This window comes from Mycobacterium sp. NGS63, from assembly GCF_059812295.1.
Genome location: NZ_JCALCJ010000010.1, coordinates 113,303 through 169,701, shown reverse-complemented (window position 1 = coordinate 169,701; position 56,399 = coordinate 113,303). Strand labels below are relative to the sequence as shown.

The 56,399-nt window shown below is 70.5% G+C and carries 51 protein-coding genes and 2 pseudogenes (2 of these 53 running past the window's edge); 26 read left to right on the top strand and 27 right to left on the bottom strand.

Annotation, left to right across the window (positions count from 1 at the left end; all coding sequences use genetic code 11):
- Nucleotides 1–384 carry the 3' portion of a sulfatase family protein gene (locus AC5Y4Z_RS23225; RefSeq protein ID WP_499967255.1) on the top strand. It extends 978 nt beyond the left edge of the window, so only the last 384 of its 1,362 coding nucleotides appear in the window; the start codon falls outside the window, past its left edge; it ends in the stop codon at nt 382–384.
- An 8-nt stretch (nt 385–392) separates the two neighbouring features.
- Here the strand turns inward: AC5Y4Z_RS23225 and AC5Y4Z_RS23220 are convergent, their stop codons facing one another.
- Nucleotides 393–1,178, bottom strand: a complete 786-nt coding sequence (locus AC5Y4Z_RS23220) for a trans-aconitate 2-methyltransferase (protein WP_499967318.1) — start codon at nt 1,176–1,178, stop codon at nt 393–395.
- 101 nt (nt 1,179–1,279) lie between these two features.
- On the opposite strand from AC5Y4Z_RS23220, the gene AC5Y4Z_RS23215 reads away from it, so the two are divergent.
- Nucleotides 1,280–2,470: an alpha/beta hydrolase family protein gene (locus tag AC5Y4Z_RS23215; RefSeq protein WP_499967254.1), complete on the top strand. Its 1,191-nt coding sequence runs from the start codon at nt 1,280–1,282 to the stop codon at nt 2,468–2,470.
- On the opposite strand, the gene eccE is transcribed toward AC5Y4Z_RS23215, so the two are convergent.
- From eccE to AC5Y4Z_RS23145, 14 genes and pseudogenes are all read right to left on the bottom strand, one after another.
- On the bottom strand, nt 2,460–3,443 hold the full coding sequence (gene eccE, locus AC5Y4Z_RS23210) for a type VII secretion protein EccE (protein ID WP_499967253.1): 984 nt from the start codon (nt 3,441–3,443) through the stop codon (nt 2,460–2,462). The two genes, AC5Y4Z_RS23215 and eccE, sit on opposite strands and share 11 nt — an antisense overlap.
- Nucleotides 3,439–4,825, bottom strand: a pseudogene (mycP, locus tag AC5Y4Z_RS23205) (type VII secretion-associated serine protease mycosin); the annotation flags it as partial. The gene eccE and the pseudogene mycP, both read right to left, overlap by 5 nt.
- The gene (eccD, locus tag AC5Y4Z_RS23200) at nt 4,822–6,273 is read right to left on the bottom strand and encodes a type VII secretion integral membrane protein EccD (protein WP_499967317.1); all 1,452 of its coding nucleotides are present in this window, start codon (nt 6,271–6,273) and stop codon (nt 4,822–4,824) included. The pseudogene mycP and the gene eccD, both read right to left, overlap by 4 nt.
- A 63-nt stretch (nt 6,274–6,336) precedes the next feature.
- Entirely contained in the window at nt 6,337–7,218 is an 882-nt protein-coding gene (locus AC5Y4Z_RS23195; protein ID WP_499967252.1) for an ESX secretion-associated protein EspG, read from the bottom strand.
- Nucleotides 7,219–7,238: 20 nt separating this feature from the next.
- Entirely contained in the window at nt 7,239–7,529 is a 291-nt protein-coding gene (locus AC5Y4Z_RS23190; RefSeq protein WP_499967251.1) for a WXG100 family type VII secretion target, read from the bottom strand.
- 29 nt (nt 7,530–7,558) lie between these two features.
- Nucleotides 7,559–7,852 (bottom strand): type VII secretion system protein EsxG, encoded by a 294-nt coding sequence (esxG, locus tag AC5Y4Z_RS23185; protein ID WP_499967250.1) that lies wholly within the window; start codon nt 7,850–7,852, stop codon nt 7,559–7,561.
- 51 nt (nt 7,853–7,903) lie between these two features.
- Nucleotides 7,904–9,391: a PPE family protein gene (locus tag AC5Y4Z_RS23180; RefSeq protein ID WP_499967249.1), complete on the bottom strand. Its 1,488-nt coding sequence runs from the start codon at nt 9,389–9,391 to the stop codon at nt 7,904–7,906.
- Between the two features lie 2 nt (nt 9,392–9,393).
- A complete protein-coding gene (locus tag AC5Y4Z_RS23175) occupies nt 9,394–9,702 on the bottom strand; it encodes a PE family protein (protein ID WP_499967248.1) in 309 nt (102 codons plus the stop codon).
- A gap of 2 nt (nt 9,703–9,704) precedes the next feature.
- The gene (gene eccCa / locus AC5Y4Z_RS23170) at nt 9,705–13,673 is read right to left on the bottom strand and encodes a type VII secretion protein EccCa (RefSeq protein ID WP_499967247.1); all 3,969 of its coding nucleotides are present in this window, start codon (nt 13,671–13,673) and stop codon (nt 9,705–9,707) included.
- Nucleotides 13,670–15,298, bottom strand: coding sequence for a type VII secretion protein EccB (gene eccB, locus AC5Y4Z_RS23165; protein WP_499967246.1), 1,629 nt, complete (start codon nt 15,296–15,298; stop codon nt 13,670–13,672). The genes eccCa and eccB overlap by 4 nt, the downstream gene beginning before the upstream one ends.
- Nucleotides 15,295–17,148 (bottom strand): type VII secretion AAA-ATPase EccA, encoded by a 1,854-nt coding sequence (gene eccA / locus AC5Y4Z_RS23160; RefSeq protein ID WP_499967245.1) that lies wholly within the window; start codon nt 17,146–17,148, stop codon nt 15,295–15,297. The genes eccB and eccA overlap by 4 nt, the downstream gene beginning before the upstream one ends.
- 225 nt (nt 17,149–17,373) lie before the next feature.
- Complete coding sequence (locus AC5Y4Z_RS23155) at nt 17,374–18,861, bottom strand: PPE family protein (protein WP_499967244.1); 1,488 nt, start codon at nt 18,859–18,861, stop codon at nt 17,374–17,376.
- An 83-nt stretch (nt 18,862–18,944) separates the two neighbouring features.
- On the bottom strand, nt 18,945–19,853 hold the full coding sequence (locus AC5Y4Z_RS23150) for a class I SAM-dependent methyltransferase (RefSeq protein WP_499967243.1): 909 nt from the start codon (nt 19,851–19,853) through the stop codon (nt 18,945–18,947).
- 23 nt (nt 19,854–19,876) lie between these two features.
- Complete coding sequence (locus tag AC5Y4Z_RS23145) at nt 19,877–21,436, bottom strand: PPE family protein (protein WP_499967242.1); 1,560 nt, start codon at nt 21,434–21,436, stop codon at nt 19,877–19,879.
- 103 nt (nt 21,437–21,539) lie between these two features.
- Between AC5Y4Z_RS23145 and AC5Y4Z_RS23140 the strand changes: the two are divergent.
- Nucleotides 21,540–21,780: pseudogene (locus AC5Y4Z_RS23140) on the top strand (ribbon-helix-helix protein, CopG family).
- A gap of 82 nt (nt 21,781–21,862) precedes the next feature.
- Here AC5Y4Z_RS23140 and AC5Y4Z_RS23135 read toward each other — a convergent pair.
- Nucleotides 21,863–22,777 carry an oxygenase MpaB family protein gene (locus tag AC5Y4Z_RS23135; protein WP_499967241.1) on the bottom strand — a complete coding sequence of 305 codons (915 nt, stop codon included), beginning with the start codon at nt 22,775–22,777 and terminating at the stop codon, nt 21,863–21,865.
- A 92-nt stretch (nt 22,778–22,869) separates the two neighbouring features.
- On the opposite strand from AC5Y4Z_RS23135, the gene AC5Y4Z_RS23130 reads away from it, so the two are divergent.
- Nucleotides 22,870–23,541 carry a TetR/AcrR family transcriptional regulator gene (locus tag AC5Y4Z_RS23130; RefSeq protein WP_499967240.1) on the top strand — a complete coding sequence of 224 codons (672 nt, stop codon included), beginning with the start codon at nt 22,870–22,872 and terminating at the stop codon, nt 23,539–23,541.
- Here the strand turns inward: AC5Y4Z_RS23130 and AC5Y4Z_RS23125 are convergent.
- Entirely contained in the window at nt 23,498–24,046 is a 549-nt protein-coding gene (locus AC5Y4Z_RS23125) for a hypothetical protein (protein WP_499967239.1), read from the bottom strand. The genes AC5Y4Z_RS23130 and AC5Y4Z_RS23125 overlap by 44 nt on opposite strands.
- A 6-nt stretch (nt 24,047–24,052) precedes the next feature.
- A complete protein-coding gene (locus AC5Y4Z_RS23120) occupies nt 24,053–24,634 on the bottom strand; it encodes a VOC family protein (protein WP_499967316.1) in 582 nt (193 codons plus the stop codon).
- Nucleotides 24,635–24,776: 142 nt separating this feature from the next.
- Between AC5Y4Z_RS23120 and AC5Y4Z_RS23115 the strand changes: the two genes are divergently transcribed.
- The 5 genes from AC5Y4Z_RS23115 (at nt 24,777) to AC5Y4Z_RS23095 (ending at nt 30,989) form a co-directional block, all read left to right on the top strand.
- On the top strand, nt 24,777–25,331 hold the full coding sequence (locus AC5Y4Z_RS23115; protein WP_499967315.1) for a TetR/AcrR family transcriptional regulator: 555 nt from the start codon (nt 24,777–24,779) through the stop codon (nt 25,329–25,331).
- On the top strand, nt 25,328–26,461 hold the full coding sequence (locus tag AC5Y4Z_RS23110; RefSeq protein ID WP_499967238.1) for an alpha/beta hydrolase family protein: 1,134 nt from the start codon (nt 25,328–25,330) through the stop codon (nt 26,459–26,461). Before AC5Y4Z_RS23115 ends, AC5Y4Z_RS23110 begins: the two co-directional genes overlap by 4 nt.
- Nucleotides 26,458–27,402: a 2-hydroxyacid dehydrogenase gene (locus tag AC5Y4Z_RS23105; protein WP_499967314.1), complete on the top strand. Its 945-nt coding sequence runs from the start codon at nt 26,458–26,460 to the stop codon at nt 27,400–27,402. Before AC5Y4Z_RS23110 ends, AC5Y4Z_RS23105 begins: the two co-directional genes overlap by 4 nt.
- A 65-nt stretch (nt 27,403–27,467) precedes the next feature.
- Nucleotides 27,468–28,691 (top strand): PE domain-containing protein, encoded by a 1,224-nt coding sequence (locus AC5Y4Z_RS23100; RefSeq protein WP_499967237.1) that lies wholly within the window; start codon nt 27,468–27,470, stop codon nt 28,689–28,691.
- Between the two features lie 87 nt (nt 28,692–28,778).
- Nucleotides 28,779–30,989: an acyl-CoA dehydrogenase family protein gene (locus AC5Y4Z_RS23095; protein WP_499967236.1), complete on the top strand. Its 2,211-nt coding sequence runs from the start codon at nt 28,779–28,781 to the stop codon at nt 30,987–30,989.
- Between the two features lie 9 nt (nt 30,990–30,998).
- On the opposite strand, the gene AC5Y4Z_RS23090 is transcribed toward AC5Y4Z_RS23095, so the two are convergent.
- Nucleotides 30,999–31,262 carry a hypothetical protein gene (locus AC5Y4Z_RS23090; protein ID WP_499967235.1) on the bottom strand — a complete coding sequence of 88 codons (264 nt, stop codon included), beginning with the start codon at nt 31,260–31,262 and terminating at the stop codon, nt 30,999–31,001.
- A 484-nt stretch (nt 31,263–31,746) separates the two neighbouring features.
- Here AC5Y4Z_RS23090 and AC5Y4Z_RS23085 point away from each other — a divergent pair, with 484 nt between their 5' ends.
- Complete coding sequence (locus AC5Y4Z_RS23085) at nt 31,747–32,076, top strand: ATPase (protein ID WP_499967234.1); 330 nt, start codon at nt 31,747–31,749, stop codon at nt 32,074–32,076.
- Between the two features lie 90 nt (nt 32,077–32,166).
- Complete coding sequence (locus AC5Y4Z_RS23080) at nt 32,167–32,382, top strand: hypothetical protein (RefSeq protein ID WP_499967233.1); 216 nt, start codon at nt 32,167–32,169, stop codon at nt 32,380–32,382.
- Nucleotides 32,383–32,388: 6 nt separating this feature from the next.
- Here the strand turns inward: AC5Y4Z_RS23080 and fadD2 are convergent, their stop codons facing one another.
- On the bottom strand, nt 32,389–34,074 hold the full coding sequence (gene fadD2 / locus AC5Y4Z_RS23075; protein WP_499967232.1) for a long-chain-fatty-acid--CoA ligase FadD2: 1,686 nt from the start codon (nt 34,072–34,074) through the stop codon (nt 32,389–32,391).
- Between the two features lie 59 nt (nt 34,075–34,133).
- Between fadD2 and AC5Y4Z_RS23070 the strand changes: the two genes are divergently transcribed.
- Nucleotides 34,134–35,375 carry a DNA polymerase domain-containing protein gene (locus AC5Y4Z_RS23070; protein ID WP_499967231.1) on the top strand — a complete coding sequence of 414 codons (1,242 nt, stop codon included), beginning with the start codon at nt 34,134–34,136 and terminating at the stop codon, nt 35,373–35,375.
- On the opposite strand, the gene AC5Y4Z_RS23065 is transcribed toward AC5Y4Z_RS23070, so the two are convergent.
- The gene (locus tag AC5Y4Z_RS23065; RefSeq protein WP_499967313.1) at nt 35,372–36,751 is read right to left on the bottom strand and encodes a NarK family nitrate/nitrite MFS transporter; all 1,380 of its coding nucleotides are present in this window, start codon (nt 36,749–36,751) and stop codon (nt 35,372–35,374) included. The two genes, AC5Y4Z_RS23070 and AC5Y4Z_RS23065, sit on opposite strands and share 4 nt — an antisense overlap.
- A 153-nt stretch (nt 36,752–36,904) precedes the next feature.
- Here AC5Y4Z_RS23065 and AC5Y4Z_RS23060 point away from each other — a divergent pair, with 153 nt between their 5' ends.
- From AC5Y4Z_RS23060 to AC5Y4Z_RS23030, 7 genes are all read left to right on the top strand, one after another.
- The gene (locus tag AC5Y4Z_RS23060) at nt 36,905–37,882 is read left to right on the top strand and encodes an ABC transporter substrate-binding protein (protein ID WP_499967230.1); all 978 of its coding nucleotides are present in this window, start codon (nt 36,905–36,907) and stop codon (nt 37,880–37,882) included.
- 101 nt (nt 37,883–37,983) lie between these two features.
- Entirely contained in the window at nt 37,984–38,646 is a 663-nt protein-coding gene (locus AC5Y4Z_RS23055) for a 5-oxoprolinase subunit B family protein (RefSeq protein WP_499967229.1), read from the top strand.
- 22 nt (nt 38,647–38,668) lie between these two features.
- A complete protein-coding gene (locus AC5Y4Z_RS23050; protein ID WP_499967228.1) occupies nt 38,669–39,589 on the top strand; it encodes a 5-oxoprolinase/urea amidolyase family protein in 921 nt (306 codons plus the stop codon).
- Nucleotides 39,590–39,624: 35 nt separating this feature from the next.
- Nucleotides 39,625–40,188 (top strand): GNAT family N-acetyltransferase, encoded by a 564-nt coding sequence (locus AC5Y4Z_RS23045; protein ID WP_499967227.1) that lies wholly within the window; start codon nt 39,625–39,627, stop codon nt 40,186–40,188.
- A gap of 283 nt (nt 40,189–40,471) precedes the next feature.
- Nucleotides 40,472–41,623: a uroporphyrinogen-III synthase gene (locus AC5Y4Z_RS23040; RefSeq protein WP_499967226.1), complete on the top strand. Its 1,152-nt coding sequence runs from the start codon at nt 40,472–40,474 to the stop codon at nt 41,621–41,623.
- Entirely contained in the window at nt 41,614–42,360 is a 747-nt protein-coding gene (locus AC5Y4Z_RS23035; RefSeq protein ID WP_499967225.1) for a sirohydrochlorin chelatase, read from the top strand. Before AC5Y4Z_RS23040 ends, AC5Y4Z_RS23035 begins: the two co-directional genes overlap by 10 nt.
- Nucleotides 42,361–42,384: 24 nt before the next feature.
- Nucleotides 42,385–42,837, top strand: a complete 453-nt coding sequence (locus AC5Y4Z_RS23030) for a TetR/AcrR family transcriptional regulator (protein WP_499967224.1) — start codon at nt 42,385–42,387, stop codon at nt 42,835–42,837.
- On the opposite strand, the gene nirD is transcribed toward AC5Y4Z_RS23030, so the two are convergent.
- Together nirD and nirB are read right to left on the bottom strand one after the other, a co-directional pair.
- A complete protein-coding gene (gene nirD, locus AC5Y4Z_RS23025; RefSeq protein ID WP_499967223.1) occupies nt 42,827–43,201 on the bottom strand; it encodes a nitrite reductase small subunit NirD in 375 nt (124 codons plus the stop codon). The genes AC5Y4Z_RS23030 and nirD overlap by 11 nt on opposite strands.
- The gene (nirB, locus tag AC5Y4Z_RS23020; RefSeq protein WP_499967222.1) at nt 43,198–45,759 is read right to left on the bottom strand and encodes a nitrite reductase large subunit NirB; all 2,562 of its coding nucleotides are present in this window, start codon (nt 45,757–45,759) and stop codon (nt 43,198–43,200) included. Before nirB ends, nirD begins: the two co-directional genes overlap by 4 nt.
- A 238-nt stretch (nt 45,760–45,997) precedes the next feature.
- Between nirB and AC5Y4Z_RS23015 the strand changes: the two genes are divergently transcribed.
- Nucleotides 45,998–46,438, top strand: a complete 441-nt coding sequence (locus AC5Y4Z_RS23015) for an Hsp20/alpha crystallin family protein (RefSeq protein WP_499967221.1) — start codon at nt 45,998–46,000, stop codon at nt 46,436–46,438.
- A 54-nt stretch (nt 46,439–46,492) separates the two neighbouring features.
- Here the strand turns inward: AC5Y4Z_RS23015 and AC5Y4Z_RS23010 are convergent, their stop codons facing one another.
- A complete protein-coding gene (locus AC5Y4Z_RS23010; RefSeq protein WP_499967220.1) occupies nt 46,493–47,251 on the bottom strand; it encodes an isocitrate lyase/PEP mutase family protein in 759 nt (252 codons plus the stop codon).
- A gap of 80 nt (nt 47,252–47,331) precedes the next feature.
- On the opposite strand from AC5Y4Z_RS23010, the gene AC5Y4Z_RS23005 reads away from it, so the two are divergent.
- The 5 genes from AC5Y4Z_RS23005 (at nt 47,332) to AC5Y4Z_RS22985 (ending at nt 51,460) form a co-directional block, all read left to right on the top strand.
- Entirely contained in the window at nt 47,332–47,628 is a 297-nt protein-coding gene (locus tag AC5Y4Z_RS23005) for an Rv0250c family protein (RefSeq protein WP_499967219.1), read from the top strand.
- A 90-nt stretch (nt 47,629–47,718) separates the two neighbouring features.
- A complete protein-coding gene (sdhC, locus tag AC5Y4Z_RS23000; protein ID WP_499967218.1) occupies nt 47,719–48,546 on the top strand; it encodes a succinate dehydrogenase subunit SdhC in 828 nt (275 codons plus the stop codon).
- Nucleotides 48,547–48,587: 41 nt separating this feature from the next.
- The gene (locus AC5Y4Z_RS22995) at nt 48,588–50,528 is read left to right on the top strand and encodes a fumarate reductase/succinate dehydrogenase flavoprotein subunit (protein ID WP_499967217.1); all 1,941 of its coding nucleotides are present in this window, start codon (nt 48,588–48,590) and stop codon (nt 50,526–50,528) included.
- The gene (locus tag AC5Y4Z_RS22990) at nt 50,529–51,275 is read left to right on the top strand and encodes a succinate dehydrogenase/fumarate reductase iron-sulfur subunit (protein ID WP_499967216.1); all 747 of its coding nucleotides are present in this window, start codon (nt 50,529–50,531) and stop codon (nt 51,273–51,275) included.
- Nucleotides 51,276–51,304: 29 nt separating this feature from the next.
- Nucleotides 51,305–51,460, top strand: a complete 156-nt coding sequence (locus tag AC5Y4Z_RS22985) for a hypothetical protein (RefSeq protein WP_499967215.1) — start codon at nt 51,305–51,307, stop codon at nt 51,458–51,460.
- A gap of 4 nt (nt 51,461–51,464) precedes the next feature.
- On the opposite strand, the gene AC5Y4Z_RS22980 is transcribed toward AC5Y4Z_RS22985, so the two are convergent.
- Together AC5Y4Z_RS22980 and AC5Y4Z_RS22975 are read right to left on the bottom strand one after the other, a co-directional pair.
- On the bottom strand, nt 51,465–51,953 hold the full coding sequence (locus AC5Y4Z_RS22980; protein ID WP_499967214.1) for a flavin reductase family protein: 489 nt from the start codon (nt 51,951–51,953) through the stop codon (nt 51,465–51,467).
- Entirely contained in the window at nt 51,950–52,984 is a 1,035-nt protein-coding gene (locus AC5Y4Z_RS22975) for an isopenicillin N synthase family dioxygenase (protein WP_499967213.1), read from the bottom strand. The genes AC5Y4Z_RS22980 and AC5Y4Z_RS22975 overlap by 4 nt, the downstream gene beginning before the upstream one ends.
- Before the next feature lie 201 nt (nt 52,985–53,185).
- Here AC5Y4Z_RS22975 and AC5Y4Z_RS22970 point away from each other — a divergent pair, with 201 nt between their 5' ends.
- A complete protein-coding gene (locus AC5Y4Z_RS22970) occupies nt 53,186–55,021 on the top strand; it encodes an acyl-CoA dehydrogenase (RefSeq protein ID WP_499967212.1) in 1,836 nt (611 codons plus the stop codon).
- Between the two features lie 271 nt (nt 55,022–55,292).
- Here the strand turns inward: AC5Y4Z_RS22970 and AC5Y4Z_RS22965 are convergent, their stop codons facing one another.
- Nucleotides 55,293–56,399: the 3' portion of an acetyl-CoA C-acetyltransferase gene (locus AC5Y4Z_RS22965; RefSeq protein WP_499967211.1), read on the bottom strand. 207 nt of this gene lie beyond the right edge of the window; only the last 1,107 of its 1,314 coding nucleotides appear in the window; the start codon falls outside the window, past its right edge — the gene reads right to left on this strand; it ends in the stop codon at nt 55,293–55,295.

Below are 56,399 nucleotides of genomic sequence, written 5' to 3'. Positions count from 1 at the left end.
ACCAAGGACTACAGCTACATCGAGAACTACGCGCCCCGGCCGCTGCTCGACCTGCCGTGGGACATCGAGGAAAGCCCGTCGGGCGTGGCGGTCGCGCCGTTCGTCAGCGGGCCGCGTCCCGAGCGCGAACTCTACGACCTGCGAAGCGATCCCGCCGAGACCAACAACCTGCTGACCGGCGAGGCGGACGCGGGGATCGACGCGATCGCCGCCGATCTTGCTGTGCGCCTGGACGATTGGCGCCAGCGCACCGGCGACGTCATCCCGTCGGATTTCGCGGGTTCCCGCATCGCGCAGCGCTACACCGAGACGTACCTGCGGATTCACCACATGACGCCCACCAGCCGGTCGGCGATCGCCGCCGACCGCGGCATCGAAGAATAGGCGGTGGGCTACTTACTCGAGCGCAGCGCGCCGCCCACCTCGGCGACGATGAAGACCCGGCGGAACGGGAAGATCGTGGTGCCGTCGGCCCGGGGCGGGTACGCGTCGTCGAGCAGCGGGATGAGTTCGGTTCGAAACTGCTCCCAGCCCTCGTCGTCGAGGCGCTCGCGCACCGGGACCAGCGCCGTGCCGGTGATCCATTCCAGCACCGGGTTCTCGCCGCTCAGCTGGTGCAGGTAGGTGCTCTCCCAGACGTCGACCTTGCATCCGGCGTCCAGCAGCAGGTTGGCGTAGTTCATCGGCGGCTGAACCACCGCGCCCACCCGAAACGGTATGTCCCGCATGATCTTTGCGTACGGTTCCCGGCGGGCCAGCGCCCGCACCGTGGCATGCGACGGCGTCTCGAAGTTGCCCGGGATCTGCACGCCGATCCACGAGCCGGGCGACAGCTCATCAGCCCAGCGCACCATCAGGTCGGCGTGCTCGGGCACCCAGTGCAGGGCCGCGTTGCACACCACCACGTCGGTGTCGGGCTTGGGCTTCCAGTCGCGCAGGTCGCCGATGACGGCGTCGATCCCGCGTTCCTTGGCCGCGGCCACCATCTCCGGCGAGCTGTCCACCGCCTCGATCACCGCGTCCGGCCAGCGCCGGGCCAGGTACTGCGTCAGGTGGCCCGGGCCGCAGCCCAGGTCGACCACCCGGCGCGCCCGGTTGGCCCCCACCCGCGACAGCAGGTCGTAGAACGGGCGGCTGCGATGGTCCGCAAAGGCCAGGTAGACGTCGGGATCCCACATGTCGGTCCTCCTGATCAACCCCATCACACAACCGTGGCTAGACAAACCGTATTACCGCATGCCGCCCTTGCGCCGCCCGACCGGGGGATAGCATCGCGAATGTGACGCCCGACTCGGATCCGGTCGACACCCCGGTCCCCGTCCCGGATGTTCCCGGCGCCGACGTTCCCTCCGGCGCCGAGGGATTGCCGCCGCGGTCGGCGCTGTCACCGCGGCAGCGCATGGTCGTCGAGGCCGCGGCCATCTCGGATCTCGCGCTGCGCACCGCGGTCGCCTCGGTGCTGACCACCACCGTGACGCCGGCGGTGATCGCCAGCTCCGTGCGCTCCGGCAGCGAACGCGACAGCCTGCGCTTCTACGCCGAGCTCGGCGCCGAGCGCGACCCGGGGAAGTCGTTTCCGGCGCCCACCGAGCTGCCCGAGGTGTCGTCGCGGCCGGCCAACCGGCTCGCGGAGTGGGTCGCGCACGGCACGGTGGACAACATCTCGTTCCCCAGCAGCTTCCGGGCGATCAACCCCGCGATGCGCGCGCGATGGAGCGCATGGAAGTCCAATAACGTCGTGCACGCGCAGCACTGGCGCCACGCCGACGGGCCGCACCCCACGCTGTGCGTCATCCACGGCTTCATGGGGTCGTCGTATCTGGCCAACGGGCGGTTCTTCACGCTGCCCTGGTACTACCGGTCCGGCTACGACGTCCTGATGTACACGCTGCCGTTTCACGGCCCCCGGGCCGAAAGATGCTCGCCGTTCAGCGGTTTCGGGTATTTCGCCGGCGGCCTGTCCGGTTTCGCGGAGGCCATGGCCCAGGCCGTGCACGACTTCCGGTCCATCGTCGACTACCTGCGCCACACCGGCGTCGAGCGCATCGCCCTGACCGGCATCTCGCTGGGCGGCTACACCTCGGCGCTGGTGGCGTCGGTGGACGACCGCCTCGAGGCCGTGATCCCCAACTGCCCCGTCGTGACGCCGGCGACGATGTTCGACGAATGGTTCCCGGCCAACAAGCTCATGGGGCTGGGGCTGCGGATGTCCAACATCGGCCGCGACGAGCTGCTCGCCGGGCTGTCCTACCACTGCCCGCTGAACTACCGGCCCCTGGTCGACAAGGACCGCCGCATGATCATCACCGGCCTTGGGGACCGGATGGCCCCGCCCGGGCAGGCCACCATGCTGTGGGAGCACTGGGATCGCTGTGCGCTGCACTGGTTTCCCGGCAGCCACGTGCTGCACGTGAGCCAGCTGGACTACCTGCGCCGGATGACGAAGTTCCTGCACGAGGTCATGTTCTAGCCAGCGGTGCCCGGTGCGCGCCGGCTTCCGGCGTCGGCCAGTCCAGCCGCTCCAGCAGGCCGGCGGGCTCGTCGCGGTGCCCGTCGAGCCGTTGGGTGGACAGCAGATCCAGCGCGGCGAGCGCCCGCCGGTGGTTCCCGCGTTGCGGGGTCAGCCCGGCCAGCGGGGCCGCGCCCCCGGGGGGCGTTTCGGTCAGGAACGCGCACGCCGCCGCGACGGTCCGGTGGCCGCCGTCGCCGGCGATCTCCAGCGCCGTGCAGGTTTCGCGCACCGGGTGCGACCGGATCGCCGCCAGGGTTTCCGGCAGCGCGTCGTCGACGTGAACCCGGTATGCCGCAACGTAATCCGCGGTCCCGCGCTGCACTCCCCGCCAGGATTCGCGGGCGTTGGGCGCCACCAACCGCGGGACGTCGTCGGGAGCGACGGTGCCGGCGTCCCAGCCGATCTCGCGCAGGTGGTCGGCCAGCCGGCGCGCGGCCACCTGGACCGTCTCGTGCAACGGGATCCGCGGTGAGCGCGCCCGCAGCGCCGCCAGGTTGTCGGCCGCGGACACCGTCAGCCCGATCCAGGTCTCCCGCCGCGACGGGTCGGATGGGTTGTCGCGGCTGGTGATTCGGATCCGGTCGGCGCGGATGCCGTAGCGGTCGAGGTAGGCGGCGACGAGCGGCAGCGGCAGCACGTCCGCGTCGCCGACCGGCGCCCCGAGCCGCAGCAGCGCGGTCGCCTTGGTGGCGGAGTCGGTTTCGGGCACGAACCCGGCGCCCCGGCGGATCATCGCCAGCCGGCGGCGCAGGATCGTGGTGAGGTGCAGACCGCGCCACCAGCCGAACAGCACGATCACGACGGCCGCGGCGATGCCGAGCACCCAGTAGTCGCGGGCCGATCGCCACGGGCAGGCCAGCACCGCGGGGACCAGGGCCAGCAGCGCCAGCGTGATCCGGCCGGTGCCGGGGGTCGGTATCGAGCGGCTCACGGGGTGGTCTCCTTCTTTCGGGCCAGGGCGGCCACCGCGGCCGCGACCGCGACGACGACGGCCAGCGCGGCGGTGCCGACGAACGCGACGGTCCGCGGGGTGGTGTCGGCGGGGGCGGGCGCCGGCGGAACGGCGACCGGCCGCGCCGGCGATCCGGGCGGGTTGCCGGCGGGCAGCTCCCAGGTCAGCGCGGCCACCGGGTCCACGGCGCCGGCGCCGACGACGTTGGACGGCGCCCGGGCCCCGTTGTGGGCGGTCGCGGTGATGCGCTGCACCACCTGCGTGGCGGTCAGCTGCGGGTACTTGCTGCGGACCAGCGCCGCGACGCCCGAGACGTAGCCGGCCGCGTAGCTGGTGCCGCTCAGGGCGACCATCCGCTGGTGGTCGTCGGGCAGGCCGTTCGCGAGGCCGCCGCCGTCGCGGTTGCTCACCGACACGATGCCCTCCCCCGGCGCCGCGATGCCCACCCACGGGCCGGCCATGGTGAAGTTCGACGGCTGCGCGTCCGGTGTCAGCGAGGCGGCCGACAGCACGTAGGGCTGCCACCACGACGGGATGGACACCGTCTTGACGCCGGCCCAGTTGCGCGGGTCGTCCGGGCGGCTGAGGTCGGTGAGCGGGTTGGAGTCACACGACGTGCCGCCGGCGATGGATCCGGTGGCGCCCGTGTTTCCCGCGGCGGCGACGATCACCGCGTCCCTGTCCACCGCCGCGTACCGGATCGCGGCGCCGAGCGCGGCCTGGTCGACCGGCCGGTCGGCGGGCAGGCAGGTGATCGCGGAGATGTTGATCACCCGGGCGCCCAGGTCGGCGGCGTGCACGATGGCCCGCCCGAGGGTCGCGACGTCGAGGGACGCCCGGGCCTGCTGCGGATCGCCGCCGGCCGGCGTGCGCGGCGAGAACTTCGCCGACGTCATCCGGATCGACAGCACCCGCGCCGCCGGCGCCACGCCCGAGAACCCGTCGTCACCGGGCTGCCCGGCGATGATGCCCGCGACCAGCGTGCCGTGCCCGTCGCAGTCGGTCAGGCCCTCGGTCGTCTCGACGAAGTCGCCGCCGGGATCGACGTTGGGCAGCCGCGGTCCCGGCCGCACCCCGGTGTCGATGACGGCCACGGTTTGGCCCTCGCCGCGCGAAAATCCCCACGCCGCAGGGAGATTCAGCATCGCCTGGCCGGGAGTCACGACGGCCGGGTCGCTGCCGGGGATGACACCGGAGACGCTGCACGGGCCGCGCTGCTCCATCGGCTGCCCGGGCCCGGGGGTCCCGCTGGGCGGCGGCGCGTCGGCGTCCACCTTCGGCTGGTCGATCGCGAAAGCCGGCGGACAGGTCCACAGCGCCGCCGCCACAGCGGCGGTGGCGCAGGCCAGTCCGCGCTTCATCGATTGAGCACCCAGGCGAACAGGCCGACGAGGTACGCCATGACGGGAATCAGCGACGCGTCCAGGCCGGCGGCGGCGAGGCCCAGCAGCCGGCGCAGCGGCAGCGAATAGGTTTCCGGCGAGGCGATGGTCGGGTTCAGCGCGACCACCGCCCACACCAACGCCAGCGCGACGAGCACCACCGCCGCACCCAGCGCCGCGGCGTAGCGCCCCGTCGCGGTGTAGAGCACCAGCAGCGCACCCGCCGCCAGGTACGGCTGCGCGAGCAGCCACGCCTTGCAGGCGGCCGAATCCCAGACCCGGGCGCGCAGCACCGACGTCGCCGCGGCGGCCCCGACCACGTACCAGCCCGGGCCCGCCAACGACTCCGGCCGCAGCGCGATCGCCACCGAACCCAGCACGCTGAGCAACACCGCGGCGGCGATGAACCCGCTCTGATGCGCGTCGCCGATGCGCACCCGCCGCGGCAGGTCCTCGAGCACCCGCAACGACGGCGCGGACGGGGTCGGGTCGCCGGGGGCCGGGATGACCGGCAGCGGGAAGCGCGCCCACAGCGCGGACAGCTGGGCGGCCTCGATGGTGACCAGCAAGGCCGCCGCGATCAGCCCGCAGCCGATCGTCAACATCGGGAAATGCCAGAGCAATTCGGCGCCGGCGGCCAGCAACACTCCGGCCCCGACCACCGCGGTGGTGGTGAAGAACCCGACCACCCGTTCGCGCTCCGGGCCGGGAACCATCAGCGCGATCAGCGACCACGCGGTGACCCCGGCCGCGGCCAGCATCAGCTGCGCCGGCCCGAATCGGCCGGGCACCGCCAACACCAGCGCGGCGGCGATGGGCGCCAGCGCCGCGATCGTCAGCGCCGTTCCGGTGCGCGCCGAGCGGGCCTCGGAACGGGCCCCGGAACGGGCCATCGTCAGCAGGCCGGCAACCCCGGTGAGCGCGGCGATCGCCGCGACCGCGACCAGCCCGGCCAGCGCGCCGCTGGCCACCCGGTAGGTGACACCCAGGGCGGTCGCCAGATACGCCACGGCGATCGCCGCGGCCAGCGCCCCACGCTGGATATGCGTTGCGCCCCAAGGCCGCAGCCGCGAGGTGGAGAAGATCATGGCGGCGTCGGCGATGTCCTCGACGATGCCCGGTGCGGCCGGGCCGGTGGGCACCGGCTGCAGCGCCAGCAGGTCGCCGTCGACGACCCCGACGGTGTCCAGGCTGGCGTCCAGGCTGAACGGCGCCCCGCCGATGGGCGCCAGGCTCAGCTGGACGGCCGCGGCGTCAAGGGGCGTTTCCGCGGCGCCGTCGGGGTCCCCGTTTCCGGCGGCCGGCGCCGCCAAACGCTTGACCGCGGGCAGGATCTCGCGCAGCGGCAGCTCGGCGGGCAGGGCCATCTCGGTCAACCGGCTGTCCGCGAGGATCGCGACGCGGACGATCGGCATGACGGCGGTCATCGGGCCCTCGCCGAACGCTGCAGCCATTGCAAAGACATTGCTCTCTCTTCTCTATTTCGTTTGTTATGAACTCTGTGCGGAAAAGTCTCGGGACAGCCGCTGGCCGGGGAACCACGGGCCGTCCGGCAGCAGGGCGGTCAGCTGTTCGACCGCGACGGCGATGGCGAACGGGGTGCCCGGGCTGAACGTCGAGACCCACTCGCCGTCGAAGGCGCGCGACGGGCTGACCAGCACGCGCCCCGCGGCGGCGTCGACGATGCTCAACCCGACCTCGCTGGTGCAGTGCCGCCCGTCGCGGTGGCAGCCGGCGACGACCTCGACGTAGCTGCGGGGCCCGGAGAAAACCGACTCCACCACCGGGCGCGCCGACGCCGGGATGCCCAGGTAGTCAACGACTTCCGACAGCGAGGCGCCCGACCGCAACCGCTCGTCGGCCCGCGACCCGACGCGCATGGGCATGCTGAACTCGTCGAAGCGCGCCGGCGGGCGTTGCGCGAGCCCGACGCCGAGGACTCCGACCAGCCCCCGCGCGTCGTCGATGTCCATCGCGGTGAACGTGACCAGTTGCGCGCTGCGCAGCGCGACGACCGTGCGGGTCTTGCCGGCGAGCCCGGTGTCGGCGCGCTGCGCGACCACGCCGCGCAGCAGCCCGCCCGCACCGGTGGCGGTGCCTGGTCCCACGAAGCGCAGGTCGAGCCACCGGTCCGGGAAGCACACCGCCCTGATCCACCCCGCGACCGCCGCGTTGATGGATCCGTCGCCCGACACCAGACCCATGCGGGTCAGCTCGGCGCGCTGGCGTTCGAAGAACTCAGCGCGCTGCGCGGCGTCGCGATAGGGCGTGGTGATCGCGAGAACCCACGGGAAGCTGCCCGCGCCAATGGTTTCCGCGATGAACCACGCGTGATCGACCGTCAGCTCGACGGCGTTGGGTGCCCGGTCCATTTACGTCATGTGGACAGTGGTTAGCCGCCCCATTTGGCGGCTTCGGCCTGGTCGCGGGCGAGCATGGCCGTGGTGTTGGCCTCGTGGGTGCTGGCCATCGACTGGTAGGCGCGCACCATCGACTCCATGGCCTGGTTCCACTGGGCCTGCCAGGCCTGGTAGGTCATCCCGGTGTCGCCCTGCCAGGCGTTGGACAGGGTGGCCTGCTCGCTGGCGATGTCGGCGCCCACGCCCTGCAGGGTGCCGGCGTAGCCCGACATGTCCGCCGCGTGGCTCAGCATCGCCGGGTAGTTGTACATGATCTGTGACATCACAAGTCCTTTCGCTGCTGGCGGTGTGATCAGAACGCGGTGTAACCGGAAGCGGCGGCGGCGTCGGCGGCCACGTAGGTGCCCGCGGCGTCCCCGAGGTTGGCCTGGGCGATGTCGAGCAGGGTGTTGATCCGGGCCGCGGCCTCCACGAAGCGGGCGTGCGCGGCCTGGAACGCCGCCGACGACTCGCCCTGGTGGAACGCCTGCGCCGACATCGCCTCCTGCTCGGCCTGGCTGATCGTGCTGCGCATCAGCGCCGCCTTGGCGCTGAACGCCGACTGCGCGGCCACCAACTGCGGAATATGAGCGTCCAACATACTCATGGTGCTTGGTTTCCTTTCGCTCTCTTCGGATTTCGGTTGCTGACTGTCGCGTTACGAACCGTCGTCTCCCCCTTTCTCCTTTTCCCATGTCCCCGGCACCATCGGCACGCGCGGGCCACCGCCGAACTCGTCGCCGGCCAGCTTGGTCAGCCCGGCCGCGCCCGCGGCGGTGTCCTTGCGCACCGTCCCGGCGAACCCCAGCCCCCCGGCTCCGTTCCCGGAGGCCATCGCCGAGACCAGTTGCTGCTCGTCGTCGGCGCCGAAATCCGGTAGGACGCTGGCGTCCATGTCCAGGAACTCGTCGCCGTATTCGCGCATCGCCGCCCGGCGGCGCCGCCGCGCCCGCGCGTCGGCCCGGATGGGCGCGGCCGCACCGGCCGCGGGGATGGTGGCCGCGGGCGCCTTGGCGCCGCCGCGCCCGCCCACGGTCGGCCCGGACTCGGTCGGGGGGCCGCCGCCGAGACCGACCAGGTAGGCGAAGGTTCCGGCGGTGGTCGCCGGGACCGGCGCGGCGGGCGACGCGGCGCCCGCGGTGGTGACCGACGCCGGGGCGGCGGCCGGTGTCGCGACGCTCGGGGCGACGCCGGCCACCGGCCACGCCGCGGAAACGGGTACGGCGGTCGCGGCGACGCCCCCCGCCACGGGCGCCGCCAGCGCGGGAGCCGCCGCGGCCGCCAGCGCCAGCGCCGGTTGCAGGGTCACCGGGAGGATGAGCCCGAGGAAGGGGCTGAGCAACAGCGACGGGTACGTGATCGACGCGCCGACCCAGGAGAACGCCTGGTAGGCGATCGCGAACAACAGCGGACCGTAAAGCACCAGCGCCTCAGACGGATTCGTCATGAAGGCCTGGATGATCTTCACCGAGTTTCCGACGGGATCCTGGAAGAACGTGGCGAGCTCCTGGAACATGTTTCCGTAGAAATTGGTGTATTGCGACAGCAGCTGCGACAGCAGGGCGGACGGATTGAGCGACGAACCCGGCTGGGTGGCCGCGGCGCCCTGGTTTTCGATGGACGGCGCCGGCGCGGTGCGGGGCGCCGAGGCCAGCGCCGCGCCCGACGCCGCCTGGTAGGCGCCCATCGTGGTGGCGGCCTGGACCCACATCCGCGCGTAGTCGGCCTCGTTCAGCGCGATCGGAATCGTGTTGATGCCAAAGAAATTCGTCGCGACCAGCACCCCGTGGATGACGTGGTTGGCCGCCAGCTCGAACAGCGTCGGCATCGCGGCCAGCGCGGTGGTGTAGGCCGTCGCGGCGACCTCGTGCTCGGCGGCCACGCCGGCGCTGTCCGCGCTGGCCTGCTGCAGCCAGGCCAGGTACGGGGCGTGCGCCGCCGCGTAGCGCTCGGCGCTCGGCCCCTGCCATGCCCCCGCCTGCACCGCCCCCAGGAGCCCACCGAGTTCGGCTGCCGCCGAGGCGTATTCGGTGCTCAGCGCCGACCAGGCCCCGGCGGCCGCCAGCAGCGACCCCGGCCCCGGACCGGCACTCAGCAACGCCGAATGCACCTCCGGTGGCGATGCCATCCAGATGGGCGAGCTCATTGCTAGCCGGCCGCCGTCCCATAGGTCGCGGCCGCCGCGGTGTCGCCGGCGAGATAGCTGACGCCCGACTGGCCCACGCCCACACCGGCGCGGCCCAGCTCCTCGACCCCCTGGGCCGCGATGGCGGCGTGCTCCTGGCCCTGGGCGCTGAACCCGGCCGCGGTCTGCAGCGACACGGGATCCGCCGCCGGCGGCACCACCGCGGTGATCGCGGGCGCCGCCGCCGCGTGCGCAGCCGCCAGCCGCGCCGTCAGCGCCTCCACGGCCGCGCTGGTCGCGGCCAGTCCCTCGGGTACCACTCGCAACGTCATGACTAACTCCCCTTCTGTTGCGTTTCACCAAACATCGCGGTCTCCCCCACCAGCGGGTTGACCAACTGCACGTAGGTCGGACTGTCGCTGTCGCCCAACAGGATTGCGCGCCCGGCCGGCAGCCGGCCGAACCGCTGACCCCGGATCTTGCCGCTGTCCTGCGGGTTGCCCGACAGCATCAGCGTGGTGGCCTGCAGGTCGTTGAAGCGGCGCAGCAGCGGGCTGGTCATCAGCACGTGCCCCGACCCGGTGGCGCGCGCCGTGACGATCACCCGCAGCCCCAGATCGGCGGCCTGCGACAGCTGCGGGATCAGCGGCGTCCACGGCCGCTGCCCGACGTAGGGGCCGCTCAGCGCCGGCGAATCCGGTATCTGGTCGACGTCGTCGATGATCAGGTAGTGCGTGTGGCCGTGGTAGGTCCAGCGGGACAGCTCCGCCGGCGACAACCCGGCCGGCGGCCGCCGCGACTCGATGAGGTTGGCCAGCCCGATCATCGCCGGGGTGACCCGGTCGATGTTGGCCGTGTATTCGTTGTCCGCGAACAGCGGCTCGTCGACGAGGTGCAGCCGCCGGTCCAGCACCGTGAACGCCACCTGGTCGGCGGTGGAGTGCTCGCGGATGGTGCGGATGATGTGGCGCAGCAGCGTCGTCTTGCCGGACTTGCTGTCGCCGAACACCATCAGCAACGGGTTCTCGGCGAAGTCGAGGACGACGGGCGCGAGGTCCTCTTCGCGCTGACCGATCACGACCTGCTCCGCACCCCGATACAGCGGACCCAGCGCGCCGGGCCCCAGGTTGGTGGGCAGCAACCGGACCGGCGGCGCGGAGACCCCGGGGTAGCGGGCGTTGATCGCGGCGGTCTGGTCCAATTCCGGTGCCGCGAACAGGAAGTGCTCGGCGGCCATGGTCAGCCCGCGGCCCGGCTGGTCGTGCGGGACGGCGTCGGCGGGGCGGCGCAGCGCGCCGACCAGCCGCACGTTGCTGTCCCGCGCGTCGTGCAGCTTGAGCTCCAGCCGCAGCCCCAGCCCGTCGCGCATCGCCAGCGGCACCTCCAGCCAGCTCGGGGTGGTGACGACGACGTGGATGCCGTAGGCGAGGCCGACGTTGACCAGCTCGGTCACCTTGGCCAGCAAGGGATTACGGGTGTTGAACTGGTCGGTGTTGTCCCGGCCGAACGCGTAGAGGTTGTCGATGATCAGGAACACCTCGCCGTAGCCGTCATCGGGGGCCGAGCCGTGCCGTTCCCGGAACGCCTGCCGCTGCTGACGCGACAGCAGCAGCTGTTCCAGCTCGCCGAAGGTGCGGCGGATGCGCTCGGGTTCCAGGGCCGACGCGACGCTGCCGACGTGCGCCAGGCCTTCCAGCTCCCGCAGCTTCCCGCCCCCGTAGTCCAGGCAGTAGAACGTGACCTCCCGGGGCGAGTGCAGGCTGGCCGCGGACAGGACGAAGGTCTGCAGCGCAGTCGATTTCCCGGACTTGGGGCCGCCGTGGATCACCACGTTGCCGGCCGAGGACGTGGCGTCGAAGACCAGCGGGTCGCGCCGCATCTCGAAGGGCTTGTCGATCTCGCCGAGCGGCCACTGCCATTGCCCCTGCGGGATCGCGGCGCGGGCCAGCGCCGCGGTCAACGGGATCGGCTCGTCCAGCGGCGGCAGCCACAGCTGCGGCGCCCGCGGCCCGTAGCCCGCCAGCTGCTCGCCGATGGTCGCGATCAGCTTGCGCGGCGGGCCGGCGTATTCCTCGTCCTCGCCGGTGGATATCACGGTGCCGTGGTCGGGCTCCACCATCCCGGCCCGGAACAGCTTGGGCTCGGGGTTGGCCTGCACCACAAGGGTTTTCGCCGCTTGCGGCGGCTCGTAGATGCCGTCGACGTAGGTGCTGCGGAACTTGACCGGCGTGGCACCGGGCGCGGGCACCAAGAAGCCCACGCCCTTGTGCTCCTTGCCGGACTCGATGTGGTATGCGTCCTCCACGCCGATGATCTGGCGGGACACGCTGGGGCTGGCCACCTTCAGGCCGATGCGATACGACGTGTTCTTGTCGATGTCCTTGATCTTGCCGACGTCCAGCGTCTGGGACGCGAACAGGATGTGGATGCGGAACGAGCGGCCCTTGCGCGCCACATAGTCGAACAGCTCGGCGTATTCCGGGTGGTCGGCCAGCATGAGCGTGAACTCGTCGGCGACCACGAACAGCGTGGGGATCGGCGGCAGGTCATGCCCGGCGGCGATGGCGTTCTCGTATTCGGTCACCGAGTTGAACGCGCTGCCCTGCACGCGCCGCCCGGTCTCCCGCAGCAGCGTCTCGCGGCGGGCCACCTCCCCGCGCAGCGTGTCGGCGAACCGGTCGGCCAGCGACTTCTTCTCGGCCATGTTCGAGATCACCGCGACGACCTGCGGGAAGTTCCGGAAGCTGTCGGCTCCGGCCTCACCCTTGAAGTCGGCATAGATGACGATCAGCCGCTCGGCCGAATGGGTTGTCAACAGCGACAACAGGATCGACATCAGGGTCTGCGACTTCCCGGAGCCGGTCATGCCGATCATCAGGCCGTGCGGGCCCATGCCGCCCTCGGCCTCGTCCTTGAGGTCGAACATCAGGGGCTCCCCGGTGGCGGTGACGCCGATCGGGACGCGCAGCTCGTCGTCGCGGCGGCGCGGGGCCCACAGCGTCGGTACGTCCAGCTGCGACGCGTCGCCGATGCCCAGCAGCGTGGTGAAAGTCGCGCCGCGGGTGGCCGCGGAGCGCAGCCCGGCGTGGGTCGGGTTGGAGTCCCACCGCGACAGCCGGCGGGCCAGGTGCGCCGCGTCGTCGGCGCCGAGCAGGTCCGCGCTGTCGATATAGGGCTGCCAACCGCCGGTCTGCCAGCGCTCCAGGGCACCGCGGATGACCCGCAGGATCGGCTTTTCCGGATCCGAATACTGCTCGCGGTGCGGGGGCGTGGCGGAGCAGTGCACCACGGTGACGCCCGCGCGGCCGAGCGCCAGCGGCGAGGCGTTCACGTCGTAGTCGGGGTCGTCGACGACGATCAGCAAGTGCCGCAACGCATCCGCGGGGGCGCCGGTGAACGCGGTGCGGTCGGCCAGGGCGGGCCCCAGCGTCGCGACCAGCTCGTCGCCGTTGGTCGACAGGTAGCGGGCGGGGCCCACACCGTCGACCTCGCCGGGAATGTCGACGTGCGGCAACCACTTCAGCCACGACCAGTCCGGGCCCTCCAAGTCGCGGGCGACCAGCGCCACCCCGAGCACCGTCGGGTCGTGCCACGCGACGGCCTGGGCGATCCACGCTCGGACGGCCGCGCGCATGTCGGCCGCGTCGCCCAGGACCGTGATCCGGGAAACCTTGGCCAGGTCGATCCCGGTGGGGACGTCGCGGACCGTGCGCTGGGTGTCCAGCAGGCTGCGTAATGCGCTGTGCGACACCGGTTCCAGGTCGATCTCGTCGGCCGTGTCCTTGACCCGCAACGCGGTTTCCAGGGGCACCTCGTGACGGCCGGCCCGCAGCACCAGAAAGTCCGGGTCGTGCGGGTCGCGCTCCCACTGGCGGCGCGAGCCCGGCACCGTCGCCAGCGCGGCCGGGTCCGGATGCGACCACTCCGCCGCGGCGCGCTGCTGGGTGGCCTGGGTCCGGATGTTGTCCCGGACCACCGACAGGTAACGCAGGTAGTCGGCGCGCTCGGCGTCGACCTCCTCGGTGCGCGTCTTGTTGTCGTTGCCCCGATACAGCGCGGTGGCCGCCAGCAGCAGCACGAACGGGAAGAACAAAGTCTGCGGCGAGATCACCCGCATCCCGGTGGCCACCAACGCCACCACCATGCCGACGATCAGGATCACCAGCACATACGGCATCGCGCGGCGCAGGAACGACGGCGGGATCACCCGCGGCAGCTCCGGGGGCGGCTCGATGGTGATGCCGCCCTTGCGGGTGGCCGGGGGCGCCAGCCGGCGCCGGGCCTCAAAGATCAGGCGGCTCATCGGCCCTCCCCTTCCGCCGAAACCGGCCTGCCCGGCCTGGTGTCGGGCGCCAGCCCGTCGTGCGCCAGCAGCGCGTCGGCGCGCGACAGCGTCGGGCCGGACGCGAACAACGACAGCACCGACCACGGGATGGGAACCGCGGGCGCGTTCAGGCCCAGGGCCTCAACGGTTTTCCCGCGGCCGCCGGGGTCGCCCGCCCCGCCCGCCTCGGTGTCGATGCCGTAGCGCACCCCGGTGTCAGAAACCCAGAACAACGAGCCGGCGGCCGGCGCCGACGGCCCGCCACCCACGGTCTGGGTGAAGTAGCCGGTGCCGGGCGCCAGGGCGACGCGCGTGGCCGTGCCCGCGGACCCGCCGCCCACCAGGTCGACCGTGCGCACGCCCTCGCGCACCGGCAGCACCGACCCGGACAGCAGGCTCAGCGAGCTGGTGGCGGCGCCGGCCGCCTTTTTCCAATGCGCACAGGTCACGGGATCCTTCGCCGCGTCCACCAAAGCGACCTGCTGGTCGGGGTAGCGGCCGGTGTCCAGCATCCGCGACACCGGCAGCTTGGCCACCTCGTCGGCGCCCAGTCGCGGGGGCTGGTCCAGGCCATAGGAATTGGAGTTGCGCAGGATCGCGGCCAGCACCGGCGAGACCGGCTGCAGGCCGTCGGGCAGCACCGCGTAGTAGTGCAGGGTGCCCGACGAGTTCTGCTCCAGGCCGTAGGAGACCACCACCGCGCCGATCGGCGCGGGCACCGAAAAGCCCGCCGGGCCACCGGCATTCGGTATCGGCGGCGCCGCCAGCGCCGGGGACTCGGGAATCGCGTTGAACAGGCCCTGCGCGATCGGCCGCGGCGCGGGCACGGCGGGTGCCTCGCCGGCCCCGACGCCCAGACCCAGCGCGTTGGTGACCGCGTGGTTGGCCAGGTCGATCCGGCTGCGCTTGCCCTGCCACAGCAACCAGGTGCCGTTGTCGCTGTCGACGAGGATCCCCTGGTTGGCGCGGATCGCCGCGGCCCGGGCGCCGTCGCCGTCGGGCGGGCCCGCGATCACGGTGACCCCCGTGCTGTGGGCGCCGTGGGCGGGGCCGCTGACGGCGTCGCACACCGTCCAGTCGGCGTCGCGCGCGCTGTTCTGCACCATCCGTTCCGGCGCGCCCGGGATGCCGATCAGGTTGCCCCGCGGAAACCGGTCCAGCTCAGCGCTTTTCACCGTGGTGGGGTTGACCGGGCGGCCGACGATCAGCCGGGCCGAGGTCAGGTTGAGCACCGGGTGCAGGTCGTCGCCGACCCGCACGTACAGCGCGGCGGTGGACCGGTCGGCGAGCACCGCGTTGTTGCCGGCCGACCCGCTGGGCCGGATCAGGGAGAACACGAAACACCCGGCCAGGCCGGTGATCAGGATCACCACACCCATCAGCACCGCGCGCGACTGGGTGCGCAGCGGGTCGACCAGCATCCGGGTGTCGTGCAGGGCGATCCCGGAGGCGATCCGGCGCATCACGAACCGCCAGCCGCTGACCTGATGGCGGGTCACGAAACCGCGCCGATAGACCACCTTGTCGGGGTTGTCGTTGACCGGGGTCCGCGAGGAGAACGAACGCCGATCCTCTTGCGGCTCATGGCCGTTGGTACTCGTCATGCCGGCACCGACAGGCCGAGGCCGCGCAGCAGCGGCTCAACCGACTTCTCGACGTCCTGGTCGGTGATCGTCATCAACTCCTCGTCACTGAACTCCCCGGTCCCGGCGTGCTCCGAATGGTCGAGCCGGAATTCGCGTTCCTCCTCGGAGCGCTCGACGATGTTGCGGACGAACCGACCGTTGCCGGCGATGTCCAGGCTGCGCCGCGAGATCCCGTTGGCGTCCGGCGTCGACTCGGTGGCCAGCTTCGAGAACAGGGCCTCCATGTGGTCGAGCGCGGCGGGCTCGAAGACGCTGTCGCGCTGCTCGGCCATCTTGTGCGCGATCTCGGTCAGCTCGCCCGGTGTGTAGGAGGGGAAGTCGATGTTGCGGGTGAACCGGGACCGCAGGCCCTCGTTGGTGTCGAGGAACTTGTCCAGGTCCGCGCGGTAGCCGGCGATGATGACCACCAGCCGGTCGCGGTCGTTTTCCATCCGGGCCAACAGAGTGTCGATGGCCACCAGCCCGAAGTCGTTCTTGGCGCCCGTGGCCACCAGGGCGTAGGCCTCGTCGAGGAACAGCACCCCGTCCAGGGCGCTGTCGATGATGGCGTTGGTCTTGGCCTCGGTCTCGCCGATGTGCTGGCCGATGAGGTCGGCGCGGTGCACCTCCCTGATGTTTTCCCGCTTCAAAAGCCCCAGCCCGCAATAGATCTTGGCGACGACACGGGCGATGGTGGTCTTACCGGTCCCGGGCGGCCCGGCGAACACCAGGTGGTGGGTGCGCTGCGCCACGGTGAGCCCGCGCTGCTTGCGCACCAGCTCCATGGCCACCGAGCTCTTCAGCCGCGACACCTGGTTTTTGACCTCTTCCAGGCCGATGAATTCGGCGAGCTGGCGTTCGGCCTCCTGCAGCAGCGCCGCCTTGCGCTCGTGGGCCGCGGGGTCGACGAAGTCCTCCGCGGTGGGCTCGGTGGCAGGGTCCCAGGGGTCGGTGCGGGCGTCGATGCGCGCCCCCGTCGTGGTCACGATCCCAAAGCTGGTGTCGGACAAGGCCTGTTCGACCTGTTCGTTCTCGGGATGCGCCGCGTACAGGTCCTGCAGCACTTCGCCGGCCGACTCCTCGTCGACGTGCGCGCGCAGCACCAGCCCCTTGGCCAGCGCGCCGTCGACCGCCGCCACCGCGACGGGGCCGTCGGGTTCCTCGAGATACGACAGCGCGGGGGCGAACATGCCCAGCCGGGCCAGCGCGGTGCCGAGGGCGACCTTGACCGCGTGCGCGAAGCTCTCGTCGAGGTCGGCGTCGTTGACGATCGGGGTCAGCAGCTTGACGACGTCCGACCAGCGCTCGGCGCGGTAGTTGAGGACGACGGCGACCCAGCGGGCCTCCCGCCAGCCGGGGCGGCGGGCGGACAGGCCGGCGACGATCTCGTGCGCCGCGGCGAACCGGCCCTCGGTCGCCAGCGCCGCCGCGTAGGCGAGGTGGAAGTCGTCCGGGGTGGCGGCGCGGAACCGCAGGTACAGCCCGCTGTCGTAGCGGAAGCCCAGCGCCCCGGGGGCCAGCTCCACCTGACGCTGCAGTGTGCCGGCGGTGGCCGCGGTGCGCGACACGGCCTCGAGCACCCGCAGGGAGACGTCGCCGGCGGCCGCCAGCCCGGTCCACGCGTCGCATTGGTCGTGGGCGATGCGGGTCAGCGCCGTGAAGCCCGAGCGGGCGGCGGCGAGGTCGGCCGGGCGCTGGCGCTCGTAGACCGCAATGCCCAGCGCGCGGCAACACGTGGCGAACCGGCTGACGGTGTCGCCGTCGACCTTGCCGTCCGATCCAGAGTTGACAGACCGCGCTGCGAGCACGCCGGCGTCACCGCGTTCCACGGCCACTTCCCATCTATGTAGCCTCCCCTTACCTAACCGCCTGAAGTTAGCATTACCTAAGCAGCGTTGTCGAGGTGCCCTGGGGCCCCGTGCGACTCACGCCTCCACTCGCGTCTTGGCGCCGATTGTGAGGGTGTTACAGGTCGATCATTGCCGCACTTTCGGATTTTGGACCCGATGCGGGCGATTTGACAGGCCCCTCCCAGATTCGGCTTCACGCGGAGCTTACTGAAAATCATTTTCATTATCAATCCGGTCGTTTTCGTCAGATCCGTCGCGCTCCCAGGTTCCCGGCACCATCGGCACCGCCGGTCCGCCGCCGAACTCGCCGGCGGCCAGCGTCGCCAATCCCGTTGCCCCGGCGGCGCCCTTGTGCGCGGTTCCGGCAAAGCCCAGATCCCCCGCGCCGCGCACCGACGCGACGGGTGCGCCGGAGTCCAGGAACTCGTAGCGGCGGCCGCGCTGGTGGTCGTGCATCGCCGCCCGACGGCGCCGCCGCGCCCGCTCCCGTTGTCGCTCCGACGCCCCGGCCGCCGCGGCCGCCGCCGCGCTGTCGGGCTCCGGCGCCTTCCGCCGGGCGCCCGCGTTCATCCGGTTGCTGGATCCGATGGTCGGACCGCCCACCAGGTAGGGGTAGGCGCCGCCCGCCGCGCCGGCGGGCGGCGGGGGCGGCGCGCCGGCGACCGCCGACGCCGGGGCGGGCGCGGGCGCGGAGACCGGGGCCGAGGTCGGCGCCGGGGCGGCGGCCGCGACGCCGGGGGCCGACGAGCCCGCGGCCGCCGGCATGCCGGGCGTGTCGGGCAGGGGCGCCGGCGCGGCGGCGGGCGCCGGGGCCGGCTGGATCCCGGCCAGCCCGCTCAGGCCCGCGAAGCCGCCGAGCGCGCCGGTGCCGGCGAGCGGCACCGCGAGCGCCAGGGCCTGTATGGCGGGGGCGAACGCCTGGTATGCCTCGGCCGCGTGGCCGACCTCGTCGGCCACCAGAAGCGGCACGTCGGACTCGACCCCGGACACGGCCTGGGCGGGGTTCTCGGGAAATTCCTCGACGTCGCGGCCCAGGGTTTGGAAGACCTCGAGGACGCGGTTTTCCCACCAGCTCAGCTGGTAGGGGTCGCCGCCGTCGTTGTCGACGATGCCGCCGCTGTCGCCGCTGTCGTCACCGTCGCTGCTGTCGGCGGCGTGCAGGATCTGGGGCGCGGGGTCGGGCTGCGGCGCCGAGGCGACCGCGGCGCCGGAGACCGTCTGGTAGGTGGCCATCGTGGTGGCCGCCTGGATCCACATCCGGGCGTAGTCGGCCTCGTTCAGAGCGATGGGAATGGTGTTGATGCCGAAGAAGTTCGTGGTCACCAGCACCCCGTGGATCGCGTGGTTGGCCGCGAGCTCGAGCAGGGTCGGCATGGCGGTCAGCGCCGCGGTGTAGGCGGCGGCCGCGGTCTCGTGCGCGGCGGCCGCCGACGCGCTGTCGGCGCTGGCCCGCGTCAGCCACGCCAGGTAGGGCGCGTGCGCGGTCACGTACTGCTCGGCGCTGGGTCCCTCCCACGCCCCGGCCTGGACCGCGGCCAGGACGGCGGTGAGTTCGTCGGCCACCGACGCGTAGGTGCTGCTGAGCGAGCTCCACCCGGCGGCGCCGGCCAGCAGGCCACCCGGGCCGGGACCGCTGCTCAGCTGCGCCGAATGGACCTCCGGGGGCGACGCCATCCACACCGGCGCGGTCATAGCGGCGACTCCTTAGCGATCGGGCGGACGAGCCCGCAGCTAGTAGTCGGGGGAACGCGCGGGAAAGTTCCCGCGGGTTCCGCTCAGCCCTTGACCGCGCTGACCAGGGTGTTGCGGGCGACCATCGGCCCGGCCTCGGTGTCCGGGCCGGGCACGGGCCGGCCGAGCTGGCGCAGGTAGTCGGCCAGGGGGGTGCCGACGGCCGTCCACCCGCGCCGGCCGAACCACTCGGTGGCCGGCGCGCACTGCTCGTTGTAGACCAGCTGGAAGAACGGGCGCTCTTCGGTGCCGTCGGCCATCGCGGCCCGTTCCTCCTCGCGCTTGGCCTCGAATTCGTCCTGCGCGAGGGGCGCGCCGTCCTCGATCGCGACGTGGCTGCCGTGCCCGGCCAGGCCGTCGACGCCGGTGTAGAGCTGCTCCTGCGCGCTGGCCGGCAGGTAGATCAGCAGGCCCTCGGCGATCCACGCGGACGGCTTGGCGGCGTCGAAGCCGTTGTCCCGCAAGGCTTGTGGCCAGTCCTCGCGCAGGTCGACGGCGATTTCGCGCCGCTCGGCGCGCGGTTGGGCGCCGTGGCCGGCGAGCACCTCGCGCTTGAATTCGAGCACCTGGGGTTGGTCCAGCTCGAAGATCGTCGTCGCGGCCGGCCAGTCCAGCCGGTAGGCGCGGGAGTCCAGTCCGGCCGCCAGGATGACCACCTGCCGGACGCCCGCGTCGGCGGCGCGCCGGAAGTACTCGTCGAAGTACCTGGTGCGGGCGCCCTGGAAGTTGACGAAGTGCTCGCCGAAGTCGGCGGTCTTCAGCGCGTGGTCGGGATCCTTGCCGTCGAGGACGTCGGCCGCGGACCCGCCGACGGCGCGGCAGAACAGCTCCGCGTACGGGTCCACGGCCACCGGGTCGGGCTTCTGCGCCTCAAGAGCCCGCGCGGTGGCCACGAAGAGCGCCGTCGAGCCGACACTCGTTGTGATGTCCCAGGTATCGCCTTCGCTACGCACCCGACCGACCCTACCCCGCTGGGCTACGGCGACGCGCGATCGGGATCCCAGCTGCCCGGCAGCATCGGCGCCATTGGGGCGCCGCCGAATTCGTCACCGGCCAGCGTGGTCAGGCCCGCCGCCGCGGTCGTCGACTCCCGGGGCGCCGTGCCGGCGAACCCCAGCGCGCCACCACCTCGGTCCGACGCCGTGGTGGCCGGCGCGTCCCAGTCCGGGTCCAGCTCGACGTTCATGTCCAGGAATTCGTCGCCGTGGTCGTGCCGTTGCGCCCGCCGGCGCCGCCGCGCTCGGGCCGCCTCCCGCGCGCTCGCCGCGGCGGCCGCGGCGGCGGAATCCGGTTCGGGCGCCTTCTTCTTGGCTACGGCACCGGCGCCGGCGCCCATCCCCGAGCCGAAGCCAATGCCGGGCGGTGCGGCGAGGTAGGGCGGAACGAAACCGGCCCCGCCCGCGGCCGGCGGTGCGGCCGGCGGCGCGGCGCCGGCGACAGCGCTCGCGGCGGGTGCGGGCGCGGGCGCGGCCGCCGAAGCCGATATCGCGGCCGGCGCGGCGGGTGCGGGCGGCGAGACGGCCGGCAGACCGCCTGGCGCCGCGCCGGGCACCGCCGCGGGCAGCGACGGCTGGGGCGCGGCCGCCAGCCCCGCCAGCCCCGCGAGTCCGCCCGCGCCGCCCAGGGGCGCGGCCGCCGTGCCGAGTGCGGCCGCCCACACCCCGGGCTGGCTCGCCAGGTAGGGGGCGATCTCGGCGATGTGAGTCGGCCAGTCGAACAGCTCCAGGCTGATGAGGTACTGGAAAGCGCCGACCGGGTTGGTCTGCAGTTCCACGGCAAACTGCTGGAAGTCCTCGAAGAGTTCGAGCGATCGAACGACCCAGTAGAGCGGCTGGCCCGGGTCCACATACGTGTCGTAGTCGAGCCCGTTCACCGTGCCCTCGGCGGGGTTCCAGTTCACCCCGAAGTTCTGCAGGATCTGGGCGATGACGTTGTCGAGGGGGTTGTCGACGGTCGGGTCGTGCGCAAGCTGCTGATTGCCGACGCAGTTCAAGAAGTCCTTCATGATCGGCGGCACCCCGGGACTGTTCTGCAGCGACGTCAGCACTCCGATGGCGTCCGCCTGAGCCTGATAGACGGCCATCGTGGTGGCGGCCTGGATCCACATCCGGACGTAGTCGGCCTCGTTGAGCGCGATCGGGATGGTGTTGATGCCAAAGAAGTTGGTAGCCACCAGGACTGAGTGCACGACGTGGTTCGCGCCCAGTTCCGGCAGTGACGGCATGGCCGCCAGCGCCGCGGTGTAGGCCGCGGCCATCGTCTGGTGCTCGGCCGCCCGTGCCGCGCTGTCGGCGCCGGCCTGCGTCAACCACGCCAGATAGGGAGCGTGCGCGGCCACGTACGACTCGGCGCTGGGCCCCTCCCATGCGCCGGCTTGCACCGATGCCAGCACGGTGATGAGTTCGTCGGCCACCGAGGCGTATTCGCCGCTCAGCGCCTCCCACGCCCCGGCCGCGGCGAGCAGCGATCCCGGCCCCGGGCCGGCGCTCAGCAACGCCGAGTGCACCTCCGGCGGCGACGCCATCCACAGCGTCATGCGCGATACCCCTCCGCTGGTGATTTACCAGCATCGGAGCCTACTGAACTTGAAAATCATTTTCAATAGGGGGTCGCGCCCGTGTCGATACGTAGATCGCATCATGCGCACCACCATCTCGATCCCCCGATGAACTGCTGGTTGCGGCCAAGCGCCGCGCCCGCGAGCGCGGTCAAACGCTTGGTTCGGTGATCGAGGACGCCCTCCGTCGTGAGCTCGCCGCGGTGGGCGACCGCAGCCGCCGCCCCACGGTCCCGATATTCACCGGCGGCACGGGCCCACGGCCGGGACTCGACCTGACGTCCAACCGTGCGCTCTACGAGGTTCTTGACGAGAGCCCGTGACCACCTGGATCAGCGCCCGGTCCGTCCTCGCCGCCCGTGACCCTGGACCGGGACTTCGGCCGATTCGGCTCGGTTCGCCATCTCAGACCAGGGGACGACCCGTCCTGATCCGGCGGTCGACGTCCCACAGCAGGACGTTGAACGGGAACTGGCGCACGAAGCGCGGCAGCATGCGGTTGACCGTGCGCAACACGGCCATCAGCCGGTCGAAGCGGCGTTGCTTGGCGGCGTCCCAGGGCAATCGCATCTCGTCGCGGAACCGCTGCGGCAGAAAGCCCGTGGTGATCAGCAGGTTGAAGTCGTCCGACATGCGTTGCAGCCGGCGCGGTAGCGACACGCCCCGAATGCGGCCCGCCGCAATGGGATACAGGTAGTCCCGGACGGCGTCGTCGATGTGCACCCGGTCCAGCGACTCCTGCCAGTACCGGTCGAAGGCCGCCCGGTCGGCCGGCCACCGCTCCGGCGGCACCTGCAACGTGGTGGCCAGCGTGATGCCCTCGCGGTAGTGGCGCTCGGCGTCGTCGCCGTCCAGCTCGCCGATGAAGATGCGGTAGATGTCGACGCCGCCCTTGTACAGGCACGCCCCCACCCACAGCTGCAGGTCGATGTCGAAGGCGTTGTAGGCCACCGGGCTCTCCGCGGTGGAGTACACCTGCGCGTGCGCCCGGTTCACCGCGCGGCGGAAGGCGTCCTTCTGGGCCTCGCTGCCGTTGCTCGCCACCGCGAGGTAGGTGAAGGTGGTGCGCGCCCGCTTGATCGGGTGCAGGTCCACCCGCCCGCTTTCGACGCGGCTCTCCAGCACCCCGTAGCCGACCCCGGGACGTGCCAACTGCATGATCACGTTCGCGGGTCCGGCCAGCAGGGCCACCCCCATCAACCCCTCGTCGACGCCCAGTGCGCGCCGGCGCCGGCGGCGCCGCCCCGACGGCAGGGGCGGGTCGGTGATGGGTCGTTCCACGTGCCGGACCGGCTGCCGAACGACCTCGTGAGTTGCCATGCGTGAGTCCTCCCTGGCCCCGGCCCGCAAAATCTGCGAACGCTTGTTTCCTGATGTTGTCCCGTCACCGGCCCGGTGTCAAGATGGGGGCTATGCCCGAAGCAGCCGGCGCGCGCCCCTACCGCGGGGTCGAGGCGGCCGAGCGGCTGGCCGGCCGCCGCCGCCGGCTGCTGGCCGCCGGCCTGGAGCTGCTGGGGGCCGAGCGGCAGGACATCTCCGAGCTGACCGTCCGCGGCATCTGCGCCGAGGCCGGCCTGGCGGCGCGCTATTTCTACGAAAGCTTCGCCGACAAAGACGCGTTCGTCGGCGGCGTGTTCGACTGGGTGGTCGCCGAGCTGGCCACCACCACCCAGGCGGCGGTGGCGGCGGTGCCGGTGCCCGAGCAGACGCGCGCCGGGATGGCCAACATCGTGCGGACGGTCGCCGGCGACGCCCGCATCGGGCGGCTGCTGTTCTCCACCAAGCTGGCCAACCCGGTGATCGTGCGCAAGCGCGCCGAATCCAGCGCCCTGTTCGCAATGCTGTCCGGCCAGTACGTCGGCGACACGCTGCGCGTCCCGGCAAACGAACGCATCATGGCCGCGGCGCATTTCGCGGTCGGCGGCGTCGGGCAGACGCTCAGCGCCTGGCTGGCCGGCGACGTCCGGCTCGAGCCGGAGCAGCTGGTCGATCAGCTGGCGTCGCTGCTCGACGAGCTCGCCGAGCCGAACCTGTACCGCATCACGGAAACAGCGGCAGGTCCCACAGCCGCATCCCGGGATTGAGCAGCCACAGCCGCATCATCGTGAAGCGCATCATGCGCACCGCGCTGAGGATCATGAAGGCGGCCAGCGGCAGCTCGATCAGCAGCGCCGTCACGACCGACAGCCACACGTCCCGCGGCCCCGCGGTCATCAGGTCGAACCACGCGTCGCAGACCAGCAGGACCCCGGTGGTGAAGGCGGCCGGGACCAGCAGCTGACGACGCAGGTAACCCAGGGTCGCCGTCGTCACCATGAACACGACCAGCAGGATGTCGAAACCGATCCAGGTGACCGGCCAGTTGTGGGCGACGTAGTTCTGCGGCAGCGTCATGGCCAGGTAGCTCAGCCAGGGAACCATGGCCAGCGACCCCCCGACCATCAGGCCCAGCCGGATGCGGCGGATGCGGTGCAGCAGCGCCGGGTCGATCACGTCGCTCAGGGGTTTTTCCAGCCGGACGATCAGGTCGCGCCGCTGCTCGGGCGTCAGCGCGGCGATCTGCGCGTCGGACAAAATGCCCTCGGTCATATCGGGCTAGGGTACGGCCTCCACGGCGGGGCGCCGGTCGGCCGCGGTCTTGGGTACCGCCGTGGCGTCGCCGGCGCCGAATTCCTTGACCCAGCAGGCGAATTCCAGCGTTATCCCGTCGGGATCCTGGAAGTAGAACGACCGCACATAGACCCCGGGATGCACGGTGGCCGACACCTGCCGGTCGCTCTCGTCGTGGTTGAGCACCGGGCCCACCCGCACGCCCTTGGCCTTGAGCCGCTGCCGGTAGTCGTCGAACTTCTCGGCGGGCACGTGGAACGCCAGATGGTTCATGGTGCTCACCGCGCTGGTGATGTCCCCGATGCCCGGGATGGCGCCCGGCGACGAGATGCCCGGTACCCGGTCGGGGGCGTCGGCGAACCAGAAAAACGCGACGCAGTCGCCGTTGCCGGCGTCGAAGAAGAAGTGCTGCCCGGCGCCGTCGGGCAGGTCGAGCGACTTGATCAGCGGCATCCCGAGGATGTTCGAGTAGAAGTCCACGGTCCGCGCCATGTCGGCGCACACCAGCGCGACGTGGTTGATGCCGCCGAGCTCGAATTCGGTGTTGGTGTTGTGCGGCTTGATCATCATGCGGCTCCCGTCACAGGGCATGGCCAAGATCCAAATCTGAATCTAACATCAGGTTCAGTTTTGCTCTAGGGAGGTGCCCGTGTCGACCGCGCCCGACTTCCCGACGCATCGCGGCCGGCGCACGCAGGCCGCGATCGACATGGCCGCCCGAACGGTGGTGGCGCGCAAGGGCATCCTGGCGACCACCATCGCCGACATCGCCGCCGAGGCGGGTCGCTCGGCGGCGTCGTTCTACAACTACTACGACTCCAAAGAGGCGATGGTGCGCCAGTGGGCCGTGCGGTTCCGCGACGAGGCCAACGAGCGCGCCCGTTCGGTGACCGGGCACGGCCTGTCGCATCGCGAGCGGGCGCACGAGGCCGCCGCCGCGCACTGGCACACCTACCGCAACCGCCTCGCCGAGGTGACCAGCGTGTCCCAGCTGGCGATGGTCAGCGACGACTTCGCCCAGTACTGGGCCGAAATATGCTCGGTGCCAATTTCTTTTATCAGCGACACGGTCCGGCGGGCCCAGGCCGAGGGCCACTGCCCCGACGACGATCCGCAGCTGATCGCCGAGGCGATCGTGGCGATGTTCAACCAGTTCTGTTTCGTCCAGCTCACCGGGCAAACCGAGCCCGACGACGAGGCCTGCATCCGCACGCTGGCCAACATCTACTACCGGGCCATCTACGGCGGAGGCGAACCGACATGACCCGTCACGGCGGCGCCGCGGGGGTGGTTCGCGAGTTCGTCGGCCTGCCGTCGCCCACCGCGGGGCGGGCCGGGGCCGGCGGGCATCCGTGCCAGGGGCTCTACCACCGCGGCGTGGGGCGCAAGCCGAGGGTGGCGATGATCGCCACGCACTACCAGATCGACTTCTCCGAGCACTATCTCGCCGATTACATGGCCACCCGCGGCGTCGGATTCCTGGGCTGGAACACCAGGTTCCGCGGGTTCGAAAGCCGGTTCCTGCTCGACCACGCGCTGGTCGACATCGGCGTCGGGGTGCGCTGGCTGCGCGAGGTCCAGGGCGTGGATACCGTTGTGCTGCTGGGCAACTCGGGGGGCGGATCGCTGATGGCCGCCTATCAGTCGCAGGCCGTCGACCCCAACGTCACCCCGCTGGACGGCATGCGCCCGGCCACCGGGCTGGGCGAGCTGCCGCCCGCCGACGGCTACGTGGCCACCGCCGCGCATCCCGGTCGCCCGGACGTGCTGACCGCCTGGATGGACGCCGCCGTCGTCGACGAGAACGACGCGATCGCCACCGATCCCGAGCTCGACCTGTTCGACGAGCGCAACGGCCCCCCGTACGCGCCGGAGTTCCTCGCCCGTTACCGCGACGCGCAGACCGCGCGCAACCACGCCATCACCGACTGGGCCGAGACGGAGCTCAAACGTGTTCGCGCCGCAGGCTTTTCGGATCGCCCGTTCACCGTGCTGCGCACCTGGGCCGATCCGCGCATGGTCGATCCCGCCATCGAGCCCACCAAGCGCAAGGCGAACACGTGTTACGCGGGCGTCCCGGTCAAGGCGAACCGCTCCGCACAGGGCATCGCCGCGGCCAGCACCCTGCGCAACTGGCTGGGCATGTGGAGCCTGCGGGTGGCGCAAACCCGGGCCGAGCCGCACCTGGCCCGCATCACCTGCCCCGCCCTGGTGATCAACGCCGAGGCCGACACCGGCGTCTTCCCGTCCGACGCGAAGCGCATCTACGACGCGCTCGCCGGCACCGACAAGGCGCAGGCCTCGATCGACACCGACCACTACTTCACCACCCCGGGCGCCCGCAGCGCGCAGGCCGATACCATCGCCGGGTGGATCGCCAAGCGGTGGCACTGAGAGTTCTCGCCCACTTCGTTCCGGGCGACAAGGTCCTCGACTTCGTTGCGCCGGAATCGGATTGGCTCGACGTCCGATGGTGCGCCGAGGACGACGACACCGGCTTCTACCGGGAGCTGCCGCACGCCGACGTGATCTGGCACGTGCTGCGGCCGCTGTCGGGCGACGACCTGCGCCGCGGAACCCGGCTGCGGCTGGTGCACAAGCTCGGCGCCGGGGTGAACACCATCGACGTGGCGACCGCCACGCAGCTCGGCGTCGCGGTGGCCAACATGCCGGGCGCCAACGCGCCGTCGGTGGCCGAGGGCGCCGTGCTGCTGATGCTGGCCGCGTTGCGCCGGCTGCCGTCGCTCGACCGTGCCGTGCGCGCGGGGGCGGGCTGGCCGCCCGACCCGGGGCTGGGCGAGACGGTGCGCGACATCGGCGGCTGCACCGTCGGCCTGGTCGGCTACGGCAACATCGCCAAGCGCGTCGGCGCGATCGTCGCGGCGATGGGGGGCACGGTGCTGCACACCAGTACCGGCGACGACGGGCGCCCCGGCTGGCGCCCGCTGCCCGAACTGCTTGCCGCCAGCGACATCGTGTCGCTGCACCTGCCCCTGACGGCGCACACCCGGCACCTGCTCGGCCGCGACGCGCTGGCCCGGATGCGTCCGAATGCGGTGCTGGTCAACACTTCCCGCGGCGCGGTTGTCGACGAAGCCGCGCTCGTCGATGCGCTGCGCGGCGGGGGCCTGGCCGCCGCGGGGCTCGACGTTTTCGAGGTCGAGCCGGTGGCGCCGGACAATCCGCTGCTCGGACTGGACAACGTGGTGCTGACGCCGCACGTCACCTGGTATACCGCCGACACCATGCGGCGCTACCTCACCGAGGCCGTCGGCAACTGCCGCCGGCTGCGCGACGGGCAACCGCTGGCCAATGTGGTCAACATCGGTGGTTGACCCGATTTGGTCAAGGCGCCCCAGGGGAGTCCGGGCGGAAATATGCTTTCCCCGAGGGGCAGACGATGACGTACGTGACGGTGGCACCGGATCTGGTCGGCACGGCGGCCGGGCTTTTGGCGAGGATCGAGGCCGACATCAGCGCCGCCACCGCGGCGGCGGCCCCCACGATGGAGCTGGCTCCGGCGGGCGCTGATGAGGTGTCGGCGGCCGTCGCGACGCTATTTGGCGGGTGCGGCCGGGCATTTCAGGCGATCAGCGCCGAGGCGGTGGGCTTTCACCACCAGTTCGTGCGGGCCATGTCGGCCGGCGCCGGCTGGTATGCGGGCGTCGAGGCCGCCGGCGCTTCGCTGTTGCAGCACCCCGCCCGGACTGTGCAGGGTGCGGTCAATGCGTTCACCGGGGCGCTGTGGGGGCGCCCGCTGTTCGGCGCGGCCGGCGCCAGCGCGTCAGCCGCGCAGTCACCGGTCCCGAGTCCGACCACCACTTCCGGCACGGGCGGCATCGCGCTCGTCATGGGGCCCACGGGAATTCCGCAGCCGAGCGCCGGCTACGTCGCAACCGTCGAGCGGCTCTACCTTGCGCCGCTCGGATTCCACGGCCACGCGGTATCCCTGTACACACCCGAGTTGGGATACAACACGGACGCCAACCTGCCCACGGACGTCGCGAGCTTGATGGCCGCCATCAACGCACAGATGGCGACCGGGCAGGTGAGTGCCCAAAACCCGATCTGGGTTTTCGGTTACTCACAAAGCTCCGCCGCCGCTTCCGAGGCGATGATGCAACTCCACGCCGAGGGCGTGCCGGCGACCGACCTCCACTTCGTGTTGGTCGGAGACCCGGCTGCTGCCACCGGGGGCATATTGAACACTCTGCTGCCCTCACTCGGTCCGGTCGGCGACCTGATCAAACCGCTGCTCCCGTTCGCGGGTTTGAGCCAGACGATGGGACTCACGACGCCCAACTACTATCCGACCGACGTTTACACGCTCGCGGGCGACGGTTATGCGGCCTGGCCGACCAACTTCCTCAGCGACCCGATCGGGGACATCACTGCCGTCGCAGGCCTTTTCAGCACGCACGAGGAATACCTGGGATTGAGCCCCGGGCAGATCCAGGCTGCCACCCCGACGTACACGGACGGCATGACCCAGTACTACACGATTGACAACACCAGCCCGCTGTTACCGACGCTGGTCAACGCCGCGGTCAACGTGGGCTGGATCAGTCCCGCCACAGGCCAATTTCTCGACTGGTCGTTCGGCCCCCTGGCCGCTCTCCGCTGACCGCCTACCCCTATGGTCAACCAACCGACCGGTTGTTAGCTTGGAAGGTGTTTCGCCGAAGCGGACCCGAAAGTTGGAAGGCGGCCAATGCCGATCGCAATCACGTCTGAGCATCAAGACCTGGCCGACTCGGTGCGATCCCTGGTGGCGCGGGTGGCGCCGTCGGAGGTGCTGCACGAGGCGATGGAAACACCGATCCAGAATCCCCCGCCCTACTGGCGGGCGGCCGCCGAGCAGGGGCTGCACGGTGTGCATCTGGCGGAATCTGTTGGCGGACAGGGCTTCGGCATCCTCGAGCTGGCGATCGTGCTGGCCGAGTTCGGCTACGGGGCGGTGCCCGGGCCGTTCGTGCCGTCGGCGATCGCCAGCGCGCTGATCTCCGCGCACGACCCCGAGGCGAAGGTGCTCGCCGAGCTGGCCTCCGGCGCCGCCATCGCCGCCTACGCGCGCGACTGCTGCGCGCTGACCGCCACCCGCCAGGGCTCCGACGACAAAACGCTGGTGATCCGCGGCGAGGTCCGCGCGGTCCCCGCCGCCGCGCAGGCGTCGCTGCTGGTGCTTCCGGTTGCGATCGACAGCGGCGAGGAATGGGTGGTGCTGCGCGCCGAACAGCTCGAGATCGAGCCGGTGAAGAGCCTGGACCCGCTGCGTCCCATCGCGCACGTGCGGGCCAACGCCGTCGAGGTCACCGACGACGTGGTGCTGAGCAACCTGAGCATGGCCACCGCGCACGCGCTGATGACCACGCTGCTGTCGGCCGAGGCGATCGGCGTGGCGCGCTGGGCCACCGACACGGCGTCGCAGTACGCCAAGATCCGTGAGCAGTTCGGCAGGCCGATCGGCCAGTTCCAGGCCATCAAGCACAAGTGCGCGGAGATGATCGCCGACACCGAGCGGGCCACCGCGGCGGTGTGGGACGCCGCCCGCGCGATCGACGAGGCGCGCCAAAACGATTGGGACACCGCCGGTCCCAAGGTCGACTTCGCCGCGGCCGTGGCGGCGACGCTGGCGCCGGCGGCCGCCCAGCGGTGCGCGCAGGACTGCATTCAGGTGCACGGCGGGATCGGCTTCACCTGGGAGCACGACACGAACGTCTATTACCGCCGCGCGGTGATGCTGACCGCATCGTTCGGGCGCGGCTCGGAATACCCGCAGCGCGTCGTGGACACCGCGACCACCACGGGCATGCGCCCGGTCAACATTGACCTGGATCCCGACACCGAGAAGCTGCGCTCCGAGATCCGGGCCGAGGTCGCCGCGCTCAAGGCGATGGAGCGCGAGCCGCGCACGGTCGCGATCGCCGAGGCCGGCTGGGTATTGCCGTACCTGCCCAAGCCGTGGGGCCGGGCGGCCAGCCCGGTGGAGCAGGTCATCATCGCGCAGGAGTTCTCCGAGGGGCGGGTCCGGCGGCCGCAGGTCGGCATCGCGGCGTGGATCATCCCGTCGATCGTCGCGTTCGGCACCGAGGAGCAAAAGCAGCGGTTCCTGCCGCCGACCTTCCGGGGCCAGATGATCTGGTGCCAGCTGTTCTCCGAGCCGGGCGCCGGATCGGACCTGGCCGGGCTCTCCACCAAGGCGACCAGGACGGACGGCGGCTGGCGCATCACCGGGCAGAAGATCTGGACCACGGCCGCGCAGTTTTCGCAGTGGGGCGCGCTGCTGGCAAGAACCGACCCCTCCGCGCCCAAACACAATGGCATCACGTACTTCCTGCTGGACATGCGCAGCGAAGGCGTCACCGTCAAGCCGCTGCGCGAGCTCACCGGCAACGCGATGTTCAACACCGTCTACATCGACGACGTGTTCGTCCCCGACGACTGCGTGCTCGGCGAGGTCAACCGGGGCTGGGAGGTCAGCCGCAACACCCTGACGGCCGAGCGGGTGTCGATCGGCAGCAGCGACGCCAACTTCCTGGCGACCCTTCCCGAGTTCGTCGAGTTCGTCCGCGACGGGCAGTTCGACCAGGTCGCCCAGCACCGGGCGGGGCAGCTGATCGCCGAGGGCCATGCCGCCAAGGTGTTGAACCTGCGCTCGACGCTGTTGACACTGGCCGGCGGCGACGCGATGCCCTCGGCCGCGATCTCCAAGCTGTTGTCGATGCGCACCGGCCAGGGTTACGCGGAGTTCGCGGTGTCGTCCTTCGGCACCGACGCCGCCATCGGCGACACCACCGAGCTGGCGGGCAAGTGGGGTGAGTACCTGCTCGCCAGCCGTGCCACCACGATCTATGGCGGCACGTCGGAGGTGCAGCTCAACATCATCGCCGAGCGGCTGCTGGGTCTGCCCCGCGACCCGTAACCGACCGGCTCACCACCACCAGTTCCACCAGTTGTGGTGCCACAGGAAGCGGCCGCCGTGGCCCCATCCGTGGTGCCACCATCCGTGGTGGCCCCAGTGCGCGGGGATCGCGTCACCGCCGTGCGGGCCGGCGGTGGCGAAGCTGGTGGCCGGAGCGGGTGCGGGGGCGGCGTTCGCCGCCGGGATGCCGCCGAAGAACATCGCGCCGGCCAGTGCGCCGGCACCGACGGCGCCCGCGGCCGCGTGGCGCAGGGATCGCGGTGAATTCATCATCAGAGAGCTCCTTCCCAGGATGTCGTACCGGTACTGAAAACTAAGCCATAAATCGACGGGCAAACAATATCGGCGGGCTAATTTGCCATGTGAATTAGGCAACAGCGCGGCAAATCCAGTCGCTGCAATTCGCTGATCTAGGAATATCAAGAAACGTCGTCGGCGTACGCAATACTGTGATCAGTAGCGATCGTGCCAAACTACCAGGTAATGGCCGTAGACCACTAATTGACCGAGATCGGAGATCCGCGGTTCAGTATTCGCAGAGTATTGCGTTTGCGCATTGGCGATTACGTGACTATTCGGGTAATAGTATGAATGGCGCGCTGCCCGCAGATCTTTTTATGGCTACCTTTGTAGAAATAAACGACGAGGCCCCCGCCACGCCGCCGAACGGCCGCCCCAGCGCGCCGCCGCCCACGCGGCGACCTACGCTTACCCGATGAGTCACTGACCGGACAACCGACGGAGGGACGATCGCCGCGTGAATCTCAACCCGCCCGGGGCCGGATCTTTCCGCGCCCAGACGCCTGCCGGAGACGCCGCCGCCACCGAGCGCATCACCCTGCGACCGGGTGGCGGGCGAGACACCAGGTCTGGGGGCGGCTCGTCACGCGGCCAGCGAACCCGGCGGACCGTCGACCTGCCGCTCGCCACCCACCGCGCGCTCGACGTCTGGCAGCGCGAAGCCGCCGACCGGATCGGGGTCGCCCGCGTCACCGGACAAGAGGTCCTCGCCGCGCTCATCGATCAGCTGCTGGTCGATCCCAAACTCTCCGCGCAGGTGACCCGCGCCATCCAAGCCCGCAAGTGAACCGCTTGCCCGAGGTCGGGCGGACGTTGCCTTCGGCGTGATCTGGGTATGCCTAGGTCGTCCGACCGGCGCCCCACGAGGAGAAGCACCATGGGCAACGTTTACATCGAACCGCGACCCAAAGGCCGCGAGGGAGACGACATCTCGCACTACGTCGTCGAAGACCAGGCCGATAGCGAGCTACACCGGGCCGAAACCCAGCAGGCGGCCATCGATTGGGCGAAACAGCAGGGACATTCGCCGCTCGTCGCCCGCGTCCGCCACCTCAGTGACAAGAAGAAGCCCGATCAGTGGCGGTCCGGCTAGCCGGCGCTAGTCGCTGTCGATCTCCATCTCGCGCAGCTCGCGCTTGAGGATCTTGCCGGTGGGGTTGCGCGGCAGCTCGTCGAGGAAGACGACCTCCCGGGGCACCTTGTAGCGGGCCAGGTGGTCGCGCACGTAGTGCTTGACGGTGTCCTCGTCGAGGTCGGCGTCGTCCTTCTTGACCACGAACGCGCGCAGCCGGTGGCCCCACTCCTTGTCCTCGACACCGATCGCGGTGGCCTCCACGACGTCGGGATGCCCGGTGAGCAGGTCCTCGACTTCGGCCGGGAAGACGTTCTCGCCGCCGGAGACGATCATCTCGTCGTCGCGCCCGCTGATGTAGAGGAGGTCGTTTTCGTCGAAATAGCCGACGTCGCCCGAGGACAACAGCCCGTCGATGATCTGCTTCTTGCCACCGCCGGTGTAGCCCTCGAACGGGAAGGCGTTGCCGACGAAGATGCGCCCGACCTCGCCCTGCGGCAGCTCCTTGCCGTTGTCGTCGAAGATCTTGACCTTCACACCCTTGACAACGGGCCCCACGGTCGACGAATTGAACTCGAGATGCTTGGGCTCGGCGATGGTGGCGAACGCGATCTCCGTCGAGCCGTACATGTTGTAGATGACCGGGCCCAGGTCCTTCAGCGACCGTTCGGCCAAGTCGGCACCCAGCGCCGATCCGGAGACGAACACGATCTTCAGGCTGGACAGGTCGGGCTTCTTGTCCATCTTCTCCACGGCGTCGAGGATCCGCGACAGCATCACCGGCACCACGACCATCGCGGTCACCTTGTGCTTCTCGATGTCCTCGAGCACCAGCGGCGGCTTGAACTTCCGCCGCAGCACCAGCGTGGAGCCCAGGAACATCGCGATCGTGCCGTGCAGGAAACCCAGAGCGTGGAACATCGGCGCCGGCAGCGAGGTCACCTCGCCGGCCTTGAACGGCACGTGCGACAGGATGCCCCCGACCGGCGCCAGCGTCGGCGGGGTGCTGCGGTTGGCGCCCTTGGGGGTGCCGGTCGTCCCGCTGGTCAGGATGATGATCGACGCGTGCCTGCTGGCCTTGGGCGCGGGCTTCTTGTCGCTGCGCTCGATCAGGTCGGCCAGCGTCTCGTCCTTGCTGCCCGACGGCTCGTCGGCGTCCGGGTTGGCGCCCAGCGCGCGCAGCTTGCCCAATTCCGGCTCGGCCTTGCTGACGGCCTTGGTGTACTCGTCGTCGTAGATGATCAGCTTGGCGCCCTCGCGCTCCGACACCTCCTTGATCTGCGGGCCGGAGAACTCGCTGTTGAGCAGGATGATGCGGGCGCCCACCCGGGCGGCGCCAAAGTAGGCGATCAGGAACCAACGCGTGTTGCGGGCCAGGATGGCCACGCCGTCGCCGCCCTTGATGCCCTTCTCGATCAGCGCGTTGGCCACCGCGTGCGCGGCCTCGTCGAGTTCGGAGTAGCTGAACTCGCCGTCCTCGTCGATGCACGCCGCGCGGTCGGGATGACGCCGGGCGTTGAGCGAGGGCAGCATGCCGAACTCGCCCCACTTGTAGATGTCGGCGGCCATCGCGGCGTAGTTCTGCGGCGGCTCGATCCGGAAGGCGCCCGCCTCGAAGATCTTGCGCACGTAGTGCAGTTCTGCCGACCCGCGTTCGAGGTACTGCTGAACTTTGGCGACAGCCTGGCCTGGCAGGCCGATCAGGTTTGGCATGGATTCCACCCTATGTGACGTCCGTCGCAGTGCCACTAGTTAATACCCCCCGACCTACCATGATGAACATGACCGGTCCGGCGTCGCTGGAAGTGGCCGGACGCGAGGTCACCATCACCCATCCCGACAAGGTCGTGTTCGAACGGCACGGCGACAGCGGCCCGCACACCAAGCTCGATCTGGTCCGCTACTACCTGTCGGTGGCCGACGGGGCGTTGCGCGGGGTGGCGGGCCGGCCGATGATCCTCAAGCGCTTCGTGAAGGGCATTGCGCAGGAGGCCGTGTTTCAGAAGCGGGCGCCCGCCAACCGGCCGGACTACGTCGACGTCGCCGAACTGCGTTACGCGCGGGGCACTTCCGCCGCGGAAGCGGTCATCCACGACGCGGCCGGGCTGGCGTGGGCGATCAACCTGGGCTGCGTGGACCTCAACCCGCACCCGGTGCTGGCCGGCGACCTCGATCATCCCGACGAGCTGCGCGTCGACCTGGACCCGATGCCCGGGGTGAGCTGGCGGCGCATCGTCGAGGTCGCCCTGGTGGCCCGCGAGGTGCTGGAGGACCACGGGCTGGTCGCGTGGCCGAAGACGTCGGGTTCCCGCGGGTTTCACATCTACGCCCGGATCGCCCCGCGCTGGGGGTTCCGCCAGGTGCGCCTGGCCGCGCAGACCGTGGCCCGCGAGGTCGAGCGGCGGGTGCCCGACGCGGCGACCAGCCGCTGGTGGAAGGAGGAGCGCGAGGGGGTGTTCGTCGACTTCAACCAGAACGCCAAGGACCGCACCGTCGCGTCGGCGTATTCCGTGCGGGCCACCCCGGACGCCCGGGTGTCGACGCCGCTGCACTGGGACGAGGTCACCGGCTGCAAGCCGGAGGCGTTCACCATCGACACGGTGCCCGCCCGGTTGGCCGACCTGGGCGACCCCTGGGCGGGAATGGATGACGCGGCCGGCTCACTCGACCGGCTGCTGATGCTCGCCGAGGAGATGGGGCCGCCTGAGCGGGCCCCCAAGGGTGCGGGCAGGAGCGCCGACGGCAGGAGGGCGTCGTCGAAGCCACTCATCGAGATCGCCCGCACCAAGACCAGGGACGAGGCGATGGCCGCGCTGGACACCTGGCGCGAGCGCTACCCCGCCGCGGCGGCGCTGCTGGCGCCCGCCGACGTCCTGGTCGACGGGATGCGGGGGCCCAGCTCGATCTGGTACCGGATCCGGATCAACCTGCAGCACGTGCCGGCCGGCGAGCGCCCGCCGCAGGACGAGCTGATCGCCGACTACAGCCCGTGGGACGCGCGGCGGGACCGCTAGACGCCCAGCGCGCCCAGCGTGGTCTTCTCGCGCAGGTAGGCCCACCACGTGACGGCCAGCAGCGCGACGAAGAACCCGATGTAGAACCGCAGCGCCGGCTCGATGCTGCCGAAGTGCGACTTCGACCAGGCATACGCCAGCGGCACGACGAACCCGCCGCCGGCGCCGATCGACGAAATGACGCCCAGCGCCCCGGCCGCCTGGCGGCGCATGTGCGCCATCGTGTCCGGGTCGCCGCCGGCGAGCTCGCCCTTGACCGCGAAGATCCGCGAGATCATCCGGTAGGTCGAGCCGTTGCCGATTCCGGTGGCGACGAACAGGAACATGAAGCTGGCGAAGAACACCGGCAGGCTCTTGGCGTGGACCGACCACAGCGCCGCCGCCGCGCCGGCGGCGAGCATGACGAAGCTGGCCGCGGTGATGCGGGCCCCGCCGATCCGGTCGGCCAGCCGGCCGCCCAGCGGGCGGATGACCGAGCCGATCGCGGCGCCCGAAAAGGCCCACGCCAAGGCGATGTCGCCGCGCCCGAACACGGTCTTGAGCAGGCTCGGGAACGCCGCCGAGTAGCCGATGAAGGACCCGAACGTGCCGATGTACAGCAGCGACATGATCCAGGTGTCGCGGTGGCGCAGCGACTGCCAGACCGGTCTCACGTCGGCCTTGGCCTCGGTGAGGTTGTCCATGAACAGGAACGCGCAGATCGCGGCCGCCACGGCCAGCGGCACGTAGCACAGCCCCGCGCGCGCCAGGGCCACCCCGCCGCCGGCGATCACGATCGGCGGGATGATCTTCTGCACGACGGCCACCCCGAGGTTGCCGCCGGCCGCGTTGAGGCCCAGTGCCCAGCCCTTGTCCTTCTCCGGGTAGAAGAACGAGATGTTGGCCATCGACGAGGCGAAGTTGCCGCCACCGAAGCCCGCGGTCGCGGCGATCGCGACCAGCGCCGCGAACGGGAGGTGGGGATGGCCCACCGCCCAGGCCAGCAGCAGGCACGGGATCAGCAACAGGGTGGCCGAGACGATCGTCCAGTTGCGCCCGCCGAAGATCGGGACCGCGAAGGTGTAGGGCAGCCGCAGGAAGGCGCCGACGCCGCTGGGCTCGGCCACCAGACACAGGGCCTGGCTGGCGGTCAGGGCCCAACCGGACGCCGACGGGTGCCCGTGCGCATCGGCCGTCATCTGCACGACCACGATGCTCCACAGCATCCAGACGCTGAACCCGACGTGCTCGGCGAAGATGGAGAAGATCAGGTTGCGCCGGGCGATCGCCTTGCCGCCGGCCGCCCAGAAGGCGGGGTCCTCCGGCCGCCAGTCGTCGATCCAGTGTCGCCGGTGCCGTACGTGGTCGGGCTCGCGCGTCAGCGCGGGGGCTGTCATCGTCACGGGCCCGACGCTAGGGAGGCCCTGTTACCGGTCGTGGTGTGCGCAGTTACGCACGGGCTACGGGCAGATCGCAGCGACGGCCGGTCGTTTGTCAGAACTTTCGCGCGGCGCGGCGGGCCCGGGCAAAGAACGCGATAATCTCACGCGATGAGCGGATGGAATCGCCGGGGATTCTTGCAGCTCGCAGGGGCGACGGCGGCGCTCGCGGCGTGTTCGTCGCCCAAGCCGGCGCCGGGCGGGGCCGCCGCCGGGTCGGTGACGATCACCCACCTGTTCGGCCAGACCGTCATCAAGGAGCCGCCCAAGCGCGTGGTCAGCGCGGGCTACACCGAGCAGGACGACCTGCTGGCGGTGGGCGTGGTGCCGATCGCGCTGACCAACTGGTTCGGCGACCAGCCGTTCGCGGTGTGGCCGTGGGCGCAGCCCAAGCTGGGCGCGGCCCAGCCGGTGGTGCTGAACCTGGACAACGGGATTCCGGTCGACCAGATCGCCGGGCTCAAGCCCGACCTGATCGTGGCCGTCAACGCCGGGCTGGACGGCGACACCTATCAACGGCTGTCGGCCATCGCGCCGACCGTCGCGCAATCGGACGGCGACGCGTTCTTCGAGCCGTGGAAGGACCAGGCCGCCGCAGTGGGTCAGGCCGTGTTTCAGGCCGACCAGATGAGGTCGCTGGTCGACGCCGTCGACAAGCAATTCGGCGCCGTCGCCCAGAAGTACCCGCAGTGGAAGGCCAAGAGGGCGTTGCTGATGCAGGGCACGTTCTTCCGGGGCAGCGTGGTGGCGACCCTGGCGGGCTGGCGGACCGACTTCCTCAACCAGATGGGCCTCGTCATCTCCGACAGCATCAAGCAATTCGGCACCGATCATCGCGCCGTCATCCCGCGCGACCAGATCAAGGCGGTGCTCGATTCGGCGGACGTGGTGATCTGGACGACCGAGAGCCCCGACGACCAGAAGGCGCTGCTGGCCGACCCCGAGGTGGCGGGTTCGCAGGCGACCGCCCAGAACCGCCACGTGTTCACCACCAAGGACCTGGCCGGCGCGATCGCGTTCGCGTCGCCGCTGAGCTACCCCGTCGTCGCCGATCAGCTGCCGCCGCTGATCGCCAAGGTCCTGGGCTGAGACGCGCCTGTTTTGAGCAATTGCTAAGGCACCTCTGGCAGTGCTCGAAAAACCCGCTGCAGCCCCTCGACCTGCGGCGATCACAAGGTTACCGTCGAGTAATGAGCGTGACTGACCTCGGCAGCGACGTGCCGACCGACCTGGTCGGCAATGCGGTTCTCGACTACGGCGACCGGGCGCTGATGCTTCAATGCGGCAGCACCGCAGAGGTATTGGCGTGGGTCGATGCGTTGCGGGCGGCGGCGCTACCCGGCGTGCTGGACATCGTCCCGGCGGCCCGCACCGTGCTGGTGAAGCTCGACGGCCCCCGCTACCAGGGCGTGATCCATCAGCGGCTCCGCAAGATGCGGATCAGACCCGACGAGACCGTCCCCGCGCAGCGCCGCGCCGACGTGGTGATCGACGTCGTCTACGACGGCCCGGACCTCGCCGAGGTCGCCGAGGCCACCGGGCTGAGCACCGCACAGGTGATCAACGCCCACACCGCCACGCCCTGGCGGGTCGGATTCAGCGGTTTCGCACCGGGTTTCGCGTACCTGGTCGACGGCGACCCGCGGCTGCGGGTGCCGCGCCGCCCGGAGCCGCGCACCGTGGTGCCGGCCGGTTCGGTCGGCCTCGCCGGCGAATTCAGCGCGATCTACCCGCGCCGGTCCCCCGGCGGCTGGCAGCTCATCGGCCACACCGACGCCGTGCTGTGGGATCTCGACCGGCCCGACCCCGCGTTGCTGACGCGTGGCATGTGGGTCCAGTTCCGCGCCGCCTGACCACGAGAAGCTAGGGGGAAACATGACGACCACCCTGGAAATCCTGCGCACCGGGCCGTTCGCCGTCGTCCAGGACCTCGGCCGGCCGGGGCTGGCGCACCTGGGCGTCAGCCGGTCCGGGGCCGCCGACCGCCGCGCCCACAAGCTGGCCAACCGGTTGGTCGCCAACCCCGACGACCGCGCCACCGTCGAGGTGACGTTCGGCGGCCTGGCCGCCCGGGTCCGCGGCGGCGACGTCGACATCGCGGTGACAGGCGCCGACACCGACCCCACCGTCGACGGAATCAAGTTCGGCACCAACAGCATTCACCACGTCCGCGACGGCCAGGTGATCTCCCTGGGCGCCCCGCGCGCCGGGCTGCGGTCGTACCTGGCGGTGCGCGGCGGCATCGGCGTGGAGCCGGTGCTGGGGTCCCGCAGCTACGACGTGATGTCGGCGATCGGGCCCGCGCCGCTGCGGACCGGGGACCGGTTGCCCGTCGGCGAGCACAGCGCGGCCTATCCCGAGCTCGACCAGGCGCCGGTGGCCGCCATCGCCGCGCACCTGGTGGAGCTGCGGGTGGTGCCGGGCCCGCGCGACGACTGGTTGGTCAATCCCGACGCGCTCGTGCACACGATCTGGATGGCCTCCGACCGCAGCGACCGCGTCGGCATGCGGCTGGAGGGCCGCGCGCTGCAGCACCGCTACCCGGACCGCCAGCTGCCCAGCGAGGGCACCACGCGCGGCGCGATCCAGGTGCCGCCCAACGGATTACCGGTCATCCTGGGCCCCGATCACCCGGTCACCGGCGGCTACCCGGTGGTCGGCGTGGTCACCGACGAGGACGTCGACAAGATCGCCCAGGTGCGGCCCGGGCAGTACGTGCGGCTGCACTGGGCACGGCCCCGGGTGGCGCTGGCGGCCCGGCCGGTGTCCAGTGCGGTGGGCCTGCCGTTCTCCTAGCGCCGCCCTCTGGACAGGGCTGGTAGACAAAGAGTGTGCACGCCCAGGTTCACGTACCAACCCAGGTCCACACCGCCCGGCTGGTTCACACCGCCGACCTCGACGGCGAGGCCCGCCAGCGGGTCCGCCAGATGGTCACCGCCGCGTTCGCCGGGGATTTCACCGACCACGACTGGGAGCACACGCTCGGCGGGATGCACGCGCTGATCTGGGATCACGGCGCGATCATCGGGCACGCCGCCGTCGTCCAGCGCCGCGTGCTCTACCGGGGCAACCCGCTGCGCTGCGGCTACGTCGAAGGGGTCGCGGTGCGCGAGGACCTGCGCGGCCAGGGCCTGGCGCACGCGCTGCTGGACGGTGTGGAGCAGGTGATCCGCGGCGCCTACCAGGTGGGCGCCGTCCGGTCGTCCGACATCGCCCGCCGCGCCTTCGTCGCGCGCGGCTGGTTGCCGTGGCGCGGCCCGACGTCCGTGCTCGCCCCCACCGGGCCGGCCCGCACACCTGACGCCGACGGCGCCGTCTTCGTCCTTCCGGTCGGCATCACCCTGGACCCCGCCGCGGACCTGACGTGCGACTGGCGCGCCGGGGACGTCTGGTAACAGGTGTGTGCGAAATCACCTGCGGCGGGCTACTATTCGCGTTTGACGGGCACCCTCAGCCAGTTCGCAGACAACTGCGATTCAACTGACAGCCGATAACGGCCGTATCGAGTTGACGGGCCTTCGCCCGCAATGTGAGCATCGAAACCTACGGCGGGGCAGGCCTCTTCGTCCGACGGACGGGCCGGACGAGAGCATGGGTGTGATGACGGTCGCAACAAGGGCAATGCGTCAGCAATTGCGTGGTAACGCAGTGGAAACGTCCCGGGCATACACAGGTCATATGGCTCAGCCGAGGTCCGCGCCCCTGACCGGCTACCGGGTCGCCGTCACCTCGGCCCGGCGCGCCGAGGAACTGTGCGCGCTGCTGAGCCGGCAGGGCGCCGAGGTCTGCAGCGCCCCGGCGATCAACATGATCGCGCTGCCCGACGATGACGAATTGCACTACAACACAGAGGCTTTGATCGCCGACCCGCCGGACATTCTGGTGGTGCACACCGGCATCGGCGTGCGCGGCTGGCTGGCCGCCGCCGAGGGGTGGGGGCTGGCCGGCCCACTCGTCGCGGCGTTGTCGTCGGCGCGGATCGTGTCGCGCGGGCCCAAGGCCACCGGAGCCCTGCGCGCGGCCGGCCTGCACGAGGAGTGGTCTCCGGAGTCCGAATCCTCACAGGAGGTGCTCGAGTACCTGCTCGACTCGGGCGTCTCCGGGCTGCGCGTCGCCGTCCAGCTGCACGGCGCCGCCGACCCGTGGGACCCGTTCCCGGAGTTCCTCGGCGGGTTGCGCTTCGCGGGCGCGCAGGTGGTGCCCATCCGGGTGTACCGGTGGAAGCCGACACCGCTGGGCGGCGACTTCGATCAGCTGGTCACCGGCATCGCCCGCCGCCAGTTCGACGCGGTCACCTTCACGTCGGCGCCCGCGGCCGCCGCGGTGCTGGAACGCAGCCGCGAGCTGAGCGTCGAGGACCAGGTGCTGGCGGCGCTGCGCACCGATGTGCACGCGATGTGCGTCGGCCCGGTGACGTCCAAGCCGCTGATCCGCAAGGGCGTCCCGACCTCGGCGCCCGAACGAATGCGGTTGGGCGCGTTGGCCCGCCACATCGCCGAGGAGCTGCCGCTGCTGGGGTCGTGCACCGTGCGGGTGGCCGGGCACACCCTCGACGTCCGCGGCACCTGCGTGCTGGTGGACGGCGCGATCAAGGCGCTGTCGCCGTCCGGGATGTCGGTGCTGCGCGCGCTGGCGCAACGGCCCGGCGACGTCGTCGCGCGCACCGACCTGCTGCGGGTGCTGCCGGGCAACAGCAACGACCCGCACGCCGTCGACACTGCCGTGCTCCGGCTGCGAACGGCCCTGGGCGACAAGAACATCGTCGCGACCGTGGTCAAGCGGGGCTACCGGCTCGCGGTCGATGACCCGTCGGGAGCGACATGGACCTGATCCTGGCCGCGCACGGCACCCGCCGGCCCGGCGGGGTCGCGATGGTCGGGGACCTCGCGGCGCGGGTGGGCGCGCTGCTCGAGCGCCGCGTGCAGGTCGCGTTCGTCGACGTGCTGGGTCCCACGCCCGGCGAGGTGCTGTCGCGGGCGGCGGCCGGCGGGCGCCCCGCCGTCGTGGTGCCGGCGTTCTTGTCGCGCGGCTACCATGTGCGCACCGACCTGCCCGCCCACGTCGCGGCCAGCGGGCACCCGAACGTCATCGTCGCGCCGGCCCTGGGGCCGAGCGGGGAGATCGCGCGCATCGTCGCCGACCAGTTGGCGAAATCCGGCTGGCGTCCGGGCGATTCCGTGGTTCTCGCGGCCGCCGGCACCACCGACCCGCGGGCGCGCGCGGACCTGCACGTCACCGCGACGACGCTGTCCGCGCTGGTCGGTTCGCGGGTGCGGCTGGGCTTCGCCGCGACCGGCGACCCATCGGTGCACGACGCGGTCGCCGCCGCCCGCCGCGCCGGCGGCCGGCGCGTCGCGATCGCCTCCTACCTGCTGGCCGACGGCCTGTTTCAGCAACGCCTGCGGGCCGCCGGCGCCGACGTGGTCAGCCGGCCGCTGGGCACCCATCCCGGACTCGCGCGGCTCGTCGCGAACCGATTCCGAAGGGCCGCACCGGGACTCGCGCCGCGGCGGGCGCATGGGCCCGCCCGACGGGGCGCGCCGGCGCCCGCGGCGCTTGATCTTTGATCGCATACCGGCAATCCTGGCTGCATGGCCCGTCGCGAAGAGCCCTCGCGTGGGATTCTCGACCCGGTGGCGAAGATGCTGCGGTTGCCGTTCGGCACACCGGAGTTCGTCGACCGCATCGTCACCGGCGGCGTCAACCAGGTGGGCCGGCGCACGCTGCACTTGCTGATCACCACCTGGGACGCGGCCGGCGGCGGTCCCTTCGCGGCCAGCGCCGTCGCGTCCACGGGGATGGCCAAGACGGCCGAGATCGTGGAAAGCATGTTCATCGGCCCGGTTTTCGGCCCGGTGCTCAAGGTGCTGGGCGCCGACAAGGTCGCCGTGCGCGCGTCGCTGTGCGCCTCCCAGCTGGTGGGCCTGGGCATCATGCGCTACGGGGTCCGGTCCGAGCCGCTGCACTCGATGTCGGTGGACGCCCTGGTCGACGCGATCGGCCCGACGATGCAGCGCTACCTGGTCGGCGACATCACGCGCTGAGGGCCACCGGTTCCGCGATCCGCCCGACCTGGATGCGGCCCTCGGGCGTGACCCGCACCTGGTAGACCGGCACCGACACCCGGGGGTCGTCGAGGCAGGTACCGTCCTCGAGCGCGAAAGCCTGCTTCAGCAGCGGGGATTGGACCGTGGCGCGGCCACCGCGGTCGCCGACGATCCCCCGCGAGAGCACCGCGGCCCCCGAGAACGGGTCGACGTTGCCGACCGCGTGCACCGACCCGTCGTCCAGGCGGAACAGCGCCGCCTGGGTGCCGTCGTCGAGGAGCACCCCGACGCCGCGGCCCGGGATGAGGCGGTCGTACGAGCAGGCGGTCGTCCACACCTGAAGGTCGTTGAGCAGTGTCATGCTTCCTCCCTGAATCTCGGCATGCCAATGGGCACAGGCACTTTGCGTCCGGCACGCTCGGTGAACGCGACCGTCGCGTCGACGGCGTCCGGGGCGTTGACGAAGGACACGAACCGCGACAGCTTGTCCGGGTCCTCCAGCACGCCCTTCCACTCGCACTTGTAGTTGCGCACGTGGCGCTCCATCGCGGCCTCGAATTCGGCGGCCAGGCCCAGCGAGTCGTCGCACACGACCTCGCGCACGTGATCCAGCCCGCCGTCCAGCGATTCGACCCACGGCGCGGTGCGCTGCAGCCGATCGGCCGTGCGGATGTAGTACATCAGGAACCGGTCGACGTAGCGGACCAGCGTCTCGGTGTCCAGATCGCCGGCCAGCAGCTGGGCGTGCTTGGGCGTCATGCCGCCGTTGCCGCCGACGTAGAGGTTCCAACCCTTTTCGGTGGCGATGACGCCCACGTCCTTGCTGCGCGCCTCGGCGCACTCCCGCGCGCAGCCCGAGACGCCGAGCTTGATCTTGTGCGGGGCGCGCAGCCCGCGGTAGCGCAGCTCCAGGTCGATGGCCAGCTGCACCGAATCCTGCTGGCCGTAGCGGCACCAGTCGCTGCCCACGCAGCTCTTCACGGTGCGCAGCGCCTTGCCGTAGGCGTGGCCGGATTCCATGCCGCCGTCGACCAGCCGCTTCCAGATCTGCGGCAGCTGGTCCACCCGGGCGCCGAACAGGTCGATGCGCTGGCCGCCGGTGATCTTGGTGTAAAGCCCGAAGTCCTGCGCGATCTGGCCGATCAGGATCAGGTGCTCCGGCTTGATGTCCCCGCCGGGAACCCGCGGGACCACCGAGTAGCTGCCGTTGCGCTGGATGTTGGCCAGGAAGTGGTCGTTGGAGTCCTGCAGCGAGGCCTGCTCGCCGTCGAGGATGTGCTCCGAGCCGGTGGACGCCAGTATCGACGCGACCACGGGTTTGCAGATGTCGCAACCCTTTCCGCTGCCGAAGCGCTCCAGCAGGCCCGAGAACGTCCGGATCTCGGTGGCGGAGATGATTTCGAAGAGCTCCGCCCGCGACTGGGCGAAGTGCTCGCACAGCGCCTTGGACTGTGCCACGCCCTCGGCCTCGAGCAGCTGCTTGAGCAGCGGCACGCACGACCCGCACGAGGTGCCCGCCGCCGTGCACGACTTGAGCGACGGCACGTCGGCGCAGCCGCCGGCGATCGCGCCCTTCAGGTCGCCCTTGGTGACGTTGTTGCACGAGCAGATCTGCGCCGAATCCGGCAGCGCCCCAACGCCCAGCGCCGGCGCGCCGTCGGCCTGCACCGGGGCGATCAGGGCGAGCGGGTCGCCCGGCAGCTCGCTGCCGACCATCGGCCGCAACACCCCGTACGACGAGGCGTCGCCCACCAGCACGCCCCCGAGTAGGGTCTTGGCGTCGTCGGACAGCACCAGCTTGGCGTAGGTCCGGTTGACCGCGTCGTTGATGGCGATCTCGAGGCAGTTCTCGGTCACGCCCATCGCGTCGCCGAAGCTGGCCACGTCGACGCCCAGCAGTTTGAGCTTCGTCGACAGATCCGCCTCGGGGAACTCGGCGGCGCCGCCCAGCAGCCGGTCCACCACCACCTCCGCCGAGGTGTAGCCGGGCGCGACCAGGCCGTAGCACCGCCCGTCGATCGCGGCGACCTCCCCGATCGCGTAGATGTCGGGATCGCTTGTCCGGCAGGACAAGTCGGTGAGTACGCCGCCGCGGTCGCCGCGCGCCAGCCCCGCGGCCGCGGCCAGCTCGTCGCGCGGCCGGATCCCGGCCGCGAAGACCACCACGCCGGCGTCGATGACCTCGCCGTCGCTCAGCCGCACCCGGACCGCCGCCGAGCCGTCCGGCCGCGCAACGGGTTCGATCGCGTCGGTGCCGATGCCGACGTGCACCGCGATGCCGAGATCGGTGATCATCCGCGCCAGCATGCCGCCGCCGGCCTCGTCGATCTGCTGCGCCATCAACCGCGGCATCATCTCCACGACGTGCGTTTGCAACCCGAACTGGCGCAGCGCATTAGCGGCCTCGAGTCCCAGCAGGCCGCCGCCGATCACCACGCCGGCGCCGCCGTCCCGCGCGCGCTCCGCGTCGGCGCGGATGGCGTCGAGGTCGTCGAGCGTGCGGTACACGTGGCACTGGGGCAGGTCGTGGCCTTGCACCGGCGGAACGAAGGCGTAGGACCCGGTGGCCAGCACCAGGGCGTCATACCCGTACCGCTCACCCTCGGCGGTGATCACCGACTTTGCGGCCCGGTCGATCTCGGTGACCCGGGTGTCGAGCAGCAGTTCGACCCGCTCGTCGCCGGCGTAGTCGTTGCCGGGCAGCGCGAGCAGCCGTCGCTCCCAGCTTTCGGTGTAGGAGGTCAGCCCGACGCGGTCATACGCTGCGTCGGCCTCCTCGGCCAAAACCGTGACGCGCCATAGCCCTTCGGTGTCGCGGGCGCGCAGCGCCTCCACCAGCCGGTGGCCCACCATGCCGTGGCCGACCACCACGACGTGACGCGCGGCACAGCCGTCGCGCGCGGTTCCGGATGAGGCCATGCCCCGAGGGTAGGGGCGCCAAATTAAGGGGAAATCGCGCAATGTGACGTCCACATGACGGCGCCCTCACACCTCACAGCGGGCCCTGTGAACGTGTCGCAAAACTGTTCGCTCGGGGCGAACAGCCAGGTGGAACTTTAGCGGGGTCGACTCATGTTTCTAGTGATAGCGAACCGGTAAACCCGCCGGTCACAGCTAACTCACAAGGAAGCAACAAGGAAGCAGGAGGGAAAGCCCCATGAGCAACCTCGCATTGTGGTCGCGACCGGCTTGGGACACCGACCGGTGGGTGCGCGACTTTTTCGGGCCCGCAGCGACGGCGGACTGGTTCAAGCCGGTGCCGAGCGGTTTCCGGCCGGCCGCGGAGATCGTCAAGGACGGTGACGACGCGGTGGTCCGCCTCGAACTGCCCGGCGTCGACGTAGAGAAGGACGTCAACGTCGAGGTCGACAAGGGCCGCCTGGTCATCCACGGCGAACACCGCGACGAGCGCGCCGAGGAAAACGACGGCCGGACCTTGCGGGAGATCCGCTACGGATCGTTCCGCCGGACGTTCCAGCTGCCCGCGCACGTCACCAGCGAGGCCATCGCGGCTTCGTACGACGCCGGTGTGCTGACCGTGCGGGTCGCCGGCGCCTACGCCGGCACGCAGGCGCAGCGCATCGAGATCACCAAGTAACTCCGCGAGCAATCCGGCGGGGCCCGTCAATTCCCGACGGCCCCGCCGGATTTGCTAACGCCAGCGGGCCAGCAGCTCGTTGGCCCGGGCCGCCAGCGCGGCCTGCAGGAACGGCCCGAAGCTGATCCGCGCGACGCCCAGCGGGCCGAACGATGCCGGGTCGTCCTGGTCGGGCAGCGCGAACGCGTTGATCGGCAGCGGCAACTCGGCGGCCAAGCGCCGCAACGTTTCCGGGTCGTGACGGCCGACCGGGTAGAGCACGTCGGCGCCCGCGGCGGCGGCCTCGGTCAGCCGCGCCACGACCCGTTCCACGCGATCCGAATCTTCGCCGTCCTGGCGCAGGAACAGGTCGGTGCGGGCGTTGACCACCACGTGCACCCCGGCGGCGTCGGCGGCCGAGCGCAGCGCCGCAACCAGTTCGGCGTGTTCGGCGGCCGACCGCAGCCGCTTGCCCTCCGAGTGCACCGTGTCCTCGATGTTCAGCCCGACGGCGCCCGCCTCCAGCAGCCCCTCGATCAGCCGCGCCGCCGGCTGCCCGTACCCGGACTCGATGTCCACCGACACCGGGACGTCGACGGCGGCGGTGATCTGGGCGACGCGGGCCAGCACGTCGTCGAACGACATGCCCTCGCCGTCCGGTTTGCCGACCGAGTCGGCGAGCGGGTGGCTGCCCACCGTCAGCGCCGCGAACCCGGCGCCGGTGGCGAGCCGGGCCGACCACGCGTCCCACACGGTCGGCAGGACCACCGGGTTGCCCGGCTGGTGCAGTGCGAGCAGCGCGCTGGCGCGCTCGGCGGTGGAGGGGCGTGTCATGCGTCTGACATTACGTCCCGGCGGTGATTACTATCGGGGGCGTACTGTGATCCGTGACACCCTGAGCCCGAGGAGATCCCTTGTCCACCACCACCGAACTCGCCGAACTGCACGACCTCATCGGCGGCCTCCGGCGGTGCGTGAGCTCCCTGAGGGCGCGCTACGGCGACAGCCCCGCGATGCGCCGCATCGTCATCGACGCCGACCGCATCCTGTCCGACGTCGAATTGCTCGATACCGATGTCTCCGAATTGGATCTGGCGCGCGCCACCGTGCAGCAGTCCGGCGACAAGATCGTCATCCCCGACACCCAGTACGACAGCGATTTCTGGCGCGATGTCGACGACGAGGGTGTCGGGGGTCACAACAGGTCCTGACACCTTTTAGAGCAACCCAAGCCCCCCGCAAGAGGGAGGGTTGTCTCTGTGTACCCTTCGACCAACAGCCCGTTCGAAGAGGAACACTAGATGAGCGCACCCACGGCGAACCGTCCTGCGTCCGGTGTTTTTTCACCCACGCGCGCCCGCATCCCGCAGCGGACCCTACGCACCGACCGGTGGTGGATGTCGCCGTTGCGGATCGACCTGGGCTTCGCCGCTTTCCTCATTTACGCGACGGCGCGGGCGTTCCAACAGAACTACTTCTTCGTCGGGAAATATCACTACCTGACGCCGTTCTACTCGCCGTGCGTGAGCAAGGGGTGCGGCGAGGCCGGCGACATCTGGCCGCAGTTCCTGCCGGACTTGTGGTGGCTGCCGTACGCCGCGGTGTCGCTGCCGTTCCTGCTGCTGTTCCGGCTGACCTGTTACTACTACCGCGGCGCCTACTACCGCACCGTCTGGCAGTCGCCCACCGCCTGCGCGGTGGCCGAGCCCCGCGTGCACTACACCGGCGAGACCAAGTTCCCGCTCATCGTCCAGAACACCCACCGGTACTTCTTCTACATCGCCGTCATCATCTCGCTGATCAACAGCTACGACGCCATCGTCGCCTTCCATTCCGACGAGGGGCCAGGGGGATTCGGCTTCGGCCTGGGCAACCTGATCCTGCTCGGCAACGTCATCATGCTGTGGATCTACACGCTGTCCTGCCATTCCTGCCGGCACGTGACGGGCGGGCGGCTCAAGCACTTCTCCAAGAACCCTGTGCGGTACTGGATCTGGACCCAGGTCAGCGTCATCAACACCCGGCACAAGCAATTCGCGTGGATCACGCTGGGCACGTTGATGCTCACCGACTTCTACATCGCGCTGGTGGCCAGCGGCACCATCTCGGACCTGAGATTTGTTGGCTGACAAGCCATTCGAGAACGATCAGAATTAGCTAGCGAGGTTTCATGGTTGAGGTCGAACGGCACTCCTACGACGTGGTCGTGATCGGTGCCGGCGGCGCGGGGCTGCGCGCGGTCATCGAGGCGCGCGAGCGGGGCCTCAAGGTCGCGGTGGTGTGCAAGTCCCTGTTCGGCAAGGCCCACACGGTGATGGCCGAGGGTGGCTGCGCGGCGTCGATGGGCAACACCAACCCGAAAGACAACTGGAAGACCCACTTCGGCGACACCATGCGCGGCGGGAAATTCCTCAACAACTGGCGCATGGCCGAACTGCACGCCAAGGAGGCGCCGGACCGCGTCTGGGAGCTGGAAACCTATGGCGCGCTGTTCGACCGCCTCAAGGACGGCAAGATCAGCCAGCGCAACTTCGGCGGGCACACCTACCCGCGGCTGGCGCACGTCGGCGACCGCACCGGCCTCGAGCTCATCCGCACCATGCAGCAGAAGATCGTGTCGCTGCAACAGGAGGACTACGCCGAGGTCGGCGACTACGAGGCGCGCATCCGCGTGTTCGCCGAATGCACCATCACCGAGCTGATCAAAGACGGTGACCGGATCGCCGGCGCCTTCGGCTACTGGCGCGAAAGCGGCCAATTCGTGGTGTTCGAGGCGCCCGCGGTGGTGCTGGCCACCGGCGGGATCGGCAAGTCGTTCAAGGTGACCTCCAACTCGTGGGAGTACACCGGCGATGGGCACGCGCTGGCGCTGCGCGCGGGCGCGTCGCTGATCAACATGGAGTTCGTCCAGTTCCACCCGACGGGCATGGTGTGGCCGCCGAGCGTCAAAGGGATCCTGGTCACCGAGGGCGTGCGCGGCGACGGCGGGGTGCTGAAGAACTCCGACGGCAAGCGGTTCATGTTCGACTACATCCCGTCGGTGTTCAAGGGTCAGTACGCCGAGACCGAGCAAGAGGCCGACCAGTGGCTCAAGGACAACGACTCGGCCCGCCGCACGCCCGATCTGCTGCCGCGCGACGAGGTGGCGCGCGCGATCAACTCGGAGGTCAAGGCCGGCCGGGGCAGCCCGCACGGCGGCGTCTTCCTGGACATCGCGTCGCGGCTGACGCCCGCGGAGATCAACCGGCGGCTGCCGTCGATGTACCACCAGTTCAAGGAGCTGGCCGGTGTCGACATCACCAAGGAGCCAATGGAAGTCGGGCCCACCTGCCACTACGTGATGGGCGGCGTCGAGGTCGACGCCGACACCGGCGCTGCCACCGTCCCGGGCCTGTTCGCCGCCGGCGAATGCTCCGGCGGCATGCACGGCTCCAACCGGCTGGGCGGCAACTCGCTGTCGGACCTGCTGGTGTTCGGCCGGCGCGCCGGGCTGGGGGCCTCCGACTACGTGCGGGCGCTGAGCAGCCGCCCGGCCGTCGCCGAGGATGCCATCGACACCGCGGCCAAGCGGGCGCTGTCCCCCTTCGAGCCGCCGGCCAACGGCGGACCGGGCGAGAACCCCTACACCCTGCAGCTGGAGCTGCAGCAGTCGATGAACGACCTGGTCGGCATCATCCGCAACGCCGACGAGGTCTCCGAGGCCCTGGCCCGGCTCGACAAGCTGCGTGAGCGGTTCAAGAACCTCCATGTGGAGGGGCAGCGCCGGTACAACCCGGGCTGGAACCTGGCCATCGACCTGCGCAACATGCTGCTGGTCAGCGAGTGCGTCGCCAAGGCCGCGCTGACGCGCACCGAAAGCCGCGGCGGGCACACCCGCGACGACCACCCGTCGATGGAGTCGTCGTGGCGCAAGGTGCTGCTGGTGTGCGAGGCGGCCGGCGGCGACGAGGTGATTCCCGACATCGCCATCACGAAGAAGGACCAGACGCCGATGCGGGCCGATCTGCTGGAACTGTTCGAGATCTCCGAGCTGGAGAAGTACTACACCGACGAAGAGCTCGCCGGGTACCCGGGTCGGACTTCCGGGACGGACCCTAGGACGGAGACGTAAATGACCTACAACGCGAAGATGCGGGTGTGGCGCGGCGACGACGCCAACGGCGCGTTGCAGGACTTCACGGTAGAGGTCAACGAGGGCGAGGTCGTCCTCGACATCATCCATCGGCTGCAGCAGACCCAGACCCCCGACCTGGCGGTGCGGTGGAACTGCAAGGCGGGCAAGTGCGGGTCGTGTTCGGCGGAGATCAACGGCTACCCGCGGCTGCTCTGCATGACCCGGATGTCGACGTTCGCCGAGGACGAGGTCGTCACCGTGACGCCGCTGCGCACGTTCCCGGTGATCCGCGACCTGGTCACCGACGTCTCGTTCAACTACGAAAAGGCCCGCGAGATACCGTCTTTCGCGCCGCCCAAGGACCTGCAGCCCGGCGAGTACCGGATGGCGCAGGTCGACGTCCAGCGCTCGCAGGAGTTCCGCAAGTGCATCGAGTGCTTCCTGTGCCAGAACGTCTGCCACGTGGTCCGCGACCACGAGGAGAACAAGAAGTCGTTCGCCGGCCCGCGCTTTTTGATGCGCATCGCCGAGCTGGAAATGCACCCGCTGGACACCCGGGACCGTCGCAACGACGCGCAGCAGGAGCACGGCCTGGGCTTCTGCAACATCACCAAGTGCTGCACCGAGGTCTGCCCGGAGAACATCAAGATCACCGACAACGCGCTGATCCCGATGAAAGAACGGGTCGCCGACCGCAAGTACGACCCCGTGGTGTGGCTGGGTAACAAGCTGTTCCGGCGTTAAGCGCTCGCGGCATCGGGTACCCGAGACCCATGCGAGGAACGACCAGCGTCAACGAGATCCGCACCGCCATCCACGAGCTGGGGGTGCGCGCCGAGCTCGCACGCAAGGAAGGCCGGCACGAGGACGCCGCCGAGATCGAGCGGCGCATCGCCGGCTACCGCGAGGAACTGAGCCACCGCCCCTAGCCGGTCACACGCCGAGCCGGCGCAATTCGCTGCGGTGAAACACGATCGGCGCCACTCCGGCATCCACCGTTACCTGGCTGACCCGCAGCACCACGATGGTGTGATCCCCGGCCGGGATGAGCTGCTCGATCGCGCTCTCCAGCCACAGCCCGGTGCCCTTGATGAAGACCGCACCGGTTTCGCTGGACACCGTTTCCAAGCCGGCGAACCTATCACCGGTCTTAGCGGCCAGCGTGCGCACGGCCACGTCATGGGCCTCACCGAGCACGCTGATGCCCAACGTGGGCACGCCCTTGAGCTTGGGCCAGGTCGTCGAGGTGTTCTGCACGCAGAACGAAACCAACGGCGGTTCCAGCGAGACCGGGACAAAGGTGCTGGCCGCCAAGCCTTCACGCGCACCATCGACCTGGGCAGCGATGGCCACCACCCCAGTAGGGAAGTGGCCGAAAGCTTCACGCAGCGACGACGGCGTCAGGTTGCTGTTCGAATTCACCGGACTTCATTGCTCCTTGAGCCGAGAACGGAATTCTCGCCGTCGACCCTACCTGCCGAGTATCCGTGCGCGGCCGCCACATCCGGATGCGCGCGCAGCCTGCTCTTCCAGGCGTTGCGGCCGTACACCGCAAAGATCGGGTCCGACGGATCGTCCACCCGACGGGCGCGCGCGCTCAGCTCCGCGGGCAGCGACAGCACCGGGACCCGCGCGTCCAGCCGCGGGTTGAAGAAGTACGCCACCGAGATCCGCTCCCGACCCTGCAGGTTCACCCGGTGCTCGGTGGCCCTCAGGTAGCCGCTCGTCGCCACCTCGAGCAGCTCCCCGATGTTGACGACGAACGCGCCCGGCAGCGGCGGCACGTCGATCCAGCCGGCAGCGGAGTCGCGGCGCACCTGCAGGCCACGGCTGCCCGGCTCCGCCAATAGCAGCGTGAGGACCCCGGCATCGCGATGCGCGCCGACGCCCTGCGCGCCGGCCGCGCGGGCGGGATAGCGGATGACCTTGATCAGCGTGGCGGGCGCCTCGGCGAAGGCGGGGCCGAACACGTCGGGCTCGGCGCCCAGCGCGGCGGCCCAATGCCGCAGCAGTGTGCGCGCCACCGAGGACAGCGCGGCGTCCCACCGCGCGACGATCCCGGGCAGCTCGGGCAGGGCCGCCGGCCACTGGTTGGGGCCCTGCAGCCACAGGTAGTCGGGCCTGCCCGGCCCGCCGATCGGCGGCCGTTCCGGCCCGATGTCGATCTGCTCGCGCCAATCCACCCGGCCCCGGGTCAGCTCGCCGCCCAGCCGGGTGTAGCCACGGAAATGCGGGCTGCGGACCATCGCGACGGCGTCCTTGTCGGCCTGCGGCAGCTCGAATAGCCGGCGCGCCGCGGCGAGCATCCTGCCCTCGAGCTCGTCGGGCACGCCGTGGCCCGCCAGATAGCAGAATCCGACCCCAGCGGCCTCGCGCAGGGCCTCCCGCAGCGCCCCGGCGTCGGCCCGCAGGTCGACCACCGGCAACGCTGTGACGCTTCCCACCTCCGTCATAGACCCATCATCTTCGCAGGTAAAAGAGGTTTTCGCGCGCCGGACGCAGACTTCCCAACCGGTTGGTTAATTAGACGATGAAATCTAGCTCACACTCGCTTGCATCGGCGTCGGCAACGGATATATTTTAGACGTGTTACTGGTGGGTAACTTAGCCCTAGTACCCAACCACGAGTGGCATTCTCAACGAGGAGGAACGTAGTGAGCCACTACAAGAGCAACGTCCGCGACCAGGTGTTCAACCTGTTCGAGGTATTCGGCGTTGACAAGGCTTTAGGACAAGGCGACTACGCCGACCTGGACGTCGACACCGCCCAGGAAATGCTCAGCGAGATCAGCCGGCTGGCCGAGGGGCCGGTCGCCGAGTCGTTCGTCGACGGTGACCGCAACCCGCCCGTCTTCGACCCGGAGACCCACTCGGTGACGCTGCCCGAGGCGTTCAAGAAGTCGGTGCAGGCGGTGGTTGAGGCCGGCTGGGACAAGGCCGGCATCGACGAGGCGCTGGGCGGCATGCCGATGCCCAAGGCACTGGTGTGGGCGCTGCACGAGCACATCCTCGGCGCCAACCCCGCCGTGTGGATGTACGCCGGCGGCGCCGGCTTCGCCAACATCATCCACCACCTCGGCACCGAGGAGCAGAAGAAGTGGGCGGTGCTGTGCGCCGAGCGCGGCTGGGGCGCCACCATGGTGCTCACCGAGCCGGACGCCGGTTCGGACGTCGGCGCCGGGCGGACCAAGGCCGTCCAGCAGGACGACGGCTCCTGGCACATCGACGGCGTCAAGCGGTTCATCACCTCCGCGGACTCCGGTGACCTGTTCGAGAACATCGTCCACCTGGTGCTGGCCCGCCCCGAGGGCGCCGGCCCGGGCACCAAGGGGCTGTCGCTGTTCATCGTGCCGAAGTTCCTGTTCGACCACGAGACCGGCGAGCCGGGCGAGCGCAACGGCGTCTTCGTCACCAACGTCGAGCACAAGATGGGCCTGAAGGTCTCGGCGACGTGTGAGCTGTCGTTCGGCCAGCACGGCGTGCCCGCCAAGGGCTGGCTGGTCGGCGAGGTGCACAACGGCATCGCGCAGATGTTCGAGGTCATCGAGATGGCCCGCATGATGGTCGGCACCAAGGCGATCGCCACGCTGTCGACCGGCTACCTCAACGCGCTGGAGTACGCCAAGGAGCGCGTGCAGGGCGCCGACATGACCCAGATGACCGACAAGACCGCCCCGCGGGTGGCGATCACGCACCACCCCGACGTGCGCCGCTCGCTGATGACCCAGAAGGCCTACGCCGAGGGTCTGCGCGCGCTGTACCTCTTCACCGCGACCTACCAGGACGCGGCCGTGGCCGAAGCGCTGCACGGGGTGGACGCCGCCCTGGCGGTCAAGGTCAACGACCTGATGCTGCCGGTGGTCAAGGGTGTGGGCTCCGAGCAGGCCTACGCCAAGCTGACCGAGAGCCTGCAGACGCTGGGTGGGTCCGGCTTCCTGCAGGACTACCCGATCGAGCAGTACATCCGTGACTCCAAGATCGACTCGCTCTACGAGGGCACCACGGCCATCCAGGCGCAGGACTTCTTCTTCCGCAAGATCGTCCGCGACAAGGGTGTGGCGCTGGCCCACGTGTCGGGCGAGATCCAGAAGTTCGTCGACAGCGAGTCCGGCAATGGCCGGCTGAAGACCGAGCGCGAGCTGCTGGGCAAGGCGCTGGCCGACGTCCAGGCCATGGCGGCCAGCCTGACCGGCTACCTGATGGCGGCCCAGGAGGATGTCAGCAGCCTCTACAAGGTGGGCCTGGGCTCGGTGCGCTTCCTGATGAGCGTCGGCGACCTGGTCATCGGCTGGTTGCTGCAGCGCCAGGCCGCGGTGGCGGTGCAGGCGCTCGACGACGGCGCCAGCGGCGCCGAGCGGTCCTTCTACGAGGGCAAGATCGCGGTGGCGTCGTTCTTCGCGAAGAACTTCCTGCCGCTGCTGACCGCGACCCGTGAGGTCATCGAGACGCTCGACAACGAGATCATGGAGCTCGACGAGGCCGCTTTCTAACGGTCCTCAGCAAAACCCCGCTCCTCAATGGGAGCGGGGTTTTTGTCTGCGTCGAGCGTCCCAAAAAGACCGCCGCTGGATCCCCTCACTCCAGCGGCGGCCCGTTTCGTACGCCCGCGCGCTGACGGTCGATTCAGGGATGCCCCGTATTGCCGTCGGGGTCGGGGGGTCAGACCACAACACGGGGCCATCCGGACGCACGGATACCCAACCGCGCGCATTAGTAACCGCGTGTGACGCAAATCATTCGCGCAGGGCCCCTCCGGGGCCCTCAGGCCTCCAGGATCGCGGCCACGCCCTGCCCGCCGGCGGCGCAGATCGAGATCAGCGCCCGGACCGTGCCCGACTTCTTGTCCTGCTGCTTCTTCTCGAAGAGCTGCTTGGCCGCCTGCGCGAGGATCCGCCCGCCGGTGGCCGCGAAGGGGTGGCCGGCGGCCAGCGACGAACCGTTGACGTTGAGCTTGGACCGGTCGATGGGCCCGAGCGCGGCGTCCAGGCCGAGTCGCTCCTTGCAGTACTCCTCCGATTCCCACGCCTGCAGGTGCGACAGCACCACCGACGCGAACGCCTCGTGGATCTCGTAGAAGTCAAAGTCCTGCAGGCTCAACCCGTTTCGCGCCAGCAGCCGCGGCACCGCGTACGTCGGGGCCATCAACAGGCCGTCGCGCCCGTTGACGTAGTCGACCGCCGCGGTCTCGGCGTCCACCAGGAACGCCAGCGGGGGCAGCGAGCGCGCGGCCGCCCACTCCTCGCTGGCCAGCAGCGCGACCGACGCGCCGTCGGTCAGGGGGGTGGAGTTGCCGGCCGTCATCGTCGCGTCGCCGGCCTTCACGCCGAACACCGGGCGCAGGGTCGCCAGCTTCTCGGTGCTGGCGTTGGGCCGCAGGTTGTCGTCGCGGTAGAGCCCCAGGAACGGCGTGACGAGGTCGTCGAAGAAGCCACGGTCGTAGGCCGCGGCCATGTTGCGATGGCTGGCCACGGCCAGCTCGTCCTGGTCGACGCGCTTGATGCCCATCTGCTTGGTGGTGATGGCGGCGTGCTCGCCCATCGACAGCCCGGTGCGCGGCTCGCTGTTGGCCGGGATCTCGATCCCCAGCGTGGCGGGCAGCGTGCCCACCAGCTTCAGGCGCTGCAGGTTGGACTTCGACCGGCGCAGCTTGAGCAGCTGTCGGCGCAGGTTGTCGCCCAGGCCGATCGGCGGGTCCGAGGTGGTGTCCACCCCGCCCGCGACGGCGACCTCGTAGCGGCCGGAGGCGACGCCATCGGCCGCGGCGATCGCCGCCTGCAGCCCCGTCCCGCACGCCTGCTGGACGTCGAACGCCGGGGTGTACGACGACAGCGCCGACCCCAGCACGCACTCGCGGGTCAGGTTGAAGTC

Coding starts and splice junctions, on each gene's coding strand:
- AC5Y4Z_RS23220 (WP_499967318.1), bottom strand. CDS start 1,178: ATGTGGGATCCCGACGTCTACCTGGCCTTTGCGGACCATCGCAGCCGC.
- eccD (WP_499967317.1), bottom strand. CDS start 6,273: ATGACCGCCGTCATGCCGATCGTCCGCGTCGCGATCCTCGCGGACAGC.
- AC5Y4Z_RS23195 (WP_499967252.1), bottom strand. CDS start 7,218: ATGGACCGGGCACCCAACGCCGTCGAGCTGACGGTCGATCACGCGTGG.
- AC5Y4Z_RS23190 (WP_499967251.1), bottom strand. CDS start 7,529: ATGTCACAGATCATGTACAACTACCCGGCGATGCTGAGCCACGCGGCG.
- esxG (WP_499967250.1), bottom strand. CDS start 7,852: ATGAGTATGTTGGACGCTCATATTCCGCAGTTGGTGGCCGCGCAGTCG.
- AC5Y4Z_RS23180 (WP_499967249.1), bottom strand. CDS start 9,391: ATGAGCTCGCCCATCTGGATGGCATCGCCACCGGAGGTGCATTCGGCG.
- AC5Y4Z_RS23175 (WP_499967248.1), bottom strand. CDS start 9,702: ATGACGTTGCGAGTGGTACCCGAGGGACTGGCCGCGACCAGCGCGGCC.
- eccCa (WP_499967247.1), bottom strand. CDS start 13,673: ATGAGCCGCCTGATCTTTGAGGCCCGGCGCCGGCTGGCGCCCCCGGCC.
- eccB (WP_499967246.1), bottom strand. CDS start 15,298: ATGACGAGTACCAACGGCCATGAGCCGCAAGAGGATCGGCGTTCGTTC.
- AC5Y4Z_RS23155 (WP_499967244.1), bottom strand. CDS start 18,861: ATGACCGCGCCGGTGTGGATGGCGTCGCCCCCGGAGGTCCATTCGGCG.
- AC5Y4Z_RS23145 (WP_499967242.1), bottom strand. CDS start 21,436: ATGACGCTGTGGATGGCGTCGCCGCCGGAGGTGCACTCGGCGTTGCTG.
- AC5Y4Z_RS23135 (WP_499967241.1), bottom strand. CDS start 22,777: ATGGCAACTCACGAGGTCGTTCGGCAGCCGGTCCGGCACGTGGAACGA.
- AC5Y4Z_RS23130 (WP_499967240.1), top strand. CDS start 22,870: ATGCCCGAAGCAGCCGGCGCGCGCCCCTACCGCGGGGTCGAGGCGGCC.
- AC5Y4Z_RS23125 (WP_499967239.1), bottom strand. CDS start 24,046: ATGACCGAGGGCATTTTGTCCGACGCGCAGATCGCCGCGCTGACGCCC.
- AC5Y4Z_RS23120 (WP_499967316.1), bottom strand. CDS start 24,634: ATGATCAAGCCGCACAACACCAACACCGAATTCGAGCTCGGCGGCATC.
- AC5Y4Z_RS23115 (WP_499967315.1), top strand. CDS start 24,777: ATGGCCGCCCGAACGGTGGTGGCGCGCAAGGGCATCCTGGCGACCACC.
- AC5Y4Z_RS23110 (WP_499967238.1), top strand. CDS start 25,328: ATGACCCGTCACGGCGGCGCCGCGGGGGTGGTTCGCGAGTTCGTCGGC.
- AC5Y4Z_RS23100 (WP_499967237.1), top strand. CDS start 27,468: ATGACGTACGTGACGGTGGCACCGGATCTGGTCGGCACGGCGGCCGGG.
- AC5Y4Z_RS23095 (WP_499967236.1), top strand. CDS start 28,779: ATGCCGATCGCAATCACGTCTGAGCATCAAGACCTGGCCGACTCGGTG.
- AC5Y4Z_RS23090 (WP_499967235.1), bottom strand. CDS start 31,262: ATGATGAATTCACCGCGATCCCTGCGCCACGCGGCCGCGGGCGCCGTC.
- AC5Y4Z_RS23080 (WP_499967233.1), top strand. CDS start 32,167: ATGGGCAACGTTTACATCGAACCGCGACCCAAAGGCCGCGAGGGAGAC.
- fadD2 (WP_499967232.1), bottom strand. CDS start 34,074: ATGCCAAACCTGATCGGCCTGCCAGGCCAGGCTGTCGCCAAAGTTCAG.
- AC5Y4Z_RS23070 (WP_499967231.1), top strand. CDS start 34,134: ATGATGAACATGACCGGTCCGGCGTCGCTGGAAGTGGCCGGACGCGAG.
- AC5Y4Z_RS23065 (WP_499967313.1), bottom strand. CDS start 36,751: ATGACAGCCCCCGCGCTGACGCGCGAGCCCGACCACGTACGGCACCGG.
- AC5Y4Z_RS23060 (WP_499967230.1), top strand. CDS start 36,905: ATGAGCGGATGGAATCGCCGGGGATTCTTGCAGCTCGCAGGGGCGACG.
- AC5Y4Z_RS23055 (WP_499967229.1), top strand. CDS start 37,984: ATGAGCGTGACTGACCTCGGCAGCGACGTGCCGACCGACCTGGTCGGC.
- AC5Y4Z_RS23050 (WP_499967228.1), top strand. CDS start 38,669: ATGACGACCACCCTGGAAATCCTGCGCACCGGGCCGTTCGCCGTCGTC.
- AC5Y4Z_RS23040 (WP_499967226.1), top strand. CDS start 40,472: ATGGCTCAGCCGAGGTCCGCGCCCCTGACCGGCTACCGGGTCGCCGTC.
- AC5Y4Z_RS23035 (WP_499967225.1), top strand. CDS start 41,614: ATGGACCTGATCCTGGCCGCGCACGGCACCCGCCGGCCCGGCGGGGTC.
- AC5Y4Z_RS23030 (WP_499967224.1), top strand. CDS start 42,385: ATGGCCCGTCGCGAAGAGCCCTCGCGTGGGATTCTCGACCCGGTGGCG.
- nirD (WP_499967223.1), bottom strand. CDS start 43,201: ATGACACTGCTCAACGACCTTCAGGTGTGGACGACCGCCTGCTCGTAC.
- nirB (WP_499967222.1), bottom strand. CDS start 45,759: ATGGCCTCATCCGGAACCGCGCGCGACGGCTGTGCCGCGCGTCACGTC.
- AC5Y4Z_RS23015 (WP_499967221.1), top strand. CDS start 45,998: ATGAGCAACCTCGCATTGTGGTCGCGACCGGCTTGGGACACCGACCGG.
- AC5Y4Z_RS23010 (WP_499967220.1), bottom strand. CDS start 47,251: ATGACACGCCCCTCCACCGCCGAGCGCGCCAGCGCGCTGCTCGCACTG.
- sdhC (WP_499967218.1), top strand. CDS start 47,719: ATGAGCGCACCCACGGCGAACCGTCCTGCGTCCGGTGTTTTTTCACCC.
- AC5Y4Z_RS22995 (WP_499967217.1), top strand. CDS start 48,588: ATGGTTGAGGTCGAACGGCACTCCTACGACGTGGTCGTGATCGGTGCC.
- AC5Y4Z_RS22990 (WP_499967216.1), top strand. CDS start 50,529: ATGACCTACAACGCGAAGATGCGGGTGTGGCGCGGCGACGACGCCAAC.
- AC5Y4Z_RS22985 (WP_499967215.1), top strand. CDS start 51,305: ATGCGAGGAACGACCAGCGTCAACGAGATCCGCACCGCCATCCACGAG.
- AC5Y4Z_RS22975 (WP_499967213.1), bottom strand. CDS start 52,984: ATGACGGAGGTGGGAAGCGTCACAGCGTTGCCGGTGGTCGACCTGCGG.